The 55,538-nt window shown below is 63.7% G+C and carries 60 protein-coding genes, 1 tRNA gene, 1 pseudogene and 1 riboswitch (2 of these 63 running past the window's edge); of the genes and pseudogenes, 54 read left to right on the plus strand and 8 right to left on the minus strand.

Features of this window, described 5'->3' with window-relative positions; genetic code table 11:
* On the plus strand, window positions 1-761 hold the 3' portion of the coding sequence (locus HWW87_RS34000) for a glutamate synthase subunit beta (RefSeq protein ID WP_174387936.1). 706 nt of this gene lie to the left of the window's left edge; 761 of the gene's 1,467 nt are visible here — the last part of the coding sequence; the start codon falls outside the window, past its left edge; its stop codon occupies window positions 759-761.
* A gap of 61 nt (window positions 762-822) precedes the next feature.
* Here HWW87_RS34000 and HWW87_RS34005 read toward each other — a convergent pair whose 3' ends face one another.
* Together HWW87_RS34005 and HWW87_RS34010 are read right to left on the minus strand one after the other, a co-directional pair.
* Window positions 823-1,221 (minus strand): hypothetical protein, encoded by a 399-nt coding sequence (locus HWW87_RS34005; protein WP_175823954.1) that lies wholly within the window; start codon window positions 1,219-1,221, stop codon window positions 823-825.
* Window positions 1,222-1,419: 198 nt separating this feature from the next.
* On the minus strand, window positions 1,420-2,034 hold the full coding sequence (locus tag HWW87_RS34010) for a hypothetical protein (RefSeq protein WP_175823955.1): 615 nt from the start codon (window positions 2,032-2,034) through the stop codon (window positions 1,420-1,422).
* A 169-nt stretch (window positions 2,035-2,203) separates the two neighbouring features.
* Between HWW87_RS34010 and HWW87_RS34015 the strand changes: the two genes are divergently transcribed.
* Window positions 2,204-3,694, plus strand: a complete 1,491-nt coding sequence (locus HWW87_RS34015; RefSeq protein WP_175823956.1) for an alanine/glycine:cation symporter family protein — start codon at window positions 2,204-2,206, stop codon at window positions 3,692-3,694.
* On the plus strand, window positions 3,691-4,257 hold the full coding sequence (gene thpR, locus HWW87_RS34020; RefSeq protein WP_175823957.1) for an RNA 2',3'-cyclic phosphodiesterase: 567 nt from the start codon (window positions 3,691-3,693) through the stop codon (window positions 4,255-4,257). The genes HWW87_RS34015 and thpR overlap by 4 nt, the downstream gene beginning before the upstream one ends.
* Before the next feature lie 83 nt (window positions 4,258-4,340).
* Here the strand turns inward: thpR and HWW87_RS34025 are convergent, their stop codons facing one another.
* The 4 genes from HWW87_RS34025 to HWW87_RS34040 form a co-directional block, all read right to left on the minus strand.
* Window positions 4,341-5,624: a D-amino acid dehydrogenase gene (locus HWW87_RS34025; protein WP_175823958.1), complete on the minus strand. Its 1,284-nt coding sequence runs from the start codon at window positions 5,622-5,624 to the stop codon at window positions 4,341-4,343.
* Window positions 5,625-5,649: 25 nt separating this feature from the next.
* Entirely contained in the window at window positions 5,650-6,912 is a 1,263-nt protein-coding gene (locus tag HWW87_RS34030; protein ID WP_175823959.1) for an MFS transporter, read from the minus strand.
* A 128-nt stretch (window positions 6,913-7,040) separates the two neighbouring features.
* On the minus strand, window positions 7,041-7,817 hold the full coding sequence (locus tag HWW87_RS34035) for an SDR family oxidoreductase (RefSeq protein WP_175823960.1): 777 nt from the start codon (window positions 7,815-7,817) through the stop codon (window positions 7,041-7,043).
* Entirely contained in the window at window positions 7,814-9,583 is a 1,770-nt protein-coding gene (locus HWW87_RS34040; RefSeq protein ID WP_175823961.1) for an ABC transporter ATP-binding protein/permease, read from the minus strand. The genes HWW87_RS34035 and HWW87_RS34040 overlap by 4 nt, the downstream gene beginning before the upstream one ends.
* Before the next feature lie 269 nt (window positions 9,584-9,852).
* Window positions 9,853-9,976: riboswitch (TPP riboswitch) on the plus strand.
* A gap of 225 nt (window positions 9,977-10,201) precedes the next feature.
* Between HWW87_RS34040 and HWW87_RS34045 the strand changes: the two genes are divergently transcribed.
* From HWW87_RS34045 to tatC, 29 genes are all read left to right on the plus strand, one after another.
* The gene (locus HWW87_RS34045; protein ID WP_175823962.1) at window positions 10,202-11,338 is read left to right on the plus strand and encodes an FAD-dependent oxidoreductase; all 1,137 of its coding nucleotides are present in this window, start codon (window positions 10,202-10,204) and stop codon (window positions 11,336-11,338) included.
* Window positions 11,339-11,370: 32 nt separating this feature from the next.
* Entirely contained in the window at window positions 11,371-11,568 is a 198-nt protein-coding gene (gene thiS, locus HWW87_RS34050) for a sulfur carrier protein ThiS (RefSeq protein WP_174387944.1), read from the plus strand.
* A gap of 37 nt (window positions 11,569-11,605) precedes the next feature.
* Window positions 11,606-12,421: a thiazole synthase gene (locus HWW87_RS34055; protein WP_175823963.1), complete on the plus strand. Its 816-nt coding sequence runs from the start codon at window positions 11,606-11,608 to the stop codon at window positions 12,419-12,421.
* The gene (gene thiE / locus HWW87_RS34060) at window positions 12,418-13,542 is read left to right on the plus strand and encodes a thiamine phosphate synthase (protein ID WP_175823964.1); all 1,125 of its coding nucleotides are present in this window, start codon (window positions 12,418-12,420) and stop codon (window positions 13,540-13,542) included. The genes HWW87_RS34055 and thiE overlap by 4 nt, the downstream gene beginning before the upstream one ends.
* Before the next feature lie 84 nt (window positions 13,543-13,626).
* The gene (locus tag HWW87_RS34065; RefSeq protein ID WP_006477138.1) at window positions 13,627-14,448 is read left to right on the plus strand and encodes an ABC transporter ATP-binding protein; all 822 of its coding nucleotides are present in this window, start codon (window positions 13,627-13,629) and stop codon (window positions 14,446-14,448) included.
* On the plus strand, window positions 14,445-15,212 hold the full coding sequence (gene mlaE, locus HWW87_RS34070; RefSeq protein WP_050013133.1) for a lipid asymmetry maintenance ABC transporter permease subunit MlaE: 768 nt from the start codon (window positions 14,445-14,447) through the stop codon (window positions 15,210-15,212). Before HWW87_RS34065 ends, mlaE begins: the two co-directional genes overlap by 4 nt.
* 24 nt (window positions 15,213-15,236) lie before the next feature.
* The gene (mlaD, locus tag HWW87_RS34075; RefSeq protein ID WP_175823965.1) at window positions 15,237-15,806 is read left to right on the plus strand and encodes an outer membrane lipid asymmetry maintenance protein MlaD; all 570 of its coding nucleotides are present in this window, start codon (window positions 15,237-15,239) and stop codon (window positions 15,804-15,806) included.
* A gap of 31 nt (window positions 15,807-15,837) precedes the next feature.
* Window positions 15,838-16,806 (plus strand): VacJ family lipoprotein, encoded by a 969-nt coding sequence (locus tag HWW87_RS34080; RefSeq protein WP_175824043.1) that lies wholly within the window; start codon window positions 15,838-15,840, stop codon window positions 16,804-16,806.
* 111 nt (window positions 16,807-16,917) lie between these two features.
* Window positions 16,918-17,547, plus strand: a complete 630-nt coding sequence (locus HWW87_RS34085) for an ABC transporter substrate-binding protein (RefSeq protein ID WP_175823966.1) — start codon at window positions 16,918-16,920, stop codon at window positions 17,545-17,547.
* Window positions 17,544-17,819 (plus strand): STAS domain-containing protein, encoded by a 276-nt coding sequence (locus tag HWW87_RS34090; RefSeq protein ID WP_174387948.1) that lies wholly within the window; start codon window positions 17,544-17,546, stop codon window positions 17,817-17,819. Before HWW87_RS34085 ends, HWW87_RS34090 begins: the two co-directional genes overlap by 4 nt.
* Window positions 17,820-18,011: 192 nt before the next feature.
* A complete protein-coding gene (locus HWW87_RS34095; RefSeq protein ID WP_011694114.1) occupies window positions 18,012-18,938 on the plus strand; it encodes an ABC transporter ATP-binding protein in 927 nt (308 codons plus the stop codon).
* Window positions 18,935-19,756: an ABC transporter permease gene (locus HWW87_RS34100; protein WP_244107396.1), complete on the plus strand. Its 822-nt coding sequence runs from the start codon at window positions 18,935-18,937 to the stop codon at window positions 19,754-19,756. The genes HWW87_RS34095 and HWW87_RS34100 overlap by 4 nt, the downstream gene beginning before the upstream one ends.
* 55 nt (window positions 19,757-19,811) lie before the next feature.
* On the plus strand, window positions 19,812-20,051 hold the full coding sequence (locus HWW87_RS34105) for a BolA family protein (RefSeq protein WP_006477131.1): 240 nt from the start codon (window positions 19,812-19,814) through the stop codon (window positions 20,049-20,051).
* A 14-nt stretch (window positions 20,052-20,065) separates the two neighbouring features.
* Window positions 20,066-21,415, plus strand: a complete 1,350-nt coding sequence (murA, locus tag HWW87_RS34110) for a UDP-N-acetylglucosamine 1-carboxyvinyltransferase (protein WP_174387950.1) — start codon at window positions 20,066-20,068, stop codon at window positions 21,413-21,415.
* A complete protein-coding gene (hisG, locus tag HWW87_RS34115) occupies window positions 21,412-22,065 on the plus strand; it encodes an ATP phosphoribosyltransferase (RefSeq protein WP_048251409.1) in 654 nt (217 codons plus the stop codon). The genes murA and hisG overlap by 4 nt, the downstream gene beginning before the upstream one ends.
* 24 nt (window positions 22,066-22,089) lie before the next feature.
* Window positions 22,090-23,406, plus strand: coding sequence for a histidinol dehydrogenase (gene hisD, locus HWW87_RS34120; RefSeq protein WP_175823967.1), 1,317 nt, complete (start codon window positions 22,090-22,092; stop codon window positions 23,404-23,406).
* 145 nt (window positions 23,407-23,551) lie between these two features.
* Window positions 23,552-24,625 (plus strand): histidinol-phosphate transaminase, encoded by a 1,074-nt coding sequence (gene hisC / locus HWW87_RS34125; protein ID WP_175823968.1) that lies wholly within the window; start codon window positions 23,552-23,554, stop codon window positions 24,623-24,625.
* Window positions 24,626-24,690: 65 nt separating this feature from the next.
* Window positions 24,691-25,278 (plus strand): imidazoleglycerol-phosphate dehydratase HisB, encoded by a 588-nt coding sequence (hisB, locus tag HWW87_RS34130; protein ID WP_011546606.1) that lies wholly within the window; start codon window positions 24,691-24,693, stop codon window positions 25,276-25,278.
* Window positions 25,279-25,340: 62 nt separating this feature from the next.
* Window positions 25,341-25,961: a MarC family protein gene (locus HWW87_RS34135; protein ID WP_174431359.1), complete on the plus strand. Its 621-nt coding sequence runs from the start codon at window positions 25,341-25,343 to the stop codon at window positions 25,959-25,961.
* The gene (gene hisH, locus HWW87_RS34140; RefSeq protein ID WP_089430509.1) at window positions 25,958-26,599 is read left to right on the plus strand and encodes an imidazole glycerol phosphate synthase subunit HisH; all 642 of its coding nucleotides are present in this window, start codon (window positions 25,958-25,960) and stop codon (window positions 26,597-26,599) included. The genes HWW87_RS34135 and hisH overlap by 4 nt, the downstream gene beginning before the upstream one ends.
* Before the next feature lie 163 nt (window positions 26,600-26,762).
* Complete coding sequence (gene hisA / locus HWW87_RS34145) at window positions 26,763-27,518, plus strand: 1-(5-phosphoribosyl)-5-[(5-phosphoribosylamino)methylideneamino]imidazole-4-carboxamide isomerase (protein ID WP_006477123.1); 756 nt, start codon at window positions 26,763-26,765, stop codon at window positions 27,516-27,518.
* Between the two features lie 106 nt (window positions 27,519-27,624).
* Window positions 27,625-28,398, plus strand: coding sequence for an imidazole glycerol phosphate synthase subunit HisF (gene hisF / locus HWW87_RS34150; protein WP_175823969.1), 774 nt, complete (start codon window positions 27,625-27,627; stop codon window positions 28,396-28,398).
* Window positions 28,398-28,814 carry a phosphoribosyl-AMP cyclohydrolase gene (gene hisI / locus HWW87_RS34155; RefSeq protein ID WP_175823970.1) on the plus strand — a complete coding sequence of 139 codons (417 nt, stop codon included), beginning with the start codon at window positions 28,398-28,400 and terminating at the stop codon, window positions 28,812-28,814. The genes hisF and hisI overlap by 1 nt, the downstream gene beginning before the upstream one ends.
* Window positions 28,811-29,176, plus strand: coding sequence for a phosphoribosyl-ATP diphosphatase (locus tag HWW87_RS34160; RefSeq protein WP_006485344.1), 366 nt, complete (start codon window positions 28,811-28,813; stop codon window positions 29,174-29,176). Before hisI ends, HWW87_RS34160 begins: the two co-directional genes overlap by 4 nt.
* 70 nt (window positions 29,177-29,246) lie before the next feature.
* Window positions 29,247-29,639, plus strand: coding sequence for a hypothetical protein (locus HWW87_RS34165; RefSeq protein WP_175823971.1), 393 nt, complete (start codon window positions 29,247-29,249; stop codon window positions 29,637-29,639).
* Between the two features lie 28 nt (window positions 29,640-29,667).
* Window positions 29,668-30,033 carry a histidine triad nucleotide-binding protein gene (locus HWW87_RS34170; RefSeq protein WP_174431356.1) on the plus strand — a complete coding sequence of 122 codons (366 nt, stop codon included), beginning with the start codon at window positions 29,668-29,670 and terminating at the stop codon, window positions 30,031-30,033.
* Window positions 30,034-30,126: 93 nt separating this feature from the next.
* On the plus strand, window positions 30,127-30,360 hold the full coding sequence (gene tatA, locus HWW87_RS34175) for a Sec-independent protein translocase subunit TatA (protein WP_174387956.1): 234 nt from the start codon (window positions 30,127-30,129) through the stop codon (window positions 30,358-30,360).
* A gap of 26 nt (window positions 30,361-30,386) precedes the next feature.
* A complete protein-coding gene (gene tatB / locus HWW87_RS34180) occupies window positions 30,387-30,917 on the plus strand; it encodes a Sec-independent protein translocase protein TatB (protein ID WP_175823972.1) in 531 nt (176 codons plus the stop codon).
* A 41-nt stretch (window positions 30,918-30,958) separates the two neighbouring features.
* A complete protein-coding gene (gene tatC, locus HWW87_RS34185) occupies window positions 30,959-31,747 on the plus strand; it encodes a twin-arginine translocase subunit TatC (protein WP_174387958.1) in 789 nt (262 codons plus the stop codon).
* A gap of 206 nt (window positions 31,748-31,953) precedes the next feature.
* On the opposite strand, the gene HWW87_RS34190 is transcribed toward tatC, so the two are convergent.
* On the minus strand, window positions 31,954-33,159 hold the full coding sequence (locus HWW87_RS34190) for a Do family serine endopeptidase (RefSeq protein WP_174431354.1): 1,206 nt from the start codon (window positions 33,157-33,159) through the stop codon (window positions 31,954-31,956).
* Between the two features lie 21 nt (window positions 33,160-33,180).
* On the opposite strand from HWW87_RS34190, the gene HWW87_RS34195 reads away from it, so the two are divergent.
* The 22 genes and pseudogenes from HWW87_RS34195 to HWW87_RS34295 all read left to right on the plus strand — a co-directional run bounded on the left by HWW87_RS34195 (window position 33,181) and on the right by HWW87_RS34295 (window position 55,254).
* Entirely contained in the window at window positions 33,181-33,927 is a 747-nt protein-coding gene (locus tag HWW87_RS34195; protein ID WP_175823973.1) for a Nif3-like dinuclear metal center hexameric protein, read from the plus strand.
* Window positions 33,928-34,145: 218 nt separating this feature from the next.
* Window positions 34,146-34,766 (plus strand): ubiquinol-cytochrome c reductase iron-sulfur subunit, encoded by a 621-nt coding sequence (gene petA, locus HWW87_RS34200; RefSeq protein ID WP_124614659.1) that lies wholly within the window; start codon window positions 34,146-34,148, stop codon window positions 34,764-34,766.
* Window positions 34,766-36,148 carry a cytochrome bc complex cytochrome b subunit gene (locus HWW87_RS34205; protein ID WP_175823974.1) on the plus strand — a complete coding sequence of 461 codons (1,383 nt, stop codon included), beginning with the start codon at window positions 34,766-34,768 and terminating at the stop codon, window positions 36,146-36,148. The genes petA and HWW87_RS34205 overlap by 1 nt, the downstream gene beginning before the upstream one ends.
* A 21-nt stretch (window positions 36,149-36,169) precedes the next feature.
* The gene (locus tag HWW87_RS34210; RefSeq protein WP_175823975.1) at window positions 36,170-36,928 is read left to right on the plus strand and encodes a cytochrome c1; all 759 of its coding nucleotides are present in this window, start codon (window positions 36,170-36,172) and stop codon (window positions 36,926-36,928) included.
* Window positions 36,929-37,022: 94 nt separating this feature from the next.
* A complete protein-coding gene (locus HWW87_RS34215; RefSeq protein WP_006400565.1) occupies window positions 37,023-37,634 on the plus strand; it encodes a glutathione S-transferase N-terminal domain-containing protein in 612 nt (203 codons plus the stop codon).
* Window positions 37,635-37,705: 71 nt separating this feature from the next.
* Window positions 37,706-38,227: a ClpXP protease specificity-enhancing factor gene (locus HWW87_RS34220; protein WP_175823976.1), complete on the plus strand. Its 522-nt coding sequence runs from the start codon at window positions 37,706-37,708 to the stop codon at window positions 38,225-38,227.
* 18 nt (window positions 38,228-38,245) lie between these two features.
* Window positions 38,246-38,321, plus strand: a tRNA-Thr gene (locus HWW87_RS34225).
* 97 nt (window positions 38,322-38,418) lie between these two features.
* Complete coding sequence (locus HWW87_RS34230; RefSeq protein WP_175823977.1) at window positions 38,419-39,459, plus strand: site-specific integrase; 1,041 nt, start codon at window positions 38,419-38,421, stop codon at window positions 39,457-39,459.
* A 419-nt stretch (window positions 39,460-39,878) separates the two neighbouring features.
* Window positions 39,879-40,276: pseudogene (locus tag HWW87_RS37335) on the plus strand (hypothetical protein); the annotation flags it as partial.
* A 45-nt stretch (window positions 40,277-40,321) separates the two neighbouring features.
* Window positions 40,322-40,753: an abortive infection family protein gene (locus HWW87_RS37340; protein WP_244107402.1), complete on the plus strand. Its 432-nt coding sequence runs from the start codon at window positions 40,322-40,324 to the stop codon at window positions 40,751-40,753.
* Between the two features lie 326 nt (window positions 40,754-41,079).
* Complete coding sequence (locus tag HWW87_RS34240; RefSeq protein WP_175823978.1) at window positions 41,080-41,937, plus strand: hypothetical protein; 858 nt, start codon at window positions 41,080-41,082, stop codon at window positions 41,935-41,937.
* Between the two features lie 440 nt (window positions 41,938-42,377).
* On the plus strand, window positions 42,378-42,596 hold the full coding sequence (locus HWW87_RS34245; protein WP_175823979.1) for a DNA-binding protein: 219 nt from the start codon (window positions 42,378-42,380) through the stop codon (window positions 42,594-42,596).
* Window positions 42,597-42,676: 80 nt separating this feature from the next.
* Entirely contained in the window at window positions 42,677-43,645 is a 969-nt protein-coding gene (locus tag HWW87_RS34250) for a hypothetical protein (RefSeq protein WP_175823980.1), read from the plus strand.
* Between the two features lie 333 nt (window positions 43,646-43,978).
* The gene (gene traJ / locus HWW87_RS34255; protein ID WP_059557079.1) at window positions 43,979-44,365 is read left to right on the plus strand and encodes a conjugal transfer transcriptional regulator TraJ; all 387 of its coding nucleotides are present in this window, start codon (window positions 43,979-43,981) and stop codon (window positions 44,363-44,365) included.
* Window positions 44,362-46,347 (plus strand): TraI/MobA(P) family conjugative relaxase, encoded by a 1,986-nt coding sequence (gene traI / locus HWW87_RS34260; protein ID WP_175823981.1) that lies wholly within the window; start codon window positions 44,362-44,364, stop codon window positions 46,345-46,347. Before traJ ends, traI begins: the two co-directional genes overlap by 4 nt.
* A gap of 175 nt (window positions 46,348-46,522) precedes the next feature.
* A complete protein-coding gene (gene trbJ / locus HWW87_RS34265) occupies window positions 46,523-47,302 on the plus strand; it encodes a P-type conjugative transfer protein TrbJ (protein WP_175823982.1) in 780 nt (259 codons plus the stop codon).
* A gap of 167 nt (window positions 47,303-47,469) precedes the next feature.
* Window positions 47,470-48,936, plus strand: coding sequence for a P-type conjugative transfer protein TrbL (trbL, locus tag HWW87_RS34270; protein WP_244107397.1), 1,467 nt, complete (start codon window positions 47,470-47,472; stop codon window positions 48,934-48,936).
* 66 nt (window positions 48,937-49,002) lie between these two features.
* A complete protein-coding gene (locus HWW87_RS34275) occupies window positions 49,003-49,233 on the plus strand; it encodes a type I toxin-antitoxin system ptaRNA1 family toxin (protein ID WP_175823983.1) in 231 nt (76 codons plus the stop codon).
* 767 nt (window positions 49,234-50,000) lie between these two features.
* Window positions 50,001-50,567 (plus strand): recombinase family protein, encoded by a 567-nt coding sequence (locus HWW87_RS34280; protein WP_175823984.1) that lies wholly within the window; start codon window positions 50,001-50,003, stop codon window positions 50,565-50,567.
* 147 nt (window positions 50,568-50,714) lie between these two features.
* Entirely contained in the window at window positions 50,715-51,716 is a 1,002-nt protein-coding gene (locus HWW87_RS34285; protein WP_175823985.1) for an ATP-binding protein, read from the plus strand.
* Window positions 51,717-51,744: 28 nt separating this feature from the next.
* A complete protein-coding gene (locus tag HWW87_RS34290; RefSeq protein ID WP_175823986.1) occupies window positions 51,745-54,360 on the plus strand; it encodes a S8 family peptidase in 2,616 nt (871 codons plus the stop codon).
* Window positions 54,361-55,050: 690 nt separating this feature from the next.
* Window positions 55,051-55,254 (plus strand): hypothetical protein, encoded by a 204-nt coding sequence (locus tag HWW87_RS34295; RefSeq protein ID WP_089466519.1) that lies wholly within the window; start codon window positions 55,051-55,053, stop codon window positions 55,252-55,254.
* A 102-nt stretch (window positions 55,255-55,356) separates the two neighbouring features.
* Here HWW87_RS34295 and HWW87_RS34300 read toward each other — a convergent pair whose 3' ends face one another.
* Window positions 55,357-55,538: the 3' end of a transporter substrate-binding domain-containing protein gene (locus tag HWW87_RS34300; RefSeq protein ID WP_175823987.1), read on the minus strand. It continues 619 nt past the right edge of the window; only the last 182 of its 801 coding nucleotides appear in the window; its start codon lies off the right edge, out of view; its stop codon occupies window positions 55,357-55,359.

A 55,538-nucleotide genomic window follows, 5' to 3' on the forward strand; every position in this document is an offset into this window, starting at 1 on the left:
ACACGCTGAAGGAAGAATTCGACGCGGTCGTGATCGCCGGCGGTTCGGAAACGCCGCGCGACCTGCCGGTGCCGGGCCGCGAGCTCGCCGGCGTTCATTTCGCGATGGACTTCCTGCCGCAGCAGAACCGCGTGAACGCGGGCGACAAGCTCGTCGACCAGCTGCTCGCGAAGGGCAAGCACGTGATCGTGATCGGCGGCGGCGATACGGGTTCGGACTGCGTCGGCACGTCGAACCGTCACGGCGCGAAGCAGGTCACGCAGTTCGAGCTGCTGCCGCAGCCGCCGGAAGAGGAACACAAGCCGCTCGTGTGGCCGTACTGGCCAATCAAGCTGCGCACGTCGTCGTCGCACGAGGAAGGCTGCGAGCGCGACTGGGCGGTCGCGACGAAGCGTCTCGAAGGCAAGAACGGCAAGGTCGAGAAGCTGATCGCGGTGCGCGTCGAGTGGAAGGACGGCAAGATGCAGGAAGTGCCGGGCTCCGAGTTCGAGATGAAGGCCGATCTCGTGCTGCTCGCGATGGGCTTCACGCAACCGGCTGCGCCGGTGCTCGACGCGTTCGGCGTCGCGAAGGATGCGCGCGGCAACGCGCGTGCGGCGACCGAAGGCGATCGTTCGTACTACACGTCGGTCGACAAGGTGTTCGCGGCAGGCGACATGCGGCGCGGCCAGTCGCTCGTGGTATGGGCGATCCGCGAAGGCCGCCAGTGCGCGCGTTCGGTCGATGCGTACCTGATGGGGCATTCGGAATTGCCGCGCTGAGCTGAAGCGCGCGAGCGGGTTTCGATGGAAAGCCGGGCGTCCGACAGGGCGCCCGGTTTTTTTATTTTTGAGGCTGCGGGTGATCGCGGGTTTGCCCGGTTGGGGCGCCCAACGGATCGATGGTTCGCCCGTAGCTTGCAAGCTGCTCGTTGCAATCGATCATCGCGGTGTATCGGGTTTCGCCAACGCGCAGCGGGAATTCCCACACGCCCAGCTTCCACGCGTGATACTGCGGCGCGCCGTCGAACCGGATGCTGTCCGGCGGTATTCCGTGCGCTTCGAGAAGACGGGCCTGGACTTTTTTCCGTAGGGCATCGACAGACATGTCGGGGCAACTGCCCTCGGTCCGCTCATATCGGGAAGTCGCGACCACGAAAAATAGTAGTGCGTAGGTGCAGATCGTTGCGATAACCAGCCAGAGAACCAGCCGGAACGATCCGCGTATGACGCTGGCAATCATGGGGCGCTCGATGCGGGATGAACAACGTGAGGGGTAACCCGGGCAGCTGAATTCTCGGCGTCGCCCGAGCGCCTGCTAGCGCGTGTGTTCCAAAACGGCGCCGAGCTTGAACAGGCATGTCGTCGCCGCCGCCTGCCGGAATGGCCGGCTTCCCTGGCGTGCTGAACGCGCGGTCGTCCGGCGCGTCGACCCGGGGAATCATCGGTAGCCTGGGACGGGATCGACCGCGCGTGGTTCGATACCGGCCGACGAATGGCTTCGTTGCACCGTGGCCGGTTCGAGCGGCAGCATTTGAAATTTCCCGAAGCCCGTGACGTGACGCCCGCAATCGATCGTGGCGACGTAGCTCGCTTCGCCGGACTTCAGGTCGAAGTGCCACCAACCGAGCCTGTCGGCGTGGTAACGCGGCATGCCGACGAATTCGATGTCGTCCGGACGCATGCCGCGCGCTTCGGCGAATGACAGAATGCGTGCTTCGAGTTCCCCGAGCGGTGCGCCGGGGCAATAGCCGTCGTCGGGCTCGTATCGCGCGATCACGACAATGGCTAGAAACAACACGATGAGTGCGATGGTTGCCATGACGACAATCAGCGCGAGTCGACTGGCGTAGCGAATGACGGTTGGGATCATGAGCGCGTGCGGATACTTCTCTGGTCGGTGAAGTTGCATCCTCTCGCGTCCCGTTCGGGCAATCCGGACGGTGTCCGGTCTGGTGTCGGGCGAGCGGCGTCCGAAAGACATTTCGACGTCCGGATTTTCATGCGGGGCGCGCGCCAGCCGGTAGCCGGGACCGGAAGCGTATCGCATCGCCATCCCGCATTTTCGCGAAGCGTCGTCTAACCTGATGACATCCGGCTTCGATTTTTCGCCATCTCAATTTCTTTCGTTTTGTAATAATCCTTGCAAACTGTCATATCATGTCGCCCCTCGGGCCGCGTTCGCGGTCGCCGCACATGACTGACGCTATTTACAAGGACTCTGGATGGAAGCATTCGTGCATGGGCTGATCGACACCGTCAACGGCGTGTTGTGGAACTACGTGCTGATCGCGCTGCTGCTCGGCGCCGGCGCGTGGTTCACGTTGCGGTTCCGGATGATCCAGCTGAAGGCGCTGTTCCTCAGCATGAAGCTGGTCGGCAGCAAGGGCGAGCCGGGCAGCATTTCGTCGTTCCAGGCGTTCGCGACCGGGCTCGCAAGCCGCGTCGGTACCGGCAACATCGCCGGCGTCGCGGTCGCGCTGACGGTCGGCGGGCCGGGCGCGATCTTCTGGATGTGGATGACCGCGCTCGTCGGGATGTCGTCCGCGTTCGTCGAAGCGACGCTCGCGCAGATCTTCAAGGTGTCGCACCCGGACGGCAGCTATCGCGGCGGCCCCGCGTACTACATCCAGACGGGCCTGCGCTCGCGCGGCTTCGGCGTGCTGTTCTCGCTGTCGCTGATCCTCGCGTTCGGCTTCGTGTTCAACGCGGTGCAGGCCAATGCGATCGCCGACGCATTCCATACGTCGTTCGGCTGGCGCCGCGAGACGGTCGGCCTCGGTCTCGTGCTGCTCTCCGCGCCGATCATCTTCGGCGGGATCCGCCGCATCGCGACGGTCGCGCAGGTGATCGTGCCGCTGATGGCGATCGGCTACCTCGCGCTCGCGGTCTATGCGGTCGCGACGCACATCACGCTGGTGCCCGGCGTGATCGCGTTGATCGTGAAGAGCGCGTTCGGCCTCGAGCAGGCGGCCGGCGGCCTGACCGGCTATGCGGTCAGCCAGGCGATCGCGATCGGCGTGAAGCGCGGGCTGTTCTCGAACGAGGCGGGGATGGGCAGCGCGCCGAACGCGGCCGCGACCGCGAGCACGCGCCACCCCGTCACGCAGGGGCTGATCCAGATGCTCGGCGTGTTCGTCGACACGATCGTGATCTGCAGCGCGACCGCGTTCGTGATCCTGCTGTCGGGCCAGTACGCGCTCGGCACCGGAATGGAAGGCGCGGCGCTCACGCAGCGCGCGATCTCGAGCCACGTCGGTGACTGGGGCGGCATCTACATGGCCGTCGCGATCTTCTTCCTCGCGTTCTCGTCGGTGATCGGCAATTACGCGTATGCGGAGGGCAACGTCGAATTCATCACGAAGCGGCGCGGCGTGCTGCCGCTGTTCCGCATCGCCGTGCTCGGCATGGTGATGTTCGGCAGCGTCGGGCAACTGCCGCTCGTGTGGGCGATGGCCGATACGAGCATGGGGCTGATGGCGATCATCAACCTGATCGCAATCCTCGCGCTCGGCAAGTATGCGCACGCCGCGTGGGCCGACTATCGCCGCCAGCGCGCGGCAGGTGTCGCCGATCCGGTGTTCACGCGCAACACGATCCCCGAACTCGCGCGCGTGCTGCCGGCCGACGTGTGGGGCGAGCACGGCCCGCTGCCGCAGCGTCCGGCGTCGGCCGACGCGTCGAACGCGCCGCGGGCCGCCGTGAGCGAGTCATGAACGGCGACCGGCTCCGTGCGTTCGTCGCGCTGATGCCCGATGCGGCGTCGCGCGACGCGCTGCACGCGTTGCCGGTCACCCGTGGCGCGCGGCGCACGCTGCCCGCGCAACTGCACATGACGCTCGCGTTCATCGGTGCAATCGAGCGGGACCGGTGCGACGCGCTGGCCGCGCACCTGCCCGCGCTTGCCGCCGCGCATGCGCCGCCGTCGTTGCCGGTCGAGCGGATCGCGTGGTGGCCGAGCCTGCCGCGCGCGAGGCTGATCGTCGCGGAGCTCGCGACCGATGCCGCTTGCATCGCGCTGAATGCGGGGCTGGCGGCGCTGCTGCGCGAACTCGGTGTGCCGGCCGACCGGCGGCCGTTCCGGCCGCACGTCACGCTCGCACGGCTGCCTCACGATGCGGTTGGCCAGCCCGCGCACGGCGGCACGCCGGGGCGGCCCGTCGAGGTGCGGGTCGAAGCGCTGACGCTGTTCGAAAGCCGGCTGTCGCAGGAAGGCGTGTCGCATCGGCCGATCGTGTCGGCGCCGATCGCACCGGCGGAAGGCCGGACGCGGCAGTAACGACACGCGCCGACGGCCGCGCGCCAGGCCGGTCGCAACGGCGCATCGCTTCGACATCGCTTCGACGTTACCCGCCGGCAGCACTACCCGTCGTAGCGTGCGAGCGTCAGGCCCGCCAGATCGATCTCCGGCGCGCGTCCGGTGACGAGATCCGCGACCACCTTTCCCGACCCCATCGACATCGCCCAGCCCGTCGAGCCGTGGCCGACGTTGAGCCAGAGGCCATCGATCCCGCTCGCGCCGAGCAGCGGCGGCCCGTCGGGCGTCATCGGCCGGCGGCCGACCCAGAAACGCGCCGACGCGCGATCGGCCGCGTGCGGGAACCAGTCGTCGAGCACCTTCATCAGCGTGTCGAGCGCCTGTTGCCGCAGCGCCGCGCGGCGGTTGCCGAGTTCCGCGGTGCCCGCGACGCGCAGCGTCGGGCCGAAGCGCGTGATCGCGGTCTTCAGCGATTCGTCCATCAGCGCGGCGCACGGCGCCTTTTCATCGTCGACGACCGCGAGCGTGGCCGAGTAGCCCTTCACCGGATACAGCGGCACGTCGATGCCGTGCGGTCGCAGCAGGCCGGCGCTGTCGACGCCGAGCGCAACGACGATCGCATCGGCGGCGAGCAGGGCATCGCGTTGAGCGGCCGTGCCTGCTTCGAGCGAGTCGACCCGCACGCCGCGCACCTTGCCGCCCGCGACATCGAGCGCCCGAATCGCGGTACGGAACCGGAACGTCACGCCGTTCGCTTCGCACAGTGCCCGCAGCTCGCGAGTGAAGCGCGCGCAGTCGCCGGCTTCGTCGTCAGGCAGGTAGATGCCGCCGACGGGAGCCTGCCGTGCCCAGCGCAGGCCCGGCTCGATCGCGGTGCAGCCGGCCGCGTCGAGTTCGCGAAACGCGATGCCGGCATCGCGCAGCACCTTCAGCGCGGGCTGCGCCATCTCGACGTCGAACGCACCGCGCAGCAGTTGCAGGTAGCCGCGGCTTGCGCCGTAGTCGAATGGATAGCGCTCGCGAAACGCATGCAGGCACGCACGGCTGTAATACGCGATGCGCTGCATCCGCTGCTTGTTCACGCGGAACCGCTCGAATTCGCATTCGCGCAGCCAGCGCGCGATCCAGCGCCACTGCGCGGCATCGAGCGTCGGCCGGAAGATCAGCGGCGACACGGGCTTGAACAGGTACTTGAGGATCTTGCCGGGCATCCCGGGCGCGGCCCACGGCGTCACGTAGCCGGGCGCGATCACGCCCGCGTTGCCGAGGCTCGTCGCTTGCGCGACATCGGCCTCGCGTTCGATCACGGTGACGTCGCAGCCTGCTTCTCGCAGGTGCCAGGCGGTGGTGACGCCGATCACGCCGGCGCCGAGAACGATCACGTGCATGCGGTGTCCGGAACGAAGCGGTGGCTCACGACGCGACGGCCGGATCGTCGGCGAGCGACTTGCCGCGCGTTTCCGGCAGTACGAGCGCCGCGATGATCACGAGCAGGTAGCCGCCGCCTGCGACGAGACCGATCGCCTTCACGAGCGACATCGACTGCGACAGCGCGCCGACGAGAATCGGGAAGAACGAGCCCAGCCCGCGGCCGAGGTTGTAGCAGAAGCCCTGGCCCGAGCCGCGGATCGCGCCCGGATACAGCTCCGACAGATACGCGCCGACGCCCGCGAAGATCCCCTGCACGACGATGCCGAGCGGAAAGCCGAGCAGCAGCATCGCGGTATCGGTGATCGGCAGCATCGTGTACGCCATGCCGAGCGAGAACGAGCCGATCGCGAACAGGATGAACGACGCACGGCGGCCGAGCCGGTCGGACAGGATCGCGCCGACCACGTAGCCGACGAACGAGCCGACGATCAGCACGACGAGATAGCCGCTCGTGTTGAACACCGACAGGTGGCGCACGGTTTTGAGATAGGTGGGCAGCCACGTCGTGATCGCGTAGTAGCCGCCGAGCATGCCGGTGCACAGCGCGCTGCCGAACAGCGTCGCGCGCAGGTGCGGCGGCGAGAAGATCTCGAGGAAGTGGCCCGACACGCGGCCTTCGTCGCGCGCGCGGCGAGTGGCCGTGTAGATGTCGGGGTCGCTGACGTTGCGGCGGATGTACAGGATCCACAGCGCGGGCACGATGCCGATCCAGAAGCACGCGCGCCACGCGAGCTGCTCGGGCAGCAGCGCGAAGAACGCCCAGTACAGGATCGCGGCCGCGCCCCAGCCGAACGACCAGCTGCTCTGCACGGTGCCGACGGCCTTCGCGCGATGCTCGGGCGAGCGGATCGTCTCGGCCATCATGATCGTCACGACCGACCATTCGCCGCCGAAGCCGAAACCCTGCAGCGTGCGCGTGGCGAGCAACTGCCAGAACGAATGTGTGAAACCGGACAGGCACGTGAACAGCGCGAACGTCGCGATCGTCCACTGCAGCACGCGCACGCGGCCGTAGCGGTCGGCGAGGATGCCGGCGACCCAGCCGCCGACTGCCGACGAGATCAGCGAACTGGTCGCGATCATCCCGGCCTCGCTCTTCGTCATGCCCCAGGTGGCGATCAGCGTCGGAATCAGGAACGAATAGATCATGAAGTCGAACGCATCGACCGCGTAGCCGCCGAATCCGGCGTACAGCGTCCGGCGCTCGCGCGTCGACAATTCGTTGAACCACTGGAATGCCTGCATGCTTGCCGCCCCCTCTCGTCTTGTCTCGTCCCGCGCTGCCGCGTCGCGGTTATTTTACGGGCGCGGTCCTGCACGCCAAAAAGGCGGATGCGGGTTCGAGCGGAAAGGCGGGCGGGAAGGGAGACGCGTCAGAGCGTCAGGCCGCCGTCGACGTGGATGACCTGGCCGGTGATCTGCCGCGCTGCGTCCGACAGCAGGAACGCGATCAGCGCGGCGACGTCGTCGGGTTCGGCGATCCGGCCGAGCGGCGTCGCCTGTTCGGCCAGCGCCCACGCGGCCGCATTGCCGGCGCTCGGCCCGTGGTCCTTGCGCGTGAAGCCCGGCGCGACCGCATTGACGGTGATGCCGTGCGCGGCGAATTCGGCGGCCGCGGTACGCACCAGCGATTCGAGCGCGGCCTTCGCGGCTGCGGTTGCCGCGAACGGCGCATCGGCGCGGTAGCGGTGCGCGACGAACGAACTGACCGCGACGATCCGCGGCGCGGCCGACGTGTCGAGCAGCGGCCGCGCGCGGCCTGCGAGCGCGGAGAATGCACCGGGCATCGCCGCGAAGGCGGATGCGAGCGCGTCTGCGGAGAGATCGGAGAAGGATTGCCGTGCGGCGAAGCCGGCGTTCGCGACGAGCTGGTCGAGCCCGCCGAAGCGCGCAGCGGTTGTGTCGACGAGCGCGGCGGCTATACCCGGCTCGCCGAGATCGCCGGTCAGCGTCAGGCATTCCGCGCCGGCCGCCGTGCACGCCTGGGCGACGTCGGCGAGCCGCGCCCGTGCCGCATCGTCCGCGCCGCGCGCATGCAGCGCCAGCGCGACGCCGGGCGCCGCGAGCCGCCGCGCGAGCGCCGCGCCGATCCCCGAACCTGCGCCGGTGATCAGCGCGATCCGCGCAAGGTGCGCGGCGCGTGCGTTCACGCGGCGACCTTGTCGTCGCTGGTCACGCGCTCGACGTTGATCGTGCCGACGTGGAACGCGGCCAGCGACTCGCGGTGCGCGATGCTGACGATCGCGGCCTTCGGCAGCCGTTCGGCGAACAGGTGATAGAGGCGCGCTTCGTTGTCGGCGTCGAGCGCGCTGGTCGCTTCGTCGAGGAACAGGAAGTCGGGCTTGTGCAGCAGCACGCGCGCGCCGGCCAGCCGTTGCTGCTCGCCCGGCGACAGCACGCGCGTCCAGTGCGCGGTTTCGTCGAGGCGCTCGACGTAATCCTCGAGGCGGCACGCGCGCAGCGCATCGCGGCATGCGTCGTCGGTGAATGCGTCGGGCGTCGCCGGGTAGGTGAGTGCGGCCTTCAGCGTGCCGATCGGCAAATAGCTCGTCTGCGGCACGAACATCATCCGCGCGCCGACCGGCGCGTCGATCGCACCGTCGCCGAACGGCCACAGGCCCGCGAGCGCACGCATGAAGGTGCTCTTGCCGGAACCCGACTTGCCGATCACGAGCCAGCGCGAGCCGGGCTCGATCGTGACGTCGCCGATGTTCGCGAGCGCGTTGCCGTTCGGCAGCGCGAGCTTCAGCGACGACGTGGACAGCTTCGCGGCGTCGATGTAGTGCAGGTTGATGCCGCCGTGCTCGGTCGCGGGCGACAGGCTTTCCTTCAGGTGCGACGTGCCCATCACGCGCTTGAATTCGCGCAGACGGTTGACGGTGGCGCGCCATTCGACGAGGGTCGAGTAGCTGTTGATGAACCACGAGAACGAATCGCTGACGGTGCCGAACGCGGACGAGATCTGCATCAGCACGCCGAACGAGAACGCACCGGCAAAGTAGCGCGGCGCGGCGACGACGAGCGGGAAGATGATCGCGATCTGCCCGTAGAAGCTCAGCACGAACGTGAGCCGCTTCGTGTACTTCATCACGCGCCACCAGTTGTCGCGGATGCGCATGAAGAGGGTCTGCGCGTTGCCGGTCTCGGTCTTCTCGCCGTCGTAGAACGCGATCTGCTCGGCGTTCTCGCGCACGCGGATCAGCCCGAAGCGGAAATCGGCCTCGACGCGCTGCTGCTGGTAGTTGATCGACACGAGCGGGTGGCCGACCTTCTGGATGATCAGCGAGCCGATCACCGCGTACAGCGCGGCCGCCCACACCATGTAGCCGGGAATCGCGATCGGCGTCGCGCCGAGCGTGAACGTCAGCGCGCCGGCGAGCGACCACAGGATCGTGATGAACGACACGAGCGTGACGACCGTCGACAGCAGGTCGAGCGACAGCGCGAGCGTCGTGGTCGCGAACGACTGGAGGTCGTCGGTGATCCGCTGGTCGGGGTTGTCCGCGAGGCGGTCACGCTCGATCCGGTAGAACGCGCGGTCGCCGAGCCACTGGCCGAGGAAGCGGTCGGTGAGCCACTGGCGCCAGCGGAAGCCGAGCATCTGCCGCAGGTAGCGGCCGTACACGGCGAGGATGATGAACGCGAAGGCGAGCGCGGAGAACTGCATCAGCAGGTTCGGGAAGTCGTGGACATCCTTCGACTGCAGCGCGTTGTAGAACTGCGCGTTCCACTTGTTCAGCTTGACGTTGATCCAGACCACGCAGAGGTTGATCGCGATGATCGTGACCAGCAGGCCCCACGCGAATTTCCATTCGGACGATACCCAGTAGGGCTTGATGAGGCTCCATGCGGATACCGGGCGCTCGTCCTGCGGCGCGTCGGAGGCGGAGCGGACGGGATCGATCGATTGGGTCATGTGCTTCCTGATGAGTAGCCGGCGCGCGGGCCGGGCGAAGCCGGACGCGCGCCGCGATAACGCATGCCGGGACGGGGTGCCGACTGACGGCGGGCGTCCGGATGGTGGCCCGCGCGTCTTAAACGGCACTTAAGGCCGGCGGTGACGCGGCAACCGGCCGCTCGCGCGGCCGGCCTGCGGGCATTGTGCCAGAGCGGCGCGGCACGCCGGCGAATTTGCCGCAAGGGGGACAGTTTGCGGCGCTTTCCGCTTTTATGGTCTAATGACCGACGACGAAACAGGGGTGCTTCGTGGCGCGGCCGGCAGATGTTCCGGGCAGCGCGGCGAGGCTGAGAAAGACCCTTCGCACCCGATCCGGGTAATACCGGCGAGGGAAGTTTCTGATCCCGCCGGGCCGCGCTGGCTGCCATCCCACATGGTCAGCGCCCGAGTCCCGCCCGGCCGGCCTTTGCTGCCGGTTTCGTCCTTTTGGGTACGCGCATTGCGCGTTACGGAAGGAATGATGACCGCACAATCTTCAGTCTTTTGCAGGGTTCCCGTCCCGACGTCGCGTGCGTCCGCAGGCGTCGGCGCGTGCGCGCCGACGTTCGTCGCACGTGACCGCGCGGAGGGCGCGCGATGAACGTCCGGGATGCACGACCCGATTTCGCGGTGCTCGGCGGCGGCCTCGTCGGCCGCCTGATCGCGTGGCGGCTCGCGGGCGACGGGCATCGCGTCGCGCTCTACGAGCGCGGCGGCCCGGACGGCGAGCAGTCGGCCGCGTGGGTCGCGGCCGCGATGCTCGCGCCGCTCGCGGAAGCGGCGAGCGCGGAACTGCTGATCACCGAGCTCGGCGCCGCGTCGCTCGCACGCTGGCCGCAGTGGCTCGCGGAACTGCCCGAACCCGTCTTTTTCCAGCATCACGGCACGCTCGTCGTCTGGCATCACGCGGACCGCGCGGAGGCGCCGCTGTTCGAGCGGCGCGTGCGCGCGAACGCGCCGGCCGAGCTGTTCGACGGCGGCTTCGTGACGCTCGCCGGCGCGCAGGTCGACGCGGCCGAACCCGCGCTCGCGGGCCGCTTCGCGCGCGGGCTGATGCTGCCGCGCGAAGGGCAGCTCGACAATCGCCAGGCGCTGCGTTCGCTCGCGGCGGGCCTTGCCGAACGCGGCGTCGCGCTGCACTGGCACGCGTCGGTCGACGACGCGAACCTGCCTGCCGCGCACTTCACGATCGATTGCCGCGGGCTCGGCGCGAAAGCCGCGCTGCCCGCGCTGCGCGGCATCCGCGGCGAAGTCGCACGCGTGCACGCGCCCGGCATCGGGCTCTCGCGGCCCGTGCGGCTGCTGCATCCGCGCTATCCGCTGTACATCGCGCCGAAGCAGGACGACCTCTATGTGATCGGCGCGACCGAGGTGGAGGGCGAGGACATGTCGCCCGTCAGCGTGCGCTCCGCGCTCGAACTGCTGAGCGCGGCGTTCTCCGTGCATCCGGCGTTCGGCGAGGCGCGCATCCTCGAACTCAACGCGCAGTGCCGGCCGACGCTGCCCGATCACCGCCCGGCGGTGATCTGGGACGGCGCATCGACGCTCGCCGTCAACGGCCTGTACCGGCACGGCTTCATGATCGCGCCGGAAGTCGCGCAGGCGGCCGTCGCGTTCGCGCAGGCCGCGCTCGGCGGCGCGTTCGGCGATGCCGACGCGTTCGCCGCGTGGCGCGACGCCGCACGCTGGCCGACGCTGCTTCATCACCGCAACGACGCGCGCCAGCCGGCCTGACGCGCGCCGCCGACCGAATCCGACCCAGCCTCATGGATATCCAGATCAATCAACAGACCCTGACGTTGCCCGACGGCGCGACGGTGGCCGACGCGCTTGCCGCGTACGGCGCGCGTCCGCCGTACGCGGTGGCGCTGAACGGCAACTTCGTCGCGCGCACGCAGCATGCGGCGCGCGCGCTCGCGGCGGGCGACACGCTCGACGTCGTGCACCCCGTCGCGGGCGGCTGAGCGCCGCCGCTTCGCCCCGCTCTTCCAGGAAAACGACATGACGTCCCACACCTCCGCCGACGCGCTGACGCTCTACGGCGTAACCTTCGCAAGCCGCGTGCTGCTCGGCACGTCGCGCTATCCGTCGCTGCAGTCGCTGTCCGATTCGATCGCCGCGTCGCGCCCCGGGATGGTGACGGTCGCGCTGCGCCGCCAGATGACGGGCGGCACGGCCGAAGCCGGCTTCTTCGACCTGCTCAAGCGCCACGCTGTACCGCTGCTGCCGAATACGGCCGGCTGCCAGACCGTTGCCGAAGCCGTGACGACCGCGCACATGGCGCGCGAGGTATTCGATACCGACTGGATCAAGCTCGAACTGATCGGCGACGACTACACGTTGCAGCCCGACCCGGTCGGGCTGATCGAAGCCGCCGCGCAACTGGTCAAGGACGGCTTCAAGGTGCTGCCGTACTGCACCGAGGATCTCGTGATCGGCCGGCGCCTGCTCGACGCCGGCTGCGAGGCGCTGATGCCGTGGGGCGCGCCGATCGGCACCGGCAAGGGCGTCGTGAATCCGTACGGCCTGCGCGTGCTGCGCGAGCGGCTGCCGGACGTGCCGCTGATCGTCGACGCGGGGCTCGGCGTGCCGTCGCACGCGTGCCAGGTGATGGAATGGGGCTTCGACGGCGTGCTGCTGAATACGGCCGTGTCGCAGGCCACGCACCCGGAAATCATGGCGCGCGCGTTTGCGCAGGGCGTCGAGGCCGGCCGCGCCGCGTATCTCGCCGGCCCGATGGACGCGCGCGAAACCGCGCACGCGAGCACGCCGGTCGTCGGGATGCCGTTCTGGCACCAGGACGGGGGCGGCGCATGAGCGCGCGCTTCGCCGATGCGTTCTGGCCGCCGGCCGACGAGCTGGCCGAAGCGGCCGAGCGAATTCGCGCGCGCCTCGGCGACTGGCCGGACGGCGCGGCGCCGTGGCGGCTCTGCGTGGCGGCGCCCGACGCGCCGGCTGACGGCGACGTGCTGATCGTGTCGGCCGGCGATCGTGTCGCGCAGGCGCGCGCGTCGGCCGTATCGCGGCCTGCGTCGCCGGACGCGGCGGCGATCGAATTCGACGAGCAGGGCGCCGTGCTGCATGCGGCGGGCGTGCGCTACGCGCTCGACGCCGCGCATCCGCTCGCGGACGACTGGATCGCCGCGCTCGCCGCGTTCCTCGATTGCGGCTTCGCGCCGGTCGACGCGCTGGTGCTCGCGCTGGCGTGGCGCGACGGCGACGAGACACGCGCCGCCGACGCGTGGCCGGTCGATGCCGCGCAATTCCCGCGCGTCGCCGGGCTGCCGCCCGCGCCGGAGCCCGCGTTTGCGCCGTGCCCCGCGCAGCTCGGCCTCTATCCGGTCGTGCCGAGCGCCGAATGGGTCGAGCGCGTGCTCGACGGCGGCGCGCGAACCGTGCAATTGCGCGTGAAAGAGGCGACGCCGGACGCGCTGCGCCGGGAAGTCGCGCGTGCGGTCGCGGCCGGGCGCCGCTATCCCGATGCGCGCGTGTTCATCAACGATCACTGGCAGATCGCCGCAGAAGAGGGTGCGTACGGCGTACATCTCGGCCAGGAGGACCTCGAAACGGCCGATCTCGCCGCGATCGCGCACGCGGGCCTGCGGCTCGGACTTTCGAGCCACGGATATTACGAAATATTGCGGGCGCTGCATGAGCGCCCGAGCTACCTCGCACTCGGCCCCGTGTACGCGACCGCCACCAAGGCAGTCGCCGCGCCGCCGCAGGGCCTCGCGCGGATTGCCCGCTACGCGCGCTTCGCGGGCGCGCGGGCGCCGCTCGTCGCGATCGGCGGGGTGGGGCTCGACGCGCTGCCGGCCGTGCTGGCGACGGGCGTCGGCAGCGTCGCGGTGGTCAGTGCGGTCACGGGCGCGGCCGACTATCGGACTGCGCTTATTGCATTGCAGCAATGTTTTGCCGGACAATTTGACAATCATTGACCGCAGGGCCTGGAACGGCGTCACGACATCAATCCAATGCAGGCCCTATAATTCGGCGTTCTGCGTAAAAGGACTGTCAGCTCCGTGAGCCCCACTCCTACCGAGACCCTGCTGGAACTTCGCGACGTCGACTTCGGTTACGGCGACCGCCTCGTCCTGTCCAACCTGAACCTGCGCTTCGGCCGCGGGCAGGTCGTCGCGGTCATGGGCGGCTCGGGTTGCGGCAAGACCACTGTGCTGCGCCTGATCGGCGGCCTCGTGCGCGCGCGCCGCGGCCAGGTGCTGTTCGACGGCGCCGATGTCGGCGCGCAAACGCGCGACGGCCTGTATGCGTTGCGCCGCAAGATGGGCATGCTGTTCCAGTTCGGCGCGCTGTTCACCGATATGTCGGTGTTCGAGAACGTCGCGTTCGCGCTGCGCGAGCATACCGACCTGCCCGAAGACCTGATCCGCGACCTCGTGCTGATGAAGCTCAACGCGGTCGGGCTGCGCGGCGCGCGCGACCTGATGCCGTCCGAAGTGTCGGGCGGGATGGCGCGCCGCATCGCGCTGGCGCGCGCGATCGCGCTCGATCCGCAGCTCATCATGTACGACGAGCCGTTCGCGGGCCTCGATCCGATCTCGCTCGGCATTACCGCGAACCTGATCCGCACGCTGAACCAGGCGCTCGGCGCGACGTCGATCCTCGTCACGCACGACGTGCCGGAATCGTTCGCGATCGCCGACTACGTATATTTTCTGGCCAATGGCGGTGTGCTCGCGCAGGGCACGCCCGACGAGCTGCGCGCGTCGACCGATCCGAGCGTGCGGCAATTCATCGACGGCGCGCCGGACGGCCCGTTCAAATTTCATTACACGAGCCCGCCGCTCGCAGCGGATTTCGGGCTCGGCGGAGGGCGCGCATGATCAGCGCGATCGGACGTTACGTCATCGGCGGCCTCGAGCGGGCGGGCTACGGCACGCGCCTGTTCGTGCGCCTCGTGCTGGAATTCTTCCCGCTGCTGCGCCGGCCGCGGCTGGTCACGAAGCAGATCCACTTCCTCGGCAACTATTCGTTCGTGATCATCGCCGTGTCGGGGCTGTTCGTCGGCTTCGTGCTCGGCCTGCAGGGGTATTACACGCTGAACCGCTATGGTTCCGAGCAGGCGCTCGGCCTGCTGGTCGCGCTGTCGCTCGTGCGCGAGCTCGGGCCCGTCGTCACCGCGCTGCTGTTCGCGGGCCGCGCGGGCACGTCGCTCACGGCCGAGATCGGCCTGATGAAGGCCGGCGAGCAGCTCACCGCGCTCGAGATGATGGCGGTCGACCCGATCAAGAACGTGATCGCGCCGCGCATGTGGGCGGGCATCATCGCGATGCCGCTGCTGGCCGCGATCTTCAACGCGGTCGGCGTGCTCGGCGGCTATTTCGTCGGCGTCGTGCTGATCGGCGTCGATCCGGGCGCGTTCTGGTCGCAGATGCAGGGCGGGGTCCAGGTCTGGGCCGACGTCGGCAACGGCGTGATCAAGAGCATCGTGTTCGGCTTCGCCGTGACCTTCATTGCGCTGTTTCAAGGGTATGAAGCGAAGCCCACGCCCGAAGGCGTGTCGCGCGCGACCACCAAGACGGTCGTGTTCGCGTCGCTCGCCGTACTCGGCCTCGATTTCCTGCTGACCGCGCTGATGTTCAGCTAAGCCTCAGCCAAGCCAAATTTTGGAATGACGATGAAAAAGACTGCTCTCGACTTCTGGGTCGGCCTGTTCGTGGTGGTGGGCTTCCTTGCGGTGCTGTTCCTGGCGCTGAAGGTCGGCAACATGAGCTCGCTGTCGTTTCAGCCGACCTACTCGGTGAGGATGAAATTCGACAATATCGGCGGGCTGAAGCCGCGCGCGGCCGTGAAGAGCGCCGGCGTCGTGGTCGGCCGCGTGAAGTCGATCGGTTTCGACACGAACACGTACCAGGCGCTCGTCACGATCGACGTCGACGGCCAATACCCGTTCCCGAAGGATTCGTCGGCGAAGATCCTGACGTCGGGCCTGCTCGGCGAGCAATATATCGGCCTCGATCCGGGCGGCGACACCGAAATGCTGAAGTCGGGCGATACGATCGCGATGACGCAGTCGGCGATCGTGCTCGAGAACCTGATCGGCCAGTTCCTGTACAGCAAGGCCGCCGATGCGGGCGGCGCGAAGCCGGCCGCCGGCGCATCGGCCGCGCCGGCCGCTCCGGCACCGGTGGCGATACCGGCGTCGGCGGTGTCCGCCGCGTCCGGCTCGGCGGCTCAATAACCACGCGAGAGAAAACAAGAGGGTAATGACCATGCACACGATCCGCATCAGGCACGCCGCGCTGGCGGTAGCGGCAGTCGCCGCGTTGAGCGGCTGCGCGACCGTGCAGACGCCGACCAAGGGCGATCCGCTCGAAGGCTTCAACCGGACGATGTACACGTTCAACGACAAGGTCGACACGTACGCGCTGAAGCCGGTCGCGAAGGGCTACCAGTACGTGGTGCCGCAGCCGGTGCGCGACAGCGTGACGAACTTCTTCTCGAACATCGGCGACGTCTACATCGCGGCGAACAACATCGTGCAGCTGCGGATCGCGGACGGCGTCGGCGACATCATGCGCGTCGTGATCAACACGGTGTTCGGCGTCGGCGGCCTGTTCGACGTCGCGACGATCGCGAAGCTGCCGAAGCACACGGCCGACTTCGGGATCACGATGGGCCGCTACGGCATGCCGTCGGGCCCGTATCTCGTGCTGCCGCTGCTCGGCCCGAGCACGCTGCGCGACACGGCGGGCCTCGGCGTCGACTACGTCGGCAACCCGCTCACCTACGTGAAGCCGGACGGCCTGAGCTGGGGCCTGTTCGGCGTGAACCTCGTCAACACGCGTTCGAACCTGCTCGGCGCGGGCGACGTGCTCGATGCCGCGGCGCTCGACAAGTATTCGTTCGTGCGCAACGCGTACCTGCAGCGCCGCCAGATGCTGATCAGCAACGCGCGCGGCGAGGCCGCCGCGACGTCGAGCAACGACGCGCTGCCGAAGTACGACCTGCCGGAAGACGGCGCGGCACCGGCGGCAGCCGGCGCGGCCGGTACGGCGGGCGCAGCAGCAGTGGGCGGCGCGGCGCCGGCGCCGGCGGGTGCATCGGGCGCGGCGGTTGCTGCGCCGGCCTCCGGCACGGCCGAATCGCCGAACCCGGCCAGCGAGACGAACGTGCCGGCCATGCAGGTGGCGCCGCCGTCGCCGGGCGGGTTCCGGTTCCCGAGCATCCGGCTGCACTGACGGATTTACATTCGTTACAGCCGGAAACGATTCAGTCGGTAGCGTATGCGAACTTGCGCGTAAGCTACCTGCTCCAACCTTCGCATCGACTCATTCATGCAGGCCACTATGATGAAAAAACTGTTCCTGATCCCCGTTTTCGCGACGCTGTTCTCGTTCGGCAGCGCAGCTCACGCGCAAGTCGACCAGTCGAACCCGCAGGCGCTGATCAAGACGGCGACGCAGCAGGTGCTCGACGAAGTCAAGCAGCAGACGATCAAGCAGGGCGATACCAACCGCATCATCACGATCGTCAACAAGGACATCCTGCCGTACACCGATTTCCGCCGTACCACGCAGCTCGCGATGGGCCGCAACTGGCGCACGGCGACGGCCGAGCAGCAGCAGCAGGTTCAGGAGCAGTTCAAGCTGCTGCTGATCCGCACGTATTCGGGCGCGCTCGCGCAGCTGAAGCCGGACCAGCAGATCCAGTACCCGCCGTTCCGCGCCGATTCGGCCGATACCGACGTCGTGGTCAAGACGGTCGCGATGAACAACGGCCAGCCGGTCCAGATCGACTACCGCCTGTACAAGACGGCGAACGGCTGGAAGGTGTATGACCTGAACGTGCTCGGCGCGTGGCTGATCCAGACGTACCAGCAGCAGTTCAACGAGAAGATCCAGCAAAGCGGCGTGGACGGCCTGATCAAGTTCCTGACGCAGCGTAACCAGGAACTTGCCGCGGGCAAGCAGGCGTCGTGAGCGGCTTCGAAGCCGCCTCCTCGCTGACCGTCGCGAGCGCGAAGTCCGCGCTCGCGGACGGTCTTGCGCGCATCGGCGCCGGCGCGACCGCCGTCGATTGCGCGGCGCTGACGCAGTTCGACTCGTCCGCGCTCGCCGTGCTGCTCGCATGGCAACGTGCCGCCAAAGCGCGCGGCGCAGCCCTCGACATCCTCAATCTCCCTCCGAAGCTCGCCAGCCTCGCGCGCGCCTACGGCGTCGACGCGCTCATCGAAGGCACCGGGCGACATTGACCCTGTCCGACCGAAGCCTGCCGCGCCAGCCGGCGCGCGCACGCTTCAGGCCGCGCGCCGCCGGCGCCGGCTCCACCAGCCGGTTTGCCCTATAATCAAGCGTTTTGCGGGGCAGCCAATCGGCGTCCGGCCCCCATTTTCTTTCGCAGCAAGCACAGAATAGGCGTCGCGGCCCTTGCGTCGCGCACAGTCATGTCAGCCATAGAAATCCGTCACGTCAAGAAGCGCTACAAGTCGCTTCAGGCGCTCAAGGGCGTCAGCCTGTCGGTCGAGGAAGGCGAATTTTTCGGCCTGCTCGGCCCCAACGGCGCAGGCAAGACCACGCTCATCAGTATCCTCGCCGGGCTCGCCCGGGCCGACGAAGGCAGTATCTCGGTGCGCGGTCACGACGTCGTCCAGGACTTCCGCAACGCGCGTCGCGCACTCGGCGTCGTCCCGCAGGAACTCGTTTTCGACCCGTTCTTCACCGTCCGCGAGACGTTGCGGATCCAGTCCGGCTATTTCGGGCTGCGCCGCAACGACGACTGGATCGATGAAGTGATGGCCAATCTCGATCTGACCGAGAAAGCCGACGCGAACATGCGCGCGCTGTCGGGCGGGATGAAGCGCCGCGTGCTGGTCGCGCAGGCGCTCGTGCACCGGCCGCCCGTGATCGTGCTCGACGAGCCGACCGCGGGCGTCGACGTCGAATTGCGCCAGACGCTGTGGAAATTCATCTCGCGCCTGAACCGCGAGGGCCACACGATCGTGCTGACCACCCATTACCTCGAGGAAGCCGAGTCGCTGTGCGACCGCATCGCGATGCTGCGCCGGGGCGAAGTCGTCGCGCTCGATCGCACCGACGCGCTGCTGCGCCGCTTCGCGGGCCTGCAGCTGTACCTGCGGCTCGCGACGGGCGCGCTGCCGGCCGAGCTGCGCGGGCTGGAAACCGACCCGGCCGCGCGCGCGCCGGGCGAGCACCTGCTGCGCCTCGCGAGCTATGACGAGGTCGAACGGATCCTCGCGCAATGCCGCGCGGCGGGCTGCACGTTCGACGAGATCGAGGTCCGCAAGGCCGACCTCGAGGATGTGTTCGTCCAGGTGATGAACGGGGCCGAGGTGATCGAGGGTCTGGCATGAATCAACACTCCCCACGCGAACTGCGTTCGCTGCCGTCCGAGGGGACGGCCCGGCGCGTGCCGGGAAGCGGGTTTCGAACGTTGTTCTACAAGGAACTGCTGCGTTTCTGGAAGGTGTCGTTCCAGACGGTGCTCGCGCCGATCGTCACGGCGCTGCTGTACCTGACGATCTTCGGCCACGCGCTGTCGGGCCGCGTCGAGGTGTATCCGGGCGTCGAATACGTGAGCTTTCTCGTGCCGGGCCTTGTGATGATGAGCGTGCTGCAGAACGCGTTCGCGAACAGCTCGTCGTCGCTGATCCAGTCGAAGATCACCGGCAACCTCGTGTTCATGCTGCTGCCGCCGCTGTCGTCCCGCGACATCTTCGGCGCGTACGTGCTCGCGTCCGTCGTGCGCGGGCTCGCGGTCGGCGCCGGCGTGTTCGTCGTGACGATCTGGTTTATCCCGATGCACTTCGCGGCGCCGCTGTTCATCATTGCGTTTGCGCTGCTCGGCTCGGCGATCCTCGGCACGCTCGGCCTGATCGCCGGGATCTGGGCCGAGAAGTTCGACCAGCTCGCCGCGTTCCAGAACTTCCTGATCATGCCGCTGACGTTTCTGTCCGGCGTGTTCTATTCGACGCACTCGCTGCCGCCCGTGTGGCGCGAAGTGTCGCGTCTCAACCCGTTTTTCTACATGATCGACGGCTTCCGTTTCGGGTTCTTCGGCGCGTCCGACATCAACCCGTTCGCGAGCCTCGCGATCGTCACCGGTTTCTTCGTGCTGCTCGCGCTGATTGCGATGCGGCTGCTCGCGACCGGCTACAAACTGCGTCATTGATATCGACAGGCCGCGGCCGCCCCCGGGCGGCGCGCGCCGACAGGAGCCTTACACCATGTTGCCGACTCCCGAACAGGTCAAGCAATACATCGCCGGCGGTCTCGCCTGCACGCATCTGGAAGTCGAAGGCGACGGCCAGCATTTCTTCGCGACGATCGTGTCGGCGGCCTTCGAAGGCAAGCGGCCGATCCAGCGGCACCAGCTCGTCTATGCGGCGCTCGGCGATCGCATGAAGCAGGAAATTCACGCGCTCAGCATGAAGACGCTGACGCCCGCCGAATGGCAGAACGCATAAACGGAAATCACTGAGTGCAAGTCACCGTCAACGAGCGCGACGCCGTCCAGAGCGTCGCCACGGCACACCCGGCCGCCAACGGGGAATCGCAGGGACAGGGGATGGACAAGCTCGTGATCGAAGGCGGTCGTCGCCTGTCCGGCGAGATCGTCGTGTCGGGCGCGAAGAACGCCGCGCTGCCGATCCTGTGCGCGGGGCTGCTCAGCGCCGAGCCGGTCGAGCTCGACAACGTGCCGAACCTGAAGGACGTGCGTACCACGCTGAAGGTGCTGAACCAGATGGGCGTGAAGAGCGAGACCGACGGCTGCCGCGTGCAGCTCGACGCGTCGCGCGTCGACAACCTCGTCGCGCCGTACGAGCTCGTGAAGACGATGCGCGCATCGATCCTCGTGCTCGGGCCGCTGCTCGCGCGCTTCGGCGAGGCGAAGGTGTCGCTGCCGGGCGGCTGCGCGATCGGCGCGCGGCCGGTCGACCAGCACATCAAGGGCCTGCAGGCGATGGGCGCCGAGATCAGCATCGAGCACGGCTTCATCGAAGCGCGCGCGAAGCGCCTGAAGGGCGCGCGCATCGTGACCGACATGATCACGGTGACGGGGACCGAAAACCTGCTGATGGCCGCGACGCTCGCCGATGGCGAGACGGTGATCGAAAACGCCGCGCGCGAGCCGGAAGTGAGCGATCTCGCACACTTGCTGGTCGCGATGGGCGCGAAAATCGACGGCATCGGCACCGACCGCCTCGTGATCCAGGGCGTCGAGCGGCTGCACGGCGCGCGTCATTCGGTGATCCCCGACCGTATCGAGGCCGGCACGTTCCTGTGCGCGGTCGCGGCGGCCGGCGGCGACGTGAGGCTGACGGGCGTGCGCCCGCACATTCTCGACGCGGTGATCGACAAGCTGCGCGAAGCCGGCGTGTCGATCGAGGAAGGCGACAGCTGGCTGCGCGTGAAGATGGACCGCCGCCCGTCGGCGGTGACGATCCGCACGTCGGAATACCCGGCGTTCCCGACCGACATGCAGGCGCAGTTCATGGCCCTCAATACGGTCGCGACGGGCACCGCGCAGGTCGTCGAAACCATTTTCGAGAACCGCTTCATGCACGTGCAGGAGCTGAACCGGCTCGGCGCGAACATCACGATCGACGGCAACACGGCGCTCGTGACGGGTGTCGACAAGCTGTCGGGCGCGAACGTGATGGCGACCGACCTGCGTGCGTCGGCGAGCCTCGTGATCGCCGGGCTGCGCGCCGACGGCGAAACGCTCGTCGACCGCATTTATCACCTGGACCGCGGCTACGACCGCATGGAAGCCAAACTGACCGCCGTCGGCGCGAACGTACGCCGCCTTTCCGGGAGCCAAGCATGACCGCGCCGCTGACCCTCGCCCTGTCGAAGGGCCGGATTTTCGAGGAAACCCTGCCGCTGCTGGCTGCCGCCGGCATACAGGTGGCCGAGGATCCGGAAACGTCGCGCAAGCTGATCCTGCCGACGACCGATCCGAACCTGCGCGTGATCATCGTGCGTGCGAGCGACGTGCCGACCTATGTCGAATACGGCGCGGCCGATTTCGGCGTGGCCGGCAAGGACGTGCTGGTCGAGCACGGCGGCTCGGGCCTGTACCAGCCGATCGATCTGAACATTGCGCGCTGCCGGATGTCGGTGGCCGTGTCCGCCGGTTTCGACTACGCGAACGCGGTGCGCCAGGGCGCGCGCCTGCGGGTCGCGACGAAATACGTCGAAACGGCACGCGAACACTTTGCCGCGAAGGGCGTGCACGTCGACCTGATCAAGCTGTACGGCTCGATGGAGCTGGCGCCGCTGGTCGGGCTGGCCGACGCGATCGTCGACCTCGTCAGCTCGGGCGGCACGCTGAAGGCGAACAATCTGGTCGAGGTCGAGGAGATCATGGCGATCTCGTCGCGCCTCGTCGTGAACCAGGCTGCGCTGAAGTTGAAGCGCGCGGCGCTCAAGCCGATTCTCGACGCGTTCGAACGCGCGTCGCAGAATGGCGGTTGAGCGCATCACCGTAACGGAACTCCCATGTCCATCACCATCCGCAAGCTCGATTCGACGAACGAAGGCTTCGGCGCCGCGCTGCGCGCCGTGCTCGCGTTCGAGGCGAGCGAAGACGAAGCGATCGAGCAATCGGTCGCGCAGATCCTCGCCGACGTGAAGTCGCGCGGCGACGCCGCGGTGCTCGAGTACACGAACCGCTTCGACCGGCTGAGCGCGGACAGCGTCGCCGCGCTCGAACTGCCGCAGGACGCGCTGCAGACGGCGCTCGACGGCCTCGCGCCGAAGGCGCGTGCGGCGCTGGAAGCGGCCGCGGCGCGGGTGCGCGCGTACCACGAGAAGCAGAAGATCGAGTGTGGCACGCATAGCTGGCAGTACACGGAAAGCGACGGCACGGTGCTCGGCCAGAAGGTCATGCCGCTCGACCGCGTCGGCCTGTACGTGCCGGGCGGCAAGGCCGCGTATCCGTCGTCGGTGCTGATGAACGCGATTCCCGCGCGCGTCGCGGGGGTCGGCGAGATCGTGATGGTCGTGCCGACGCCGGACGGCGTGAAGAACGAGCTCGTGCTCGCCGCGGCGCTGCTCGGCGGCGTCGATCGCGTGTTCACGATCGGCGGCGCGCAGGCGGTCGGCGCGCTCGCGTACGGCACGGCGACGGTGCCGGCCGTCGACAAGATCTGCGGCCCCGGCAACGCGTACGTCGCGTCGGCGAAGCGCCGCGTGTTCGGCACGGTCGGCATCGACATGATCGCCGGGCCGTCGGAAATCCTCGTGCTGTGCGACGGCACGACCGATCCGAACTGGGTCGCGATGGACCTGTTCTCGCAGGCCGAGCACGACGAACTCGCGCAGTCGATCCTGCTGTGCCCGGACGGCGCGTTCCTCGATCGCGTCGAGAGGGCGATCGACGAGCTGCTGCCGACGATGCCGCGCCAGGACGTGATCCGTGCGTCGCTCGAAGGCCGCGGCGCGCTGATCAAGGTGCGCGACATGGCCGAGGCGTGCCGGATCGCGAACGACATCGCGCCGGAACACCTCGAAATCTCGGCGCTGGAGCCGCAGCAATGGGGCCAGCAGATCCGCCATGCGGGCGCGATCTTCCTCGGCCGCTACACGAGCGAGAGCCTCGGCGACTACTGCGCGGGCCCGAACCACGTGCTGCCGACGTCGCGCACCGCGCGCTTCTCGTCGCCGCTCGGCGTGTACGACTTCATCAAGCGCTCGAGCCTGATCGAGGTCAGCGCGGAAGGCGCGCAGACGCTCGGCGAGATCGCGTCCGAGCTCGCCTACGGCGAAGGGCTGCAGGCGCACGCGAGGAGCGCCGAGTTCCGGATGAAGGGCTGACCGCGCAGGGTGCGCGGGGCCGGGCGGGCGCCGAGGCGCGCCGGCATCGGCGGTACCCGGAGCGGGGCAGGAGACGAGTGCAGGGCGGCAGCCGCCGCCTTGCCGACCAATTTGACGCCGGCGCGACGCACGCCGGCTTGAGACCATGACGACGCCACAAGACATCATCCGCCGCGACGTGCTCGCGATGACGAGCTATCCGGTTCCCGACGCGAGCGGGTTCGTGAAGCTCGACGCGATGGAGAACCCGTATCCGCTGCCGGAGCCGCTCGCCGCGGCGCTCGGCGAGCGGCTCGCGCAGGTCGCGCTGAACCGCTACCCGGCGCCGCGCCCGGCCGCGCTGCTCGACAAGCTGCGCCACGCGATGCACGTGCCGGCCGGCTGCGACGTGCTGCTCGGCAACGGTTCCGACGAAATCATCAGCATGATCTCGGTCGCGTGTGCGCAGCCGGGTGCGAAGGTGCTCGCGCCGGTGCCGGGCTTCGTGATGTACGAGCTTTCCGCGAAGCTCGCGCAGCTCGAATTCGTCGGCGTGCCGCTGAAGGCCGACCTGACGCTCGACGTCGACGCGATGCTCGCGGCGATCGCCGAGCACCGGCCGGCGATCGTCTACCTCGCGTATCCGAACAACCCGACCGGCACGTTGTACGACGATGCCGACGTCGAACGGATCGTCGCGACCGCGCGGCACAGCCTGATCGTGATCGACGAGGCGTACCAGCCGTTCGCCGAGCGTTCGTGGCTGCCGCGCGCCGGCGAGTTCGACAACGTCGTCGTGATGCGCACGGTGTCGAAGCTCGGCCTCGCGGGTATCCGCCTCGGCTATCTCGTCGGCTCGCCCGCGTGGCTGAACGAATTCGACAAGGTGCGCCCGCCGTACAACATCAACGTGCTGACCCAGGCGACCGCCGATTTCCTGCTCGACCACCTCGACGTGCTCGATGCGCAGGCGGCCGAATTGCGCGCGGAGCGCGCGCGTCTCGCGCAGGCGGTGGCCGCGCTGCCGGGCGCGACGGTGTTCCCGAGCGCCGGCAATTTCCTGCTGGTGCGCGTGCCGGACGCGGCTGCCGTGTTCGATGCGCTGCTCACCGAGCGGGTGCTGGTCAAAAACGTGAGTAAAATGCATCCATTACTGGCCGAATGCGTGCGGCTGACCGTCGGTTCTCCCGACGAAAACGCCCGCCTGCTGGCCGCCTTGAAACTCGCGCTGCCCGGTTGAGCCCAGGGCGCGGCGGCGCGCGACGATCAATCCCCATTTACATCAGACTCAATCAAGGAATTGCCATGCGTGTGGCGGAAGTCGTTCGCAATACCAGCGAAACGCAGATCCGTGTGAAGCTCGATCTCGACGGTACGGGCCGGCAGAAGCTGGCCACCGGCGTGCCGTTTCTCGATCATATGCTCGACCAGATCGCGCGACACGGTCTGGTCGATCTCGAGGTCGAAGCGCATGGCGACACGCATATCGACGATCACCACACGGTCGAGGACGTCGGCATCACGCTTGGCCAGGCCGTCGCGAAGGCGATCGGCGATCGCAAGGGCATCCGCCGCTACGGCCATTCGTACGTGCCGCTCGACGAGGCGCTATCGCGCGTCGTGATCGACTTCTCGGGCCGGCCGGGCCTCGAATTCCACGTGCCGTTCACGCGCGCGCGGATCGGCACGTTCGACGTCGACCTGTCGATCGAATTCTTCCGCGGGTTCGTGAACCACGCGGGCGTCACGCTGCACATCGACAACCTGCGCGGGATCAACGCGCACCATCAGCTCGAGACGGTGTTCAAGGCCTTCGGCCGCGCGCTGCGCGCGGCGGTGGAGCTCGACGAGCGCGCGGCGGGGCAGATTCCGTCGACGAAAGGCAGCCTCTGAACTTCCGAACGGACGGACGCTAAAGACAACCTCACGGCTTCGGCGCGGCGCGCCGGCTTGCGATGGATCTGCTCAAATCGTTCATTTCGCTGCTGGCGCTGATCAACCCGGTCGGCGCGGTGCCGTTCTTCCTGAGCCTGACGGCGCAGCAGACGGACGTCGAGCGGCGCCGCACGATCCGGATCGCGTCGGTGTCGGTGTTCTGCGTGATCACGGTGACGACGCTGCTCGGGCAGCAGATCATCGACTTCTTCGGCATTTCGGTCGGCTCGCTCGAAGTGGGCGGCGGGATCATCATGCTGCTGATGGCGATCAACATGCTGAACGCGCAGATCGGCAACACGCGATCGACGCCGGAAGAGCGCCACGAGGCCGAGCTGAAGGACAACATCGCGGTCGTGCCGCTGGCGATCCCGCTGCTCACGGGCCCCGGCTCGATCAGCACGGTGATCATCTATGCGGCGAACTCGCATCACTGGTATGAGCGAGCCGGGCTCGTCGCGATCGGCGCGGCTCTGGCTCTGCTGTGTTTCTTCGCGATGCGGCTTGCCGAGCCGATCGCGAACTGGATCGGCCGCACCGGCATCAACATCGCCACGCGGCTGATGGGTTTGATGCTGTCGGCGCTGGCGGTGGAATTCATCGTCAATGGACTGAGGGCGCTACTGCCTGCACTGAGATGAAAACTTCGATTGCGATTGTGGATTATGGGATGGGCAACCTGCGCTCGGTCGCGCAGGCGCTCAAGAAGGCCGAACCGGCCGCCGACGTGGCGATCGTCGACACGCCGGCCGCGATTCGCGCGGCCGACCGCGTCGTGCTGCCCGGCCAGGGCGCGATGCCCGACTGCATGCGCTGCCTCGGCGAATCAGGGCTGCAGGAAGCGGTGATCGAGGCGTCGCGCACGAAGCCGCTGCTCGGCGTGTGCGTCGGCGAGCAGATGCTGTTCGACTGGAGCGCGGAAGGCGACACGAAGGGCCTGGGCCTCCTGCCCGGCAAGGTCGTGCGCTTCGCGCTCGACGGCCGGCTGCAGGACGACGGCTCGCGCTTCAAGGTGCCGCAGATGGGCTGGAACCGCGTGCGCCAGGCGCAGCCGCACCCGCTGTGGGACGGCGTGCCCGACGACGCGTATTTCTACTTCGTGCACAGCTATTACGTAACGCCGGACAACCCGGCGCACACGGTTGGCGAAACGGCCTACGGCGCGCCGTTTACGTCCGCGGTCGCGCGGGACAATCTCTTCGCGACCCAATTCCACCCCGAGAAAAGCGCGGAGGTCGGGTTGCGTCTGTATCGCAACTTCGTACACTGGAAGCCGTAAACGTGGTGCGCGAGCCACAGTCGACGGGCCTGGAAGGCCCGTCTTGCCGGGCTCGCACGCCTAAGCGCCGAAAGAGTTGTACTAAACTAGCGAGACGGCGCGGCACCGGTTTGGCCGGTACGCGCCGGATTCTTTTCATTTTCCACGACGACACCCGATTGCTATGTTGCTGATTCCGGCCATCGACCTCAAAGACGGTCAGTGTGTGCGCCTCAAACAGGGCGATATGGACCAGGCCACGATTTTCTCCGAGGACCCGGCGGCGATGGCCCGCAAGTGGGTCGATCTCGGCGCCCGGCGGCTCCATCTCGTCGACCTGAACGGCGCATTCGCCGGCAAGCCGAAGAATCTCGAGGCGATCGAAGCGATCCTCGACGAAGTCGGCGACGAAATCCCCGTACAGCTCGGCGGCGGCATCCGCAGCCTCGAGACGATCGAGAAGTATCTCGACGCCGGCCTGTCCTACGTGATCATCGGCACCGCCGCCGTGAAGAATCCGGGCTTTCTGCAGGACGCGTGCACCGCGTTCTCCGGCAGCATCATCGTCGGGCTGGACGCGAAGGACGGCAAGGTCGCGACCGACGGCTGGAGCAAGCTGACCGGCCACGAAGTGATCGATCTCGCGAAGAAGTTCGAGGACTACGGCGTCGAATCGATCGTCTACACGGACATCGGCCGCGACGGGATGCTGCAGGGCATCAACATCGACGCGACCGTGAAGCTTGCGCAGGCGGTCGGCATCCCGGTGATCGCCAGCGGCGGCCTGTCGAACCTCACGGACATCGAGAGCCTGTGCGAAGTGGAAGAGCACGGCGTCGAAGGCGTGATCTGCGGCCGTGCGATCTACTCCGGCGATCTCGATTTCGCGGCCGCGCAAAAACGCGCGGACGAACTGAACGGCGAACTCGACAACGCGTAACCGCGGTTGCCCCGTTCGCCGGGGCTGCCTGCGGGCGGCCCCGACCGGAAGCCTCGCGCGAGGCTTCCGCAACCGGCCGTCCCAACGCGGCATTTGGCGCAACATCATGGCTCTAGCTAAACGCATCATCCCCTGCCTGGACGTGACTGCCGGGCGTGTCGTCAAGGGCGTCAATTTCGTCGAGCTGCGCGACGCCGGCGACCCCGTCGAAATCGCCCGCCGCTACGACGACCAGGGTGCCGACGAACTGACCTTCCTCGACATCACCGCGACCTCCGACCAGCGCGACCTGATCCTGCCGATCATCGAAGCCGTGGCGTCGCAGGTGTTCATTCCGCTGACCGTCGGCGGCGGCGTGCGCGCCGTCGAGGACGTGCGGCGCCTGCTGAACGCGGGCGCGGACAAGGTCAGCATGAACTCGTCGGCGGTCGCGAATCCGCAGCTCGTGCGCGACGCGGCCGACAAGTACGGCTCGCAGTGCATCGTCGTCGCGATCGATGCGAAGCGCGTGTCGGCCGACGGCGAGACGCCGCGCTGGGAAGTCTTCACGCACGGCGGCCGCAAGAACACGGGCCTCGACGCGATCGAATGGGCGCGCAGGATGGCCGAGCTCGGCGCGGGCGAGATCCTGCTCACGAGCATGGACCGCGACGGCACGAAGTCGGGCTTCGACCTCGCGCTCACGCGTGGCGTGTCGGACGCGGTGCCGGTGCCGGTGATCGCGTCGGGCGGCGTCGGCTGCCTGCAGGATCTCGCGGACGGCATCAAGGACGGCCGCGCCGACGCGGTGCTGGCCGCGAGCATTTTCCACTACGGCGAGCACACGGTCGGCGAGGCGAAGCGCTTCATGTCCGACCAGGGCATCCCGGTGAGGCTGTGATGAATACCGAAACGAACTCCCTGCCCGCGTGGCTCGACAAGGTCCGCTGGGACGACAACGGCCTCGTGCCGGTGATCGCGCAGGAAGCGTCGACGAACGACGTGCTGATGTTCGCGTGGATGAACCGCGAGGCACTGGCGAAGACGATCGAGACGCAGCGCGCGGTCTACTATTCGCGCTCGCGCAAGCGCCTGTGGTTCAAGGGCGAGGAGTCGGGCCACGTGCAGCACGTGCACGAGGTGCGGCTCGACTGCGACGAGGACGTCGTGCTGCTGAAGGTCGAGCAGGTGTCGGGCATTGCCTGCCACACCGGCCGGCATTCGTGCTTCTTCCAGAAATTCGAAGGTACGGTGGACAGCGGCGACTGGGTCGCGGTCGAGCCGGTGCTGAAAGACCCCGAACACATCTACAAATGACGCAATCGACCGAAGACACGCTGCTGCGCCTCGCGGCCGTGATCGATAGCCGCAAGGGCGGCGATCCCGATCAATCGTACGTTTCGCGCCTGTTCCACAAGGGCGACGACGCGGTGCTGAAGAAGATCGGCGAAGAGGCGACGGAAGTCGTGCTGGCCGCGAAGGACGTGCGCCAGGGCGGCGCGCCGACCGCGCTCGTCGGCGAGGTGGCCGACCTGTGGTTCCACTGCCTCGTGATGCTGTCGCATTTCGACCTGAGCCCGGCCGACGTGATCGCCGAACTCGAGCGCCGCGAAGGGCTGTCGGGCATCGAGGAAAAAGCGCTGCGCAAGCGTCGCGAGCGCGAGGAAAACGGCGGGTGACAGGCAGGCCCCGCCGCGGTGGCAACAGTGCGGTAAGCTGTAAGAATTGTCATCTAACGGGGGTAGCATCATGAACGATACGTCGAACCAGTTTCCGACGCCGACGGTGCCGGGCGCAGCGGATGCCGAACGCCTGAACGGGCTGCGCACGCTGACCCACGTGCTGTACGGCCTCTATGCGATTCACTGGCTGACGGGCGGCGTCACGGGCATCATCGCGATCATCATCAACTACGTGAAGCGCGGCGACGTGGCCGGCACGCCGTACGCCGACCATTTCGAGTGGCAGATCCGCACGTTCTGGCGCGCGCTGATCGCCTACGTGATCGGCTTCGCGCTGATGTTCGTGGTGGTTGGGTTCGTCATCATGTTTGTCACGTGGATCTGGACGCTGTACCGTATCATCAAGGGTTGGCTGTACCTGAACGACAACAAGACGCTCGATCCGCAGGCTTGGTTCTGACCGGCGCGCGGGCGTTTGCAGGAGCAACATGAGTCACGATCCGAATTGCCTGTTCTGCAAGATCGCGGCAGGCGAGATCCCGAGCACGAAGGTGCACGAGGACGACGAATTCGTCGCGTTCCGCGACATCCGCCCGGCGGCCGAGACCCACGTGCTCGTGATTCCGCGCCAGCACGTGCCGACGCTGTCGGCGGCGAGCGACGCCGATGCGCCGATGCTCGGCCGGCTGATGCTGCTCGTCGCGCGTCTGGCCGATCAGTTGGGCGTCGCATACACGGGCGGCGAAACCGGTTTTCGCACGGTGATCAACACGGGCCCGGGCGGCGGGCAGGAGGTTTACCACCTGCACGCGCATATCCTGGCCGGCCCGCGCCCGTGGCAGCGGATGGGTTGACGACGCGGGGCGTTTCCCCGCATCCGATAGTCGAAGCCGGCGCGTCGCCGGCGATTTGCGCCGCACGGCGGCGTGGTTGAGGAGAGTTTCATCATGGGTGGATTGAGCATTTGGCACTGGCTGATCGTGCTGCTGATCGTCGCGCTGGTTTTCGGTACGAAGAAGCTGCGCAACATCGGCGGCGACCTCGGCAGCGCCGTGAAGGGTTTCAAGGACGGCATGAAGGATGGCGAGGCGCCTGCGCAGGATGCGCAGCACCTGCCGCGCTCGGGCTCGGTCGACGTCGACGCGAAGGAAACGACGCGTTCCGACTCGAACAAGGCGTAACGCCGGCACGCTGACAGACATTCACGATGCTGGATCTCGGTCTTTCGAAGATGGCGCTGATCGGCGTCGTCGCGCTCGTGGTGCTCGGCCCCGAGCGCCTGCCGCGCGTCGCGCGTACGGCAGGTGCACTGTTCGGCCGCGCGCAGCGGTACATCAACGACGTGAAGGCCGAGGTCTCGCGCGAAATCGAACTCGACGCGCTGCGGACGATGAAGACCGATTTCGAGTCGGCCGCGCGCAACGTCGAGACGACGATTCACGACAACCTGCGCGAGCACGAGAAGGAACTGAACGACACGTGGCATTCCGCGGTCGGCGGTCTTGACGGGGCTTCCGGCGACGCCGGTTCCGTCGGCTCCGATACGCCCGCGGCGCCGTCGTGGCGCGGCAGTTCGGCCGCGCTTGCGCCGAAGCGTCGCAACTGGCGCATCAAGCAGGCGGCGACGCCTGTCTGGTACAAGCGCACGACGACCCGCCGCACGCACGTGCAGTCGGGTGCCGCGCGTGTCGCGCGCCACCAGCCGGCCAGCCTGCGCCGGCCGACGCGCTTCTTCTGAGTCGAGCGCATGCTCGCTCGTCAATCCTACCGAGGGCCGGTGTGAGCGACCCCCAGCAGAACCCGGGCGACGCCCCGGAAGAAACCTTCATTTCCCATCTCGTCGAGCTTCGCGATCGCATCATTCGCGCGGGGCTGGCCGTGATCGTCGTGTTCCTCGGGCTCGTGTACTGGGCGCCCGACATCTTCCGGCTGCTCGCGCGGCCGTTGATGGAGAACTTGCCGAAAGACGGCAAGATGATCGTCACCGACGTCACCGGCTCGTTCTTCGTGCCGATGAAGGTCACGATGCTCGTCGCGCTCGTGATCGCGCTGCCGATCGTGCTGTACCAGATCTGGGCGTTCGTCGCGCCGGGGCTGTACCAGCACGAGAAGAAGCTCGTCATGCCGCTCGTCGGCAGCAGCTACTTCCTGTTCCTGTGCGGGATGGCATTCGCGTATTTCCTCGTGTTCCCGACGATCTTCCGCGTGATGGCGCACTACAACGCGCCGCTCGGGGCCGAGATGACGACCGACATCGACAACTACCTGAGCTTCGTGCTGGGGATGTTCATCGCGTTCGGGGTCACGTTCGAGGTGCCGATCGTCGTCGTGCTGCTGGTCCGGATGGGCGTGCTGTCCCTGAAGAAGCTGAAGGAGATGCGACCCTACGTGATCGTCGGCGCATTCGTGGTCGCGGCGGTCGTCACCCCGCCGGACGTGTTCTCGCAATTGATGCTGGCGCTGCCGCTGGTCGTGCTGTTCGAGATCGGGCTGCTGGCCGCGCGGTTCTTCGTGCCGAAGAAGCCGGTAGAAGAAGGCGAGGCGGGGAACGGCGAAGCCGCGGGTTGACGGCGCGGCGCCGGGCGGCTTTCCGGTCAGGCCGGAGTGGCCCGGTACCGCGGTTGGCCGCCAGCCAGCGCATGGCAAAGCCGCCTTCCCGGCACCAGACATCGTTTGAAGCAAAGCAAAAGGGCAGCCGGTCGGCTGCCCTTTTTCATTTCCGCGTCTTGTTGCGTCGCGTCGCGACCGGCAGGCGGCGCGCCGCCCGCCAAACCTCATTCGCTATCGCTGTCCTGCTCGTCGAGCGTCTGCTTCGGCGGCGGCGGGCGCTTGCCGATCACGACGTTCACGTCGAACTGCTTGCCCTTGCGCACGACGTGCACCTTGGTCGACGTGCCTGGCTTGATTTGCGCGACGGTGTTCAGCAGCTTCGTCGTGTCGGTGATTTCGTCGCCGTTCACGCTCACGAGGATGTCGCCCGGCTTGATGCCGGCCTTGTCGGCCGGGCCGCCCTGCAGCACGCCCGCGACGATCGCGCCCGACTTCTGCTGGAGCCCGAACGACTCGGCGATTTCCGGTGTGACGTCCTGCGGCTCGACGCCGATCCAGCCGCGCGTGACCGAGCCCGTCGTGATGATGCTTTCGAGCACGGTGCGCGCGGTCGACACGGGGATCGCGAAGCCGATGCCGAGCGAGCCGCCCGAGCGCGAGTAGATCGCCGTGTTGATGCCGAGCAGGTTGCCGTTCACGTCGACCAGCGCGCCGCCGGAGTTGCCGGGGTTGATCGGCGCGTCGGTCTGGATGAAGTTCTCGAACGTGTTGATGCCGAGGTGGTTGCGGCCGAGTGCGCTGATGATCCCCATCGTGACCGTCTGACCGACGCCGAACGGGTTGCCGATCGCGAGCACGACGTCGCCGACCCGCGACTGGTCCGAACGGCCGAGCGTGATCGTCGGCAGGTCCGTCATGTTGATCTTCAGCACGGCCAGGTCGGTTTCGGGATCGATGCCGATCACCTTCGCGGTGGCCGTGCGGCCATCGGCCAGCGCGACTTCGATCTGGTCGGCGCCGTCCACGACGTGCTGGTTCGTTAGAATGTAACCTTCAGGGCTCACGATGACGCCGGAGCCGAGGTTGGCGGCCGGCTCGTCCTGCTGCTTGCGGGCGTTGCGGTCGCCGAAGAAGTAGCGGAACAGCGGATCCTTCGCGCGCGGGTCGGGCGGCAGCGAGCCGTCCTTGCTCGAGAACACGTTGACGACGGCCGGCATCGCCTTCTGCGCGGCTTCGGCATACGACGTGGTCGCCGGTGCGCCGCCGATGCCCGGCGCGACTTCGCGCAGCGCGACGATCGGCGTGGCGAGCTGCTTGCCGAGCTGTCCTTGCCGTTGCAGCCATTGCGGCTTGAGCGTCACGACGATGAACATCAGCGCGAGCAGTACGGTCACCGCCTGCGCGAAGAACAGCCAGAAGCGTCTAAGCATCTGAATGGATTAGAGGTTTATATGGATCGGATCGAACTCGAATTGTACTTGAACAATACCCTTGAAACCGCGCGCTTCAAGGACTATTGCCCGAACGGCCTCCAGGTCGAAGGGCGTCGCAAGATCGAGAAGATCGCCACCGGCGTGACGGCGTCGGTCGCGTTCCTCGAAGCCGCGCTCGAATGGGGGGCGGATGCGGTGCTCGTTCATCACGGCTATTTCTGGCGCAACGAGGCGCCGCAGATCACCGGCCGCAAGTATCAGCGCCTGAAGCTGCTGCTCGCGAACGACCTGAACCTGTTCGCGTTTCACCTGCCGCTCGACGCGCATCCCGAGTTCGGCAACAACGCGCAGCTCGGCGAGAAGCTCGGCCTGATCGGCGAGCAGCGGTTCGGCGAAGGCGATCTCGGCTGGATGGCGACGCTGCCGATGCCCGTCACGCTCGAGCACTTCGTCGCGAAGGTCGAGCGCACGCTCGGCCGCACGCCGCTCGTGCTCGGCGATGCGGACACGCAGTTGCGCCGCATCGCGTGGTGCACGGGCGCCGCGCAGAGCTATTTCGACGCGGCGATCGACGCCGGCGCGGACGTGTTCCTGACCGGCGAGGTGTCCGAGTCGACCACGCACGCGGCGGCGGAGAGCGGCGTCGCGTTCGTTGCGGCGGGGCACCATGCGACCGAGCGCTACGGAATCCAGGCGCTTGGGCGCCACTTGTCCGAAGAATTCGATCTCGAACACCTTTTTATCGATATTCATAATCCGGTCTGAGCGACGGATTTGCGGCGGTGCATCGCAATTTCGCAATGTAGTATCCGCTTAAAAGTGAAATGATTTAATCGCTCCGATAGTGGGGGATAACCCTTAACTATCAAACACTTCGAAGGGATTTTCATCTCCGGGCCTTGTAAATGGCGACTCCATTCGCGCACACTAGCGGCGGAATCGAAAGTCGTGACGGAAAATCCAACTCAGAAGTGGGGCGTGTGATGCGAGACAAGGAAGAGAAACGCGTCGACAGCGGCCGCCGTACCTGGCTGATTGCGACATCCGTAGCAGGTGGCGTGGGAGGCGTAGCCACCGTCATACCTTTCGCGGCGTCGCTTGCGCCGTCCGCGAAAGCGAAAGCGGCCGGTGCGCCGGTCGAGATCGATATCAGCGGCCTGAAGCCCGGCGAAATGGTCACCGTGCCGTGGCGCGGCAAACCCGTCTGGATCCTGAATCGCACCGATTCGATGCTGGCCGACGTGGTCAAGGCCGACAAGGAAGTGGCCGATCCGACCAGCAAATCCCCGTATTCGATGCCGTTGCCCGCGTATTGCGCGAACGAATATCGGGCGCGGGCCGACCGCAAGAACATTCTCGTCGTGATGGCCGTGTGTACGCACCTTGGCTGCACGCCTAGCCAACGCTTCACGCCGGGTCCGCAGCCGAACCTGCCGGACGACTGGCCGGGCGGTTTCCTGTGCCCGTGCCACGGTTCGACCTACGACCTCGCCGGCCGCGTGTTCAAGAACAAGCCGGCGCCTCAGAATCTCGACATCCCGCCCTACATGTTCACGTCGGCGACGACCCTCGTGATCGGCAAGGACGAGAAAGGAGAAGCGTGATGGCCGCCGACAACAAGGAAGTCTCCACGACAGGTTTCACCGGCTGGATCGACCAGCGCTTCCCGCTCACGTCCACCTGGAAGAAGCACGTATCCGAGTACTACGCGCCGAAGAACTTCAACTTCTGGTACTTCTTCGGCTCCCTCGCGCTGCTGGTGCTCGTCAACCAGATCGTCACGGGCATCTTCCTGACGATGAACTACAAGCCCGACTCGACGCTCGCGTTCGCGTCGGTCGAGTACATCATGCGCGAGGTGCCGTGGGGCTGGCTGATCCGCTACATGCACTCGACCGGTGCATCGATGTTCTTCGTGGTCGTCTACCTGCACATGTTCCGCGGGCTGCTGTACGGGTCGTACCGCAAGCCGCGCGAGCTCGTATGGATCTTCGGCTGCGCGATCTTCCTCTGCCTGATGGCCGAGGCGTTCTTCGGCTACCTGCTCCCATGGGGCCAGATGTCGTTCTGGGGCGCGCAGGTGATCGTGAACCTGTTCTCGGCGATCCCGTTCGTCGGCCCGGACCTGTCGCTGTGGATTCGCGGCGACTACGTCGTGTCCGACGTCACGCTGAACCGCTTCTTCGCGTTCCACGTGATCGCGATTCCGCTCGTGCTGGTCGGCCTCGTCATCGCGCACCTGGTTGCGCTGCACGAAGTCGGGTCGAATAACCCGGACGGCATCGAAATCAAGGCGAAGAAGGACGAGAATGGCATCCCGCTCGACGGCATCCCGTTCCATCCGTACTATTCGGTGCACGATTTCCTCGGCGTGTGCGTGTTCCTGATGGTGTTCGCGCTGATCGTGTTCTTCTCGCCGGAAATGGGCGGCTACTTTCTCGAGGCGAACAACTTCGTCCCGGCGAACCCGCTGCAGACGCCGCCGGAGATCGCGCCGGTCTGGTACTTCACCGCGTTCTACGCGATGCTGCGCGCGACCACCGACCCGTTCAAGATCGTGCTGATGATCGTGATCGCGCTGCTCGGCGTGCTCGCGCTGATCCGTGCGCGCGGCAAGTGGAAGATCGGGCTGCCGGTGCTGGCCGCCGCGATCGTCGTGTTCATGTACCTGACGGAGTCGAAGTTCTGGGGCGTCGTCGTGATGGGCTCGGCGGTAATCACGCTGTTCTTCCTGCCGTGGCTCGACCGCAGCCCGGTGAAGTCGATCCGCTACCGGCCGCTGTTCCACAAGGTGTTCCTCGGGATCTTCGTCGCGGCGTTCCTGACCCTCGCGTTCCTCGGCACGCGGCCGCCCTCGCCGGCGGCGACGCTGATCGCGCAGGCCTGTGCGTTGATCTACTTCGCGTTCTTCCTCGGCATGCCCGTCTGGACGCCGCTTGGCACGTTCAAGCAGCCGCCGGAACGGGTGCGCTTCAAGCCCCATTAACGTGAGCGAGGAGAGAACGACATGAAGAAACTGCTTTCGACACTCGCGCTGATCGGGGCGACCGCCTGTGCGCTGCTGGCGGCGCCGGCCGTGCGGGCGGAAGGTAATTTTCCGCTCGACCGGGCGCCCGATAACACGGAAAATCTCGTTTCGCTTCAGCACGGCGCGCAATTGTTTGTAAACTATTGCCTGAACTGCCACAGCGCGAACCTGATGCGCTACAACCGTCTGACGGATCTGGGTATATCCCAGAAGGAGATCGAAACGAATCTCCTGTTCACGACCGACAAGGTCGGGAACACGATGTCCGTTGCGATGCGGCCCGACGACGCGAAGAACTGGCTCGGCACCATGCCGCCCGACCTGTCGGTCGAGGAGCGTGCGCGCGGCCGCGACTGGCTGTATACGTATCTGCGGAGCTTCTACCGCGACGATACGCGGCCGACCGGCTGGAACAATGCGGTGTTCGAGAACGTCGGCATGCCCCATGTATTGTGGCAGTTGCAGGGGCAGCGCGTAGCCAAATTCGAAGACAAGACGGACGAGGAGACGGGCGAGAAGGTTCACACGCTCGTCGGCTTCCAGCAGGTCACGCCGGGGACGCTCTCGTCGCCCGACTACGATGCTGCGGTGGCCGACCTGGTGGCCTATATGACATGGATGTCCGAGCCGGCCCAGCAGACCCGCAAACGCCTCGGCGTGTGGGTGCTGGTCTTTCTCGGTGTCCTGACTTTCCTGGCCTGGCGGCTCAATGCCGCGTACTGGAAAGATATCAAGTAAACACGCCTGACCGGCGTGGGGCCGGCGCAAGGCGGAACCCGTGAAAGGGGTTGCGCCGCGTGCCGGCCCTCGGCTTTTTTGAGGAAACGCAAATATGATGGTTCTGTATTCCGGCACAACTTGCCCGTTCTCCCAGCGTTGCCGGCTGGTGCTGTTCGAGAAGGGCATGGACTTCGAAATCCGTGACGTCGACCTGTTCAACAAGCCGGAAGACATTTCGGTGATGAACCCGTACGGTCAGGTGCCGATCCTGGTCGAGCGCGACCTGATCCTGTACGAATCGAACATCATCAACGAGTACATCGACGAGCGCTTCCCGCATCCGCAACTGATGCCGGCCGACCCGGTGCAGCGCGCACGTGCGCGCCTGTTCCTGCTCAACTTCGAGAAGGAACTGTTCGTCCACGTCAGCACGCTCGAGAACGAGAAGGGCAAGGCGGCGGAGAAGAATCACGAGAAGGCACGCCTCGCGATCCGCGATCGCCTGACGCAGCTCGCGCCGATCTTCGTGAAGAACAAGTACATGCTCGGCGAAGAGTTCTCGATGCTCGACGTCGCGATCGCACCGCTGCTGTGGCGCCTGGATCACTACGGCATCGAGCTGTCGAAGAACGCCGCGCCGCTGATGAAGTATGCCGAACGGATCTTCAGCCGTCCGGCCTACATCGAAGCACTGACGCCGTCCGAAAAGGTCATGCGTCGTTAATGTTGCAATGAAGGCATGACGGAGCGGGTGGCGCGGCGTGCCGCGCGCCCGCTCCGGGTTCGAGGATTGTGATGCAAGAGATTTCAACGAAGCCTTATCTGCTGCGCGCGTTGTACGAGTGGTGCACCGATAACGGTTACACGCCGCATATCGCGGTGAGGGTCGACAACTCGACGCGCGTGCCGCGTCAGTTCGTGCGTGACGGCGAGATCGTGCTCAACATCAGCTTCGAGGCGACGAGCCAGTTGCAGATGGGCAACGAGTGGATCGAGTTCACGGCCCGGTTCTCCGGGAAGGCGCACAAGATCGAGATTCCGGTGGCCAACGTGCTCGCGATCTATGCGCGCGAGAACGGGCAGGGCATGGCGTTCCAGGTCGATGCGGTCGCGGGCGAAGGCGAGGATTCGGGCGCGTTCGACGATGACGCTGTGCCGGCCGACGACGCGCAGCGTGACGAGTCCGTACCGCCGTTGGCGCCGGTCGCCGACAGCGGCGCGAACGAGGAGCCGTCCGAAGGTGCCGACGAACCGCCGAAAACCGATGGCGACGGCTCGAAAGGCGGGAGCAGACCTCGCCTCAAGATCGTGAAATGAGGTAGAATCTCGCGCTACGCCGGCTTAGCTCATCTGGTAGAGCAGTTGATTTGTAATCATCAGGTGGCGGGTTCGAGTCCTGCAGCCGGCACCAATGAAATCAAGGGGTTACGTGAATTTCACGTAACCCCTTGTGCATTCTGGGCGTTGAAAAGTACATTTTCGGTACAGTCAGCTCTCAGAACAGGTACATGGCAACCATCGTCAAGACGCCCTCCGGCACGTGGAAGGCAGTCATCCGCAAGATCGGTTGGCCGACCACGGCCAAGACCTTCCGCACCAAACGTGACGCCGAGGATTGGGCGCGCCGGACCGAAGATGAGATGGTTCGGGGTGTCTACCTGTCGCGTGCTCCCTCCGAAAAACTCACGGTGTCAGCCGCACTGAAGCGGTATATGGAAGAGGTGTCGGTTACCAAGAAGGCGACCACGCAGCGCAGCGAGAGCTTTTCTGCGAAGCATCTCGAGGCATTTTTCGGGAAGTATTCGATGGCGGCCGTTAGCGCCGAGCTCGTTGCCAAGTATCGCGATGAACGCCTCGCGGCAGGCAAATCAAACAACACGGTTCGCCTCGAGCTTGCGATGCTCGGGCATCTCTTCCGGATGGCGATTCAGGAGTGGGGAATTGGCCTGACTTTCAATCCCATCGCCAACGTTCGCAAGCCGAGTCCCGGTGCCGGCCGGGACCGGCGATTGAGTCGTGACGAACAGCAACGTCTTTTCGCGGCTGCCGACGCCCATAGCAACCCGATGCTCGGCTGGATCGTGCGATTGGCTGTCGAAACAGGCATGCGATCGTCAGAGATCACTGGGTTACGCCGCTCACAGGTCGATCTGAACCGACGCGTCGTTACTCTCAAGGACACCAAGAACGGCTCCGCTCGCATGGTTCCGCTGACGCGTGTCGCAGCCGAAACGTTGCGTTCGGCGCTGGACAATCCGATTCGGCCGATCGACACCGATCTCGTGTTCTTCGGAGAGCCTGGTCGAGACAAGAAGCGCAAACCATACGTGTTTCAGAAGCTCTGGGCCGATATTGTTCGCGATCTTGGTTTTGACGATCTCCATTTCCACGACTTACGACATGAGGCCGTCAGTCGCCTGGTGGAAATGGGGTTGAGCGATCAGGAGGTCGCCGCGATAAGTGGGCATCGGTCGATGCAGATGCTCAAGCGATACACGCATCTGCGAGCGGAAGACTTGGTAAGTAAGCTGGACAGGGTCGGGACATAGAGAGCGTTACGCCTACCTCGTAGCGGTTTTCTGACTTGAGGGTATGCATGGACGAGCAAAATTTAGAAGAGGCGCTGGCGACCGTCTATACGCTTCTCCAGGCGGAAGGGATGGACGAAGCAGCAAACATTGTGCGCGAATATCCCGGTCGGGCGGAGCAGACCGGCTATGACAACTGGAATGGCGGGACTGAAATCTGGGAGGTGCAACTCGAAGTGCCGCCGCAGGAATTCGCTCGCCTGAACGCCAAGCGAGCGCAGCTCGAAGAGCAAATTACCGCACGGTTGAAAACGGCTTTAGAGCACGATACTCAAGACTGGTATTCCGCAAGGATTGTTCCGGCAAAAGTTCGGCGTAAGGACTGGCGTGTGACGGACTCGAGTGTACCGCGCCAGGTGCGTATCAATATCCTCGATGGGATGAGGCTCGAGAGCGTAGCGTGGTACGGGCAGCTCAATGATGTTGAGTTTCTGAGCCGGCTATACGATCTGCAGCAGCTTCCTTCCCGCGATAGCCGCTTCAAGGACGCTGCGAGAGATATCTGGCAGCACCGCATGAACAACGACGACTGGGATCTCGACTGGGTGTATTCGGACGATCGTTCAACCTTGTCGGTGGTCCTGCGGATAGCTTCTTGAGGTTCTTGTGCGAAGTTGTGCATCCGATTGTTAGACCAGATCGCGACGAAGTGATCAAGCTCGTTTCGCACTTCAACGATCAACTGCGCCAAGTCGGATGGGAGCTTTACGAAGAGGAGCTCATCGCTGGTAGACCGCGCTTCGCATACCGCCAAGCTTCGGGTAACGACTCACGCGTAGTGTCGCGAGCGCGTACAGTTGCGGACGCGCTGGACGCCGGATGGATGGCTAAGGAGATTCAACGATTGGAGAACGCCGTCGATCGCGATCCTGCGCTTGCGATCGGAACGGCAAAGGAACTTGTCGAGTCGTGTTGTAAGACGATATTGACGAAAAGAGGCGTGGCATTCACAAAGTCCGAAGACTTGGGGGACTTGACGAAGAAGCTCTCAAAAGAACTTCAACTTGTTCCTGAAGGGGTTAGCGACGAAGCAAAGGGCGCGGATAATATTCGGCACATACTCCGCAATCTTACGCAGCTCACCAACCATCTGGCTCAGTTGAGAGGTCTTTACGGAACCGGACACGGTCGCGATGGGCAATATCGAGGCTTGCAACCACGCCACGCTAGGTTGGCAGTCGCGTCTGCAGTAGCTTTCATCGACTTCGTTGCAGAGACGTATCGGCATCGCGAAGCGACGGTGGGGAAGCAATAGGCGTAGTCCAATCGCATTAGTGGATGTGAGTGCTGGATTTTAGCGGCTAAAATTTGGCTCATCGTGGATTTCCGGGGAATGCGGGGAGGAACGTCGGCGTTCGGCCACCTACTGCCGTTGGCATGCGCACTCACGTGGACGTTCGATCGTTGGCTACACCCAAAGTGCCAGACGTTCATGTACCGGCTCAATCCGGCAAGTCATAGGCTACGGCGTTCATCAGCGACGGTCGTGATCGACGCCTAGCATATGTCGTTTGTCTGCTTGGATACCACGTTATTAGCTGCCCCTATAATGCTTGATGGCCCGATTTTTTTGAGGAACCCATGAAGCCGGAATACTTGGACACCAGCGACACTGCAAGACAAAACGCGGTCAATACCGTCGTGGAGATTCTGAAGACGTCGAAGGTGAAGCTGGCGGGGGAAAGCTCCTTGATTTCTGTGCTGGAGCCCGCAATGCCAGCCGCAATCAAGGCCCTGTACAAGTCTGGTTTTCACCGGACGACAAGCTCGATGAATTCAAGAGGTTATCTGACGCTTCGACGTCTGAACATCCTGGTCGACGTCCAGTTGCCGCTCGTCAAATTTGGTGCGGACGTATTGGTGAAGCGCCTCAAGAAAAGCGCAAAGCTCTTTCTCATGCCCATCAGCCTTTCCAAGGAAGGGGTGATCGCCAGGACGAAAGAGGATTCGCTTATCGATATCTCCTACGCAAGCATGCTCGCGATCTACAAGGAGACGGATGAGTTGAACGCCTGGCGTAACCATATGCAGTTCACGCTTCCTGAAAACCGCCAGATTGTCGCCCTCATTGCTCTTCTGGATCGCTGCATCGGACTTCACGAGAGCGGCTCGGCGGTCGACTACGACAGGTATGACGTGAGATGGGGAGACAATCCGCGTTCTAAAACAGCGACCAGAGGTGCCCGACTGATCTACGCCCCCTCGAGTGGACGCTATGAGCTCGAAGTGAAGGTCGACGCATTCTCGTGGAGCAGTGCCGGAAGTGATTTTAGCTATCCAGAGACGGCAGCGGATCTCAAGCTCAACGTGGAGCGCCATTTGGAGACGCCGGGGGACACGTCGCCGTATCACTGGCTAACGGATTTTCACAGACGGATGTTGGTGCAATTGAGGGACATGTCATCACCCCACTATGAAGAGGCCAAGCATCTCGCGTGACAGTCTGCGGCTCTATGAGCGTCCGCGAAAGACACTAGACTTCGACACACCGGCTGAGCGATTTCATCAATTCGTTGCATCGACGGGTTGAATCCGCAGTCGACAAGCGACATCCACGGAAATCCACGAAGAATCTAAAATTTCGGCTTCCTCCGCTCATCTAATCGAACGCCGAAGCGCGACCGTTGAGTCGCGCTTTTTTATGCCATGAGAATGTTGAGCTGAATATTTTAAAAATGGTTTAGCTAAACTTTTTTCTTTAAAATCAATTGCTTGCAAAACTTCCGTTTGTTTGAAAGAATTAACGTGTGTTTATGTGGAAGCTCTATTAATTAACGTGCGTTTCGGGCCATCGTGCCGGTGGTATGCCTTCGAACTTGGATAGTTCGCTACCCCGACTCATGAGCCCTGATGTCCATCAGTCTGGGTGGAGAAGCTTGATGACGAAGACAGAAGAGATGTTGGTCAGTAGATATGGAGTCCTACTTACATTGTCTGATTGTGCGACGCTGCTCAACCGTAGCGTAACGGGCCTACGGGTCACGCTGAACCGCGACTGCGAACTGGCTACGAAGCTCAGGCCCGCGAAGATCCGTCTCGGTCGGCGCGTGATGTTCAGAGCCTCGGAACTGGCGAAGTTTCTCGACGAGGCATCGTGATGGGACGCCAGCGCACGATTAATGACGTCGCATTTTGGCGCTCACCGAAGATGGCTGGCCGGACCCAAGAGGATCGAGCGATGCTGACGTATCTCCTCACGGGGCCGTTCAGCAACATCATCGGCGTCTACCAGATAGTCCCGAGAATTGCCGCATCCGAGATGGGATGGGATACAGAGTCGCAAATGGTTCCCGTCCTCCTGCGCTTACGTGATGCCGAACTCGTCGAATTCGAGCCGGAATCGAGTTTCGTTTGGGTTCGAATATGGTGGGACCACAACTCAGCCAGCATGTCGGTCGGGGGAACCCTGCGGCAACGAACAATTGAACAAATTACCGACATTCCGCCGCAGTGGCGCGAATCGTTTGTCGCAGATTTTCTTGCGCGCCTTCCTGCGCATGGCAGTAAGAAGCACGGCGATCTTCGCGCATCAGTCGAGCATCAGCTCGCAGTCGAGAGCGGCTTGCTGTTCAGGGGATCGACGTCGGACCCATACCGTACTGATACCGTATCGGTACCCGCGTCATACCCTGGTGAAAGCACGTCGCCCGGATCGACAATGAGGGCAGGACTTCAAGGAACCGTCGAAGCTGCTACGGGCGGCCGCTCGCCAATGGACAGGGTATCGATACCCTATCAATACCCTATGGATAGGGCGCGCGTTAACACTACCTTTAACGCTAACTCTATCTCTAACACTACTACCGCACTCAGATTCCCGGCTTCGTTGACGACCGAGGAGCGCGCATTTGCGGCGAAGTGCCTGGTTCCGTTCGGAAGTGCCGACGCGCAGAACTTGCTTGATGAACTGGCGGCGAAGTTATGCGCCGGGAAAGTGCAAAGCAACCCGCTAAGCTATTTGGCCGGTCTCGTGCGTAAGGCCAGCGCTGGCGAATTCGTACCAACGACCCAATCCACACGGGCACAGATGGGGCTGGGAAATTGTGCTGCTTCAACGGAGCCAATGGACTCACGCGACCACACGACGATGATGCGGCAAGCAATAGCCAAAGGAGTCCTCAAACATGCGACTTCAGGCAACAACTAGTTTTATCCGCGTAGCCGTGATTCACATGAAATCTCTCTTGGATCTTGGCGTTCTCGGGATGATGGTCGCGAAATCTCTGGTTCAACAGGAAAGACGAGGTGTTTTGCAGGTCCGTACCTGCGAAAAACACGGTCGATTGCAGAATTCTCAACGTGAAAAACAGGCATTGATGCACGTTTTTACCGGCAATCTACGGAGGCTATCTCAGGGCAGGATGTGTGAAGTAGTCCCACCGGCAAGCCGGCGTTCCTACTTCACTTTCCTTATTCGCACCTTCGGTGCTCAACGGACATCCCGCTCTGCGAGGCAAGTTGGCAGAGCCGGAAACGAGTAATGGGGACGCCCTTGGAAGTCAAAGTGAAGAACGTGACCCGCAAGGGTTGCTCGCCGATCAAGGTCTACTGCTTGCCGGAAGAACGTGCCGAAATAGAGGCGATGGCGAATGCAAGTGGACACAGCGCATCTACCTATCTGCGTTTGGTCGGGATGGGCTATCGCATCCAAGGAGTGATCGACGCAGCGCAGGTGCGCGAGATGGTTCGCGTGAATGGCGACCTGGGTCGTCTTGGAGGCCTCTTGAAACTCTGGCTGACGAACGATGCCCGCGTGGCGGGGTTTACTCCGGCCACGATCCACGCGTTGTTGTCCAAGATCGAAATGATGCGGGATGAGATGAGCCGCATCATGGAAAAAGTAGTGCGGCCGAGGGCCGAGCCATGATTGCCAAGCACGTTCCCATGCGCTCGCTCGGCAAAAGTGATTTCGCAGGCTTGGTGAAGTACATCACGGCAGACCAGGCCAAGGAGCACCGAATTGGGGAGGTGCGGCTGACGAATTGCACGGCCCCCACGGTTCGGGACGCGGTGACTGAGGTGCTCGCCACCCAGCAGGCGAACACTAGGGCGAAGAGCGACAAGACCTATCACCTACTGGTCAGCTTCCGAGCCGGCGAGCTGCCCGATGCTGCGACGCTCGAAGCTATCGAGGCCCGGATATGTGCAGGCCTCGGGTTTAGCGATCACCAGCGCGTCAGTGCCGTGCATCACGACACCGACAACCTGCACGTACACATTGCCATCAACAAGATTCACCCGACGCGGAACACCATTCATGAACCGTATTACCCGCACCGGACGTTGGCCGAGCTGTGCGACGTGCTCGAGCGGAGCTACGGGCTGCAACACGACAACCATGCACCGCGCCGGCGTGGTGCCGAGTCGCGGGCGGCCGACATGGAAAGGCATTCCGGCATCGAAAGCCTGATCGGCTGGATCAAGCGCGAGTGCCTGGAAGAAATTCGAGGTGCGCGGAGCTGGGCTGAACTGCACCAAGCCATGCGTGCAAACGGGCTGGAAATCCGGGCAAAAGGGAACGGGCTGGTGATCGAGGCCAGTAACGGTACGCAGATCAAGGCAAGTACGTTGGGCCGCGACTTCTCAAAAGTGAAGCTGGAAGGCCGGTATGGTCCATTCGAGTCCTTGCCGATGCGGCGGGCCGATGTCTCGTCGAAGCGCCAGTACCAAAAGGATCCTATACGGCTGCGTGTAAACACCGTGGAGTTGTACGCGAAATATCAGATTGCCCAGCAGCGTGCGACGACCGAGCGCGCGGCTGCCTTGGTCGGGCTGCGCCGTCAGAAGGAAAAGCAGATTGAGAACGCCAAGAGGAAAGGGCAGACTCGGCGCGCGGCAATCAAGCTGTTGGGCGGCGGCCGCCTGACGAAAAAGGTGCTGTATGCCCAAGCGAGCGGTGTCCTGAAATCGGAGCTGGAAGCAATCTACACGCAGCATCGGGTCGAGTGCCAGCGCCTCTACGAGCAGCACCGCCGGCATACATGGGCCGACTGGCTCAAGCAGGAGGCTTTGCAAGGTAACGCAGAGGCTCTGACGGCGCTGCGTGCCAGGGAGGCTGCCCAGGGCCTACAAGGCCGCACGATAAAGGCCGAGGGGCGGTCGCAGCCTGGCCATGTGCCCGTAATCGACAACATCACCAAGACCGGAACGATCATCTATCGAGCCGGCAGTAGCGCCGTGCGGGACGATGGTGACCGCTTGCAGGTATCTGCACAGGCAGGCCAAGCGGGTGTGCAGCAGGCTCTACGGCTGGCGGTCGAGCGATACGGCGATCGCATCACGGTCGCTGGCAGCGCGGAATTCAAAGCGCGCGTCATTCGAGCGGCTATTGATACGCGGCTTCCCATCACGTTCGATGATCCATCGATGGAGCGGTTGCGCCAACAGTACATGACGGCCCGTCAACCTGCGCGGGTCAGTCGTCCGGCGGTGAAGTCTGTTGGCCAGGCACCTCCTCCACAGGCCCGGAATCGTCTGCGCACGATGTCTCAACTTGAAGTGCTGTCGATCAAAGGTAGCGATCGAGCGGTAAGCCGTCACTCGGTCAAGCAGCCGATCGCAGGCGATCCAGCGCGTGGGCAGGTCGAGCAGGCTGCACAACAGGCAGTTAGCCGATTCAAAGCGGCCGCGAATCGTCGGAAGGTGCGAGCAAACGGCTTTGGAGACCAAGGTAAGGCTTGGCAGAACTTGCCAGACGCATTGCGACAGCGGATCGATCGTTTCAATTCGCAACCGCCAGAACGCCAGGAGATCGAGCTAGCAAGGATGCGCCGCGAGGTCGTGGAGAGCCGCGGCGGTGAATTGTCGTCTCTGGACGGTTTGACAAAGCAGAAAGGTCGCTCGCGATGAGGCGGAGAGCCGACAAGGCATAGACGCTAGGCAGTCCATCGACGGTCGAGTGTGCTGACACCGTGACATCAAAAAAAATGAGGCCGGGCATCGGTGTCGCTCTGGTCACCTACCGGTAGCTATCGTGGCGAAGCTACTCGATGTTCCAGGGGCCACATACCGAAGGACTATCGTCATGACGAAGAAAATTTTAGCCGCTAAAACGGCAACGGTCGCATTCGCGATCTCCTGCATCTTTTCGCAACCGGCCGATGCTGGCGGTATCCCGGTGATCGATGTCACGAACGTCATGCAGACAACGATCAGCGCGATAAACAACGTGCAATCGGTTCAGAAGCAAATCGAGCAATACACAACGCAGTTGCAGCAGTACCAGAACATGCTCCAGAACACGCTGGCGCCGGCGGCCTACGTGTGGGATCAGGTGAACGGCACGATCAACAAGCTCCTGCAAGCGCAGGACATGCTGAATTACTACAAGAATCAGGCCGGCAACATCGACGCGTACCTGTCGCGATATCAGGACGTGGCGTACTACCGGTCGTCCCCATGTTTCACCGCGACTGGCTGCACGGACGCCCAGCGGCAAGCTCTGGCCGATGCGCAAGTGAACGGCTCGGAAGCTCAAAAGCGTGCAAACGATGCCGTGCTGAAGGGCGTCGATCAGCAGCAACAAACGCTGGTCACGGACGCGGCAAACCTGCGTTCGTTACAGGCGCAAGCCTCGAGCGCACAGGGACAAATGCAGGCCATCCAGGCGGCCAATCAGCTCGCCAGCGCTCAGACGAATCAACTTCTCCAACTCCGTGGGCTGCTCGTCGCACAACAGGCTGCTGCTGCAACGCGTGCGCAGATCGTTGCAGATCGCGAGGCTCAACAAGCCGCCGCTGGCGCTCAACTGCGTGACGGCAGCAACGTCACCCACTCTGCTCCCAAGAGCTGGACTTTCCAATAAGGGGGCAGAAATGAGAGTAGCTATTTGGGTGCTCGTGTCCCTCGTAACTCTCGCCGGGTGTGACGACAAGGGGGCGTCAGTCGAGGCAAAACAGGCGGCCTCCGCCGCGCAGTTGCGTGACGGCAGCAATGTCGTCAGCTCTCCGCCGAAGAACTGGACGTGGGGCGATGCACCTTCTCAACAGCCGAAGAAAAATCAATGAGGGCCATGCAATGAGAACCATGTTTTTCAAGAGAGGCAAGCTGATTGTGCTCGGTTCAATGATCTTCCTTCACGTTGCGACTGCCCTTGCCGCACCGATGAATGCGAACGTCGTTGATTCGGTGATGGGAAAGTACCAGTCTGCGGCCAGCTCGTGGGGCAACGTCATGGTGAGCTACGGATCGTGGCTCTTCTGGGGATTGGCCCTCGTCAGCATGGTGTGGACGTACGGAATGATGGCGGTGCGCCGCGCTGATATTCAAGATTTCTTTGCTGAGTTGATTCGATTTTTCGGCACGCTGGGCTTCTTCTGGTGGATTCTGTACAACGGCCCTGCGATCGGAGATGCCATCGTCAAATCGATGTGGATGATCGGCGCAAAGGCCATCGGCCAAGCGACTGACTTTACGCCTGGCGGCATCGTACAAATTGGCTACGACATTTTTGCCAAGGCGCTCGACCAGTCTTCTGTCTGGTCACCCACCGACAGTGTCGTCGGGCTTCTCATGGCGCTGGTCGTGATGCTTGTCCTGACGATCGTCGGCGTGAATCTGCTCCTGGTCTTCGTATCGGCATGGATCGTGATCTACGGTGGCGTGTTCTTCCTCGGCTTCGGGGGATCGCGCTGGACCTCGGATATCGCTATCAGCTTTCACAAGCACGTCTTGGCGATAGGTGCGGAGCTGATGGTAATGCTTCTCCTCATAGGCATCGGCAAGACGTTCATCAACGAGTATTACTCCAGCATGGCCGCTGGCATTGACCTCAAGGAAATGGCGGTCATGCTCATCGCTGCTTTTGTGCTGATGTATCTCACAAACAAGATACCGCCGAGGATCGCAGGCATCGTTGGCGTTGGCGGTGTTGGCTCGATCGGAGGTGTTGGCGTCGGCTCGTTAATGGCTGCGGCTTCTATGACGGCTGGCGCTGCAGCATCGGCAGGTTCGGCAGTAATGGCCGGTGCCACGAGTGGCGGTGGCGGCGCATCTGCGCTCATGGCGGCATTCCAAGGTGCGCAGCAGCACATGGCCGAGGGGACGGGCATGTTCAGTGGCAGTGGTGGCTCCGGCGCTCTCAGTGGTGGTAGTGGCAGCGGCGCCAGCAGCTCGTCTGGCGGCAGCGGCAGCTTCGGTTCGTTCATGAGCAACGCAGGCCGCTTTGCGGCCGACATGGGCAACAACCTCGCGAACGGTTCCGGCCAGGTCGCGCAAGACAAAGCCGTGTCGATGATGGGCTCCGCGAGAGAGCGCATCGGCCAAACCATGGGCGGCAAGATTGCGTCGCAAATCCGACTAGATTCTGACTTTGGGAGATCGGATGGTGCTGAGATGGCCAGTTTTTCCGGCAGCAGCTCGGGCCGAGCAGATCAGGCGACGCCCATGAACGATGAGGTGGCGGCATTCGTCAACCGACAGCCTCTGCCTGATGCATGAGAGCGCACCGGCCGGCGGCAACCGGCCGGCACTTCCACGTAGCAACACCTGATAGAGAGGTGAAGTATGGCAACTGAGAATAACACTGAAGCGCAACGAGTTATCCGCTCCGCAGTAACGCAGCTTGCGGCCCTGGAATTTATGGATCAAGGCGCCGCGAGAGGGCTGTCGCAGATGGCTGAGGCCGTCGCAAACCTGTTTGTGGTTGTGTACTACCAAGCCGAAACGGGCCGAGCTACTCGTGCCGATTTCAACGACGCGATAGCCTCGATGAGCCGAGTATTGCAGCAACACTGACGATAGCTGTGCCGGGCCGCGGCTGATTAATTGGCCGCGGGCTTTCCTGATTCTTGCAAGGCGTCATCGAACGGCGGTGACACCTCCCGTCCAACCGATCGGCCAAAGTTTGTTTCTGGATGTCGGTTTGCGACCGTAATGCCCTCAATGAGGGAGTCACCCAGGTCACCGGCAGCTCGACAGATTTCCTCTATAGTGGTCGCCTGCGAGGCCTGATTCGCGAGGAGGTGGAGAGGGTCCCTCTCCCTGGTTGGCTTTTGCCGTGTCACAGCCTGTCCCTCCAGTAGTTGCGAGTGCATTCACCTACACCAATGTATCGATAGCGTGTTCGCTTCGTATCCCGGCGGCCGATGCGGCCAAGGCTCTAGCGATCACCAGATTAGCGGCGGCGGTACTATGCCCTTGATCATATATCCTTGCGGCGCGTCCGCTCACAAATAGGGGTAGTACGTGACCAATTCCGACGAACCGACATTCCTGGATTGCGATGACGGCTCCTGCGAGCCCCCTGCGTATGTCTGCACTGTCCGCCTATCGGACGTGCTTGCCGATTTGACTGATGACGAATTGTCTACATGGCCTGACCAGATTGTCGAGCGTGAGCATCGACGTCGGCGTATGGTATCGACGGATTCCGGGGCTTCCTAGCAGGCCGATGTGTTGATGCATCCCCACTGTGAACGTGCGTATACTCGCCGACGCTGAAGGACAGCAGCTCGTTTTTCTGTCAAAATTCTCGTCAAGTTTTCAATGTCTCGCAAACGTCAATGAATCAAAGGATCGGCTACGCGCGAGCTTCCGCGGGAGACGAGAATCTTGACCTCCAACGGGACGCCCTCACACGATCCGGGTGTGTTGTCGTCTATGAGGAGATCGCCAGTGGTAGGACGGCAGGGTGTCCGCAATGGGAGCAGTGTCGCGGCGCGCTGCGGCCCGGGGACACTCTTGTGGTTTGGCGCTTGGACCGACTTGGTCAGAATCTGGCGGCTCTTGTTCGTGTGGTGAATGAATTGGAAGAGCAAGGTGTTTCGCTTGAGAGCCTGGGTGATGAAATAAGCACGGGCGGTGCGGACGGCAAGCCGATCATTCGCGTATTTGCTGCATTGGCTGAGTTCGAGCGCGTTTTGATCCGTGAACGAACACATGCCGGTCTTGTTGCTGCTCGTGCGCGTGGTCGATCCGGCGGGCGGAAGCCAAAGCTTGATGCTCAACAGATACATGAAATCAACAAGCTGATGGCCGACCCGAGCGTTTCCGTCAGTCAGATTGCGAAGCGCTTCAAGGTATCGAGAACGACTATTTATAAGGTCGCCCCGACTCAAAAGAGAACATGACGGCCTTGAAGAGAATTCTCACCTTTGCCAGATTGAGCGGCATCCTCAGATGTTCGCCGCGCAAAGTTGACTTTCGGCTCAAATCTAATCTGCCTGCATCTTGGAAGGATAAGCAGGCTTCCTTTTACATTGTTGAGGTTAGCGCTGATGGCACAAGCTGATACCTTGGTGGAACTGGTCAAAGCAGCCAGCAGTGGCGATCAGCCATCGTTCCGCAGGGCTGCGGAATCGTTGATCAAAGAGGAGCGTGACAAGGGGCATCGTATTCTGGCGGATCGGTTAGCGAAGTCGTTGCAGCAGGCTACTCTTTTTCAGTCACAGTCACCTGCGATGAGATTGAGCAACGCTACTAGTTCTGGCGCTGGTGCGTACAAAGACTTGTTCTTCGAAACTGCCCCAGAACGAGGGCTGGACAGTATCGTGCTGTCGGACAACGTCCGTGCCCAATTGAAAGAATTGATCGAGGAACAGCATCGCGCCGATCTGTTGCATGCCCACAATCTAAGACCTCGCCATAAGGTCCTATTGGCTGGTCCACCAGGCAACGGTAAGACAACACTGGCGGAGGCATTGGCATGCGAGCTGATGGTTCCATTAATTGTTGTGCGTTACGAGACACTGATCGGCAGCTACTTAGGCGAGACATCATCGCGCTTGAAAAATCTGCTCGACTATGCGAGGACTCAACGTTGCGTACTCTTCTTCGACGAATTTGAGACCTTGGGAAAAGAGCGGGGCGATACGCATGAAACGGGTGAAATTAAACGGGTGGTTAGTTCACTTCTGCTGCAAATGGATGAGTTGCCGGACTACGTCGTAGTCGTTGCCGCAAGCAACCATCCCGAGTTGCTGGACAGAGCAGTGTGGCGACGCTTTCAGTTACGCATTGAGCTGCCGGCGCCGACTCGAGCGCAGCTGACTAGTTTTATTGAGTCGATAGCCTTACGATGTCAAGTCAACTTCGGATTTGCCGCAGAAACAATCGCAAAGCGACTGCTCGGTTTGAACTTTGCTGAAGTTGAAGAATTCTGTCTTTCTGTTGTGCGTCGCGCCGTGCTCGATCAGAGAGCGGATGATGCGAAAATGATTACTCAGACCAAGTTGGAGCAATGGCGTGACCGTCTGGCGCCGATCCAGCAACAAGACTAAATAGACGAAACATATCCGGGGAAGATGTATGGCCGAGAACCTGCCACTTTTGGTATTTCCACAAAAACGTGTCGTGGCTCCGGATCCGGGGCGTGGTTTTCCAATGGGAAAACCTCATGTGCCAGGCCGGCCAAGGCAGGTGGCACGCGTTGTTGGCCAACTTCAAACGCTTCAAGAGTCGTTTGCGCAGTACCAAGCTAGTATTGCGGGCGCTGTTGCCGGGATGGAGCCGGAAGCCGTGCTTGTAATGGAGATTGCCGGAAGCGTAAATGATTTTAAGCAGGCGGTAGACGCGGCAGGGTTAGAGTGGCTCGGAGAATGGGATCTCGAAGATCTTCAGCCTGATGAGGATTTTTACGAAGTCGACGGCAGAGGGAATCGGACTGAAAAGCTAATGAAGGGGCGTCTATTCCTCTCCATGAGCAATGAGGCTGGAATGAGGGAGATGCTCTCTCTTTGGGATCAATGGAGTCGAGGGCGAGCCCTACCTCATGGGAAAGGAAAGTGGGGCGAAGTCTTCGCCCAGTTGCTGGTAATTCGGCGCTGGGGAATTGAAGAAACGCTGCGAGAGACTGGAATGATTGATCGCTGGCGCGATTTGATTGAGCCACTAAATCCGCAAGAGCCAGTTACTTTCCAGATCGAACTCTTCTATCGGCGTGCTGATGCCAGGCGACGGCAGAATGAACAGGCTATACAGCAATTGCTTGCGGCTTTGGGCGGACGGACGCTGGGGCCATTCATCGACATGCAGGAGATTGCCTTCCATGCGGTGAAAGCAGAACTATCGGCCGAGAGGATACGGCAACTGCTGCAAGAGGTCGATGATCCGGAGGCGGACATCGATATCCAACTGTTCAAATTTTCCGGAATCATGTATTTCCGGCCGACCGGACAAAGCTTGGCGATATCAAGCGAGGAGGAGGGGGAGCCAGCTGAATTTGCTGAGGCTGCGCCCGACCTACCACCTATTGTCGCTTTGCTTGACGGTGCGCCTCTTCTTCTCCATTCGGCCTTGAAGGACCGACTGCTGATCGACGATCCCTTTGACCTTGCGGGCCTTTATCAGCCGGGGGAGCGACGGCACGGCACCAGCATGGCTTCGTTGATCGTTCATGGTGACCTCAGTACGGGGCAGACCGAGCCGTTGAAGAGAAAGGTCTACTGTGTGCCGATCATGCAGCCTGATCCCAATCATCCAAAGCGCGACGAACATATGCCCGATCAAGTGTTCTTCGAGGACCGCATTCACATTGCGGTGCGAAGGATGTTTGAAGGGGCCGCGAATGTGCCGGCTCAGGCTCCGGACGTGAAGGTAATTAACCTGTCTATAGGTGACGGAGAGCGTCCATTCATTCACACGCCAAGTCCTTGGGCTCGACTTCTGGACTGGTTATCTTGGAAGTACCGGGTGTTGTTCTGCGTAAGCGCTGGCAATCATGTGGACGATCTTGAAATTGGCATCAGCTACGCCGATTTTGCGGCATTGTCTGAGGAAGAGCGGGCGATTACAACTATCAGGGCCATTGCGCAAGGGCTTTCCTCACGACGACTGCTTTCGCCGGCTGAGTCGATTAATGCGATTACCGTTGGCGCATTGCACTGTGATGATTCCGGGGCGTATCCCGATCGACCGCGGATAGACGTGATGCCAAACGAAGGTTTGTTCAGCCCAGCGATGCGGCTTGGACATGGGTTTCGGCGATCCATCAAACCCGAGGTTCTTCTCCCAGGTGGAAGGCAGTTCTACGAAACACCTAGAATGAATGGGACCACCAGATTTCGGATCGATAGGTCGCCAATTCAGCCAGGACAGAAGGTGGCATGGGACAGTAGCACACAGGGCGAGCTTTCGAATGCTATTTTCACGCGAGGTACCAGCAACGCCACTGCGCTGGCCACGCGAGGTGCCGCGCGAATCTATGAGATGTTGCATGAACTCCGAGAGCAGGAACGGGAGGATTTGCCTGAAGACTTGATAGCGGTGGTGATTAAGGCGTTGCTTGTCCACGGCGCACGGCAGCCTGAAGATGCAAAGGAGCTTTTGACCACTGCATTGAAGAATGCTCGCAACTCGCGACAATTCAAAGAGGTCCTTGCTCGTTATATTGGGTACGGCGCAACAGACATAGAGCGTGTCTTGACCTGTACGGCGCAGCGTGCAACGGTGCTTGGCTGCAGTGAGATTCGCGAAGGCGAGGTGCATGAGTACGCTTTCCCATTGCCTATCGATTTATCGGCGAGAAAGCTGTGGCGGAGGTTGGTGGTAACGCTCGCGTGGCTCACCCCAATTAATCCGGATCATCGCAACCTTCGTGAAGCAAAACTAGAACTTGAGCCAGGCGGTGCGACGTGGGACGACATTCCCTTGAAGCTCAAACGCCAAGATGGCGACCATAATCAGGTGCTCAGAGGGACAGTCCAACACGAAGTGCTTGAAGGAGCGAGCATTATCGCGGCGTACCAAGATGGGGAGTCGGTACGAATTCGTGTGGTGTGCAAAAAGGACGCAACGGTTCGTTTGGATGAGGTGATCCCCTATGGCTTGGCCGTTACGCTTGAAGTCAAGGAGGACATTCCGATCTATCAGCAGATCCGCGCCAAGATCAAACCTCAAGTCGTTGTCGGCGCGGGGCGGCGCTGAATGTTGACGCAAGTTCTCGACGGATTGCGACAAGTAAGTGCCCGTCCAAACGGTCCCCCAAGTGTCAACGAAGCCGGCACGGGGTGCATGGCGCCGGCCCACCTTGGCGTTCTACGACATCCGGGGGGCTGTTTTGTTGACATATGAGGGACGTGGTTGACCGGTAGGAACCCCTCGATTGCCGGTGCAGTAGAGGTACACGCATTAGTTTGCGGCTGTTTGCATAAATTTCGCTAAATTATTGAATGTAAAGTACTTTTGGTTTCGCCTCGTTACGCTTACTTTCCTTTGATTTTCAATAACTTATTGATTTGCAAGGAAATTTGTAATCATCAGGTGGCGGGTTCGAGTCCTGCAGCCGGCACCAAATCCGAAATGGGGTTACGGAGTTTTCCGTAACCCCTTTTTTATTCATGGGGTCGCGCGCCGCGATGTCGCGAGCGCCATCGTTATCCCCCTTTTCTTGTCACGCCCGCGTCACGCTGCACGTCTAACGTTGCACCTTCCCGGCGCGGCAGCATTTTCGCGATCGGGTGTGCGTGACAGCATCCGACGCCGTGCCCGCGTCGCGCAGGGTCACCCGGGATCTCGCTCCCGCCAGCGCATTGGCTTCTGCCTCGCATCCATTCCATTCGAAAACGCGATCGACGCCGATCGAACTGCACCGCGTACGATCAGGAGACATGGACCATGTTGAGTCCGCATGAATTCTCTATGCTGCTGCGCATTGCGCGTGCGCCCGACAGTGTCGACCTCGCGAACCCGGCCTTTGCCGTGCTCGTCGAAAAGCGGCTGGTCGACGACACGCAGGTACGCGTGAATGAGATAGCGGCGCGCCCGGCGCTGACGCCGATCGGCCAGATGCTGCTTGCCCGCTTCGACGAGGCGGCCTGACGGAAAAGAGAGACAGCAGAGGGAGAGGAGAGAAGAATGCAGCCGAGCGTCACGCCTTCGCCGCAGCGAAGAACGTGACGCATTGAAAGCGCGGCGAACCGCTTACTGCGCAACCGGCACCGTCACGTCGCTGCCGAACCAGTGCGTCGAGATCTTCTTCAGCGTGCCGTCCTTGCGCAGCGACTCGAGCGCGTCGTTGATCGCCTTCTCGAACTTCGGGTTGCCCTTGCGGAACGGGATCGCCATTTCCTGCTTGCCGCCGTTCAGCACCGCCCCCGCGCGCA

It is taken from the genome of Burkholderia sp. BCC0419 (genome assembly GCF_902830285.1).
Classification (GTDB): Bacteria; Pseudomonadota; Gammaproteobacteria; order Burkholderiales; family Burkholderiaceae; genus Burkholderia.

Coding starts and splice junctions, on each gene's coding strand:
- HWW87_RS34190 (WP_174431354.1), bottom strand. CDS start 33,159: ATGCTTAGACGCTTCTGGCTGTTCTTCGCGCAGGCGGTGACCGTACTG.
- hisB (WP_011546606.1), top strand. CDS start 24,691: ATGCGTGTGGCGGAAGTCGTTCGCAATACCAGCGAAACGCAGATCCGT.
- HWW87_RS34205 (WP_175823974.1), top strand. CDS start 34,766: ATGGCCGCCGACAACAAGGAAGTCTCCACGACAGGTTTCACCGGCTGG.
- HWW87_RS34100 (WP_244107396.1), top strand. CDS start 18,935: ATGAATCAACACTCCCCACGCGAACTGCGTTCGCTGCCGTCCGAGGGG.
- hisI (WP_175823970.1), top strand. CDS start 28,398: ATGAATACCGAAACGAACTCCCTGCCCGCGTGGCTCGACAAGGTCCGC.
- tatB (WP_175823972.1), top strand. CDS start 30,387: ATGCTGGATCTCGGTCTTTCGAAGATGGCGCTGATCGGCGTCGTCGCG.
- HWW87_RS34005 (WP_175823954.1), bottom strand. CDS start 1,221: ATGATTGCCAGCGTCATACGCGGATCGTTCCGGCTGGTTCTCTGGCTG.
- traJ (WP_059557079.1), top strand. CDS start 43,979: ATGGGGACGCCCTTGGAAGTCAAAGTGAAGAACGTGACCCGCAAGGGT.
- HWW87_RS34160 (WP_006485344.1), top strand. CDS start 28,811: ATGACGCAATCGACCGAAGACACGCTGCTGCGCCTCGCGGCCGTGATC.
- HWW87_RS34105 (WP_006477131.1), top strand. CDS start 19,812: ATGTTGCCGACTCCCGAACAGGTCAAGCAATACATCGCCGGCGGTCTC.
- mlaE (WP_050013133.1), top strand. CDS start 14,445: ATGATCAGCGCGATCGGACGTTACGTCATCGGCGGCCTCGAGCGGGCG.
- HWW87_RS34275 (WP_175823983.1), top strand. CDS start 49,003: ATGGCAACTGAGAATAACACTGAAGCGCAACGAGTTATCCGCTCCGCA.
- hisG (WP_048251409.1), top strand. CDS start 21,412: ATGACCGCGCCGCTGACCCTCGCCCTGTCGAAGGGCCGGATTTTCGAG.
- HWW87_RS34135 (WP_174431359.1), top strand. CDS start 25,341: ATGGATCTGCTCAAATCGTTCATTTCGCTGCTGGCGCTGATCAACCCG.
- HWW87_RS34040 (WP_175823961.1), bottom strand. CDS start 9,583: ATGACCCAATCGATCGATCCCGTCCGCTCCGCCTCCGACGCGCCGCAG.
- hisF (WP_175823969.1), top strand. CDS start 27,625: ATGGCTCTAGCTAAACGCATCATCCCCTGCCTGGACGTGACTGCCGGG.
- HWW87_RS34045 (WP_175823962.1), top strand. CDS start 10,202: ATGAACGTCCGGGATGCACGACCCGATTTCGCGGTGCTCGGCGGCGGC.
- HWW87_RS34030 (WP_175823959.1), bottom strand. CDS start 6,912: ATGCAGGCATTCCAGTGGTTCAACGAATTGTCGACGCGCGAGCGCCGG.
- HWW87_RS34285 (WP_175823985.1), top strand. CDS start 50,715: ATGGCACAAGCTGATACCTTGGTGGAACTGGTCAAAGCAGCCAGCAGT.
- hisC (WP_175823968.1), top strand. CDS start 23,552: ATGACGACGCCACAAGACATCATCCGCCGCGACGTGCTCGCGATGACG.
- HWW87_RS34080 (WP_175824043.1), top strand. CDS start 15,838: ATGCACACGATCCGCATCAGGCACGCCGCGCTGGCGGTAGCGGCAGTC.
- thpR (WP_175823957.1), top strand. CDS start 3,691: ATGAACGGCGACCGGCTCCGTGCGTTCGTCGCGCTGATGCCCGATGCG.
- HWW87_RS34170 (WP_174431356.1), top strand. CDS start 29,668: ATGAGTCACGATCCGAATTGCCTGTTCTGCAAGATCGCGGCAGGCGAG.
- thiS (WP_174387944.1), top strand. CDS start 11,371: ATGGATATCCAGATCAATCAACAGACCCTGACGTTGCCCGACGGCGCG.
- HWW87_RS34055 (WP_175823963.1), top strand. CDS start 11,606: ATGACGTCCCACACCTCCGCCGACGCGCTGACGCTCTACGGCGTAACC.
- tatA (WP_174387956.1), top strand. CDS start 30,127: ATGGGTGGATTGAGCATTTGGCACTGGCTGATCGTGCTGCTGATCGTC.
- HWW87_RS34195 (WP_175823973.1), top strand. CDS start 33,181: ATGGATCGGATCGAACTCGAATTGTACTTGAACAATACCCTTGAAACC.
- petA (WP_124614659.1), top strand. CDS start 34,146: ATGCGAGACAAGGAAGAGAAACGCGTCGACAGCGGCCGCCGTACCTGG.
- HWW87_RS34085 (WP_175823966.1), top strand. CDS start 16,918: ATGAAAAAACTGTTCCTGATCCCCGTTTTCGCGACGCTGTTCTCGTTC.
- HWW87_RS34210 (WP_175823975.1), top strand. CDS start 36,170: ATGAAGAAACTGCTTTCGACACTCGCGCTGATCGGGGCGACCGCCTGT.
- HWW87_RS34245 (WP_175823979.1), top strand. CDS start 42,378: ATGACGAAGACAGAAGAGATGTTGGTCAGTAGATATGGAGTCCTACTT.
- trbJ (WP_175823982.1), top strand. CDS start 46,523: ATGACGAAGAAAATTTTAGCCGCTAAAACGGCAACGGTCGCATTCGCG.
- mlaD (WP_175823965.1), top strand. CDS start 15,237: ATGACGATGAAAAAGACTGCTCTCGACTTCTGGGTCGGCCTGTTCGTG.
- HWW87_RS34290 (WP_175823986.1), top strand. CDS start 51,745: ATGGCCGAGAACCTGCCACTTTTGGTATTTCCACAAAAACGTGTCGTG.
- hisA (WP_006477123.1), top strand. CDS start 26,763: ATGTTGCTGATTCCGGCCATCGACCTCAAAGACGGTCAGTGTGTGCGC.
- HWW87_RS34010 (WP_175823955.1), bottom strand. CDS start 2,034: ATGGCGATGCGATACGCTTCCGGTCCCGGCTACCGGCTGGCGCGCGCC.
- HWW87_RS34250 (WP_175823980.1), top strand. CDS start 42,677: ATGCTGACGTATCTCCTCACGGGGCCGTTCAGCAACATCATCGGCGTC.
- HWW87_RS34220 (WP_175823976.1), top strand. CDS start 37,706: ATGCAAGAGATTTCAACGAAGCCTTATCTGCTGCGCGCGTTGTACGAG.
- hisD (WP_175823967.1), top strand. CDS start 22,090: ATGTCCATCACCATCCGCAAGCTCGATTCGACGAACGAAGGCTTCGGC.
- trbL (WP_244107397.1), top strand. CDS start 47,470: ATGCACCTTCTCAACAGCCGAAGAAAAATCAATGAGGGCCATGCAATG.
- HWW87_RS34215 (WP_006400565.1), top strand. CDS start 37,023: ATGATGGTTCTGTATTCCGGCACAACTTGCCCGTTCTCCCAGCGTTGC.
- thiE (WP_175823964.1), top strand. CDS start 12,418: ATGAGCGCGCGCTTCGCCGATGCGTTCTGGCCGCCGGCCGACGAGCTG.
- HWW87_RS34240 (WP_175823978.1), top strand. CDS start 41,080: ATGAAGCCGGAATACTTGGACACCAGCGACACTGCAAGACAAAACGCG.
- HWW87_RS34295 (WP_089466519.1), top strand. CDS start 55,051: ATGTTGAGTCCGCATGAATTCTCTATGCTGCTGCGCATTGCGCGTGCG.
- HWW87_RS34025 (WP_175823958.1), bottom strand. CDS start 5,624: ATGCACGTGATCGTTCTCGGCGCCGGCGTGATCGGCGTCACCACCGCC.
- HWW87_RS34165 (WP_175823971.1), top strand. CDS start 29,247: ATGAACGATACGTCGAACCAGTTTCCGACGCCGACGGTGCCGGGCGCA.
- HWW87_RS34280 (WP_175823984.1), top strand. CDS start 50,001: ATGAATCAAAGGATCGGCTACGCGCGAGCTTCCGCGGGAGACGAGAAT.
- traI (WP_175823981.1), top strand. CDS start 44,362: ATGATTGCCAAGCACGTTCCCATGCGCTCGCTCGGCAAAAGTGATTTC.
- HWW87_RS34015 (WP_175823956.1), top strand. CDS start 2,204: ATGGAAGCATTCGTGCATGGGCTGATCGACACCGTCAACGGCGTGTTG.
- HWW87_RS34230 (WP_175823977.1), top strand. CDS start 38,419: ATGGCAACCATCGTCAAGACGCCCTCCGGCACGTGGAAGGCAGTCATC.
- hisH (WP_089430509.1), top strand. CDS start 25,958: ATGAAAACTTCGATTGCGATTGTGGATTATGGGATGGGCAACCTGCGC.
- HWW87_RS34095 (WP_011694114.1), top strand. CDS start 18,012: ATGTCAGCCATAGAAATCCGTCACGTCAAGAAGCGCTACAAGTCGCTT.
- HWW87_RS37340 (WP_244107402.1), top strand. CDS start 40,322: ATGGCTAAGGAGATTCAACGATTGGAGAACGCCGTCGATCGCGATCCT.